Below are 40824 nucleotides of genomic sequence, written 5' to 3'. Positions count from 1 at the left end.
ATAGTGCTGTCATTTGCTTCGGCGCCTCGGGCACAGGGCCCGCCGGCCTTGGGCATTTCCAAAGGTGCGCGGGTCATGCTTTCCACGCCACCGGCCAGGTATACATCGCCCTCCCCGCACATCACCGCACGGGCAGCATCCATAAAAGCCTGCAACCCGCTGGCACACAGGCGGTTTACGGTATAACCGGCCACCGTTACCGGCAATCCTGCCAGCAAAGCAGCCACACGGGCCACATTGCGGTTATCTTCACCGGCCTGGTTAGCATCTCCGGCAATTACATCTTCAATGGCTGCGGGATCTATACCGGGATTGCGGACCAGGAGGGAACGGATCATGAGCGCCAGCATATCATCCGGCCGTACGGTCTTCAGCGCCCCGCCATAACGGCCAATGGGCGTGCGTACCGCATCTATTATATAAGCAGCTTGCATGTTTTTCAAAATTGAGGTGTGAATATATGAAATCTGGCGGACTGCGTCCGCCATCCATGGGCTAAGCCGCCACGCACTAAAACCCTGGTCCGTGGCCCCTCGTCCGTAGACCAACTATTTTCCCTACCTTTGCAGCTTCTTTCCGACTGCCGTAAGGCAGACATTAACTCAAGAATATGAAATCTGATAAGAAAAACATCCGGCACCTCAGCTTACCTGCTATACAGGAATACTTTAACACAATTGGAGAAAAGCCCTTCCGCGCCAAACAGGTGTATGAGTGGCTGTGGTTAAAGCATGCAGGCAGCTTTGAAGCCATGACCAACCTCTCCAAAACGCTGCGCAGCTCCCTGGAAGAGCATTTTACCCTTCCGGCTTTAAAGATAGATACCACCCAGCACAGTGAGGATGGCACCATTAAAAACCGCTTCCGCCTGCACGACGGTCATTTGATAGAGGGCGTACTGATCCCTACCGAAAACCGGCAAACAGCCTGCGTATCCTCGCAGGTGGGCTGCAGCCTGAGCTGCAAGTTCTGCGCCACTGGTTTTATGGACCGCAAACGCAACCTGGATTTTGATGAGATCTATGATGAGGTGGCCCTGCTGAACCAGCAGGCCCTGGAATCATCCGGCAAAAAACTCACGAATATTGTATACATGGGCATGGGCGAACCCCTGCTCAATTATAAGAATGTACTGCAGTCAATAGAGCGTATTACCGCGGCAGATGGCCTGGCCATGTCGCCCAAACGTATTACCGTATCTACTGCCGGTGTGGCAAAAATGATCAAACAGCTGGGCGATGACCAGGTACGTTTTAACCTGGCCCTTTCCCTGCACGCTGCCAATGATAAAAAACGCAGCGAGATCATGCCCATTAACGAAACCAACAACCTGCAGGGATTAATAGAGGCGCTGAACTATTTCTATAAAGCTACCCAGAGCCAGATCTCTTTTGAATACATTCTGTTCCGCGACTTTAACGATTCCCAGAAGGATGCCGATGAGCTGATCAAGATCTACCGGCAGGTACCGGCAGACCTGATCAATATTATCGAATACAACCCGATTGATAAGGCCCGGTTCCAGAAACCGGACGAGGAAGCAGTGGAAAAGTTCATGCAGTACCTGGGCAAAAACCGCGTAAATGCACGCCTGCGCCGCAGCCGGGGTAAAGATATTGATGCCGCCTGCGGACAGCTGGCCAACAAGGGTTAATAATAAAAGCGTTTAACAACAGGAGGATCGTGGAAATCATGAGCTTCCGCCAACAGATAGTATGAGAAAAAACAAACCTGCTGCAACAAAAGGTTTCTCTCCCTTTAAAGAGAACAAAAGCAGTAACCGTACCGGTGATAAGAACCGTACGCAGTCCGGGGATCGTGAAAGGCCCGCCGGTAAAGACTTCAAACGCGGCGGCACCGACCGCCCTACCCGCCCTGCACCTGCACGTGAGGAGGAGAACAAAGCCTTCCGGCCTAAATTCCAGCGCAGTGGCGAGGACAGGAAAGACAGTGGTGAAAATAAACGGTCACCTATACGTGTACGCATCAAGCCTAAAGAGGACGATAACAAGGGCTTTCAGCGCAGTGATGATGACCGCGGGAATAAACGCCCGCCCGGCCGCGTACGCACCACGCCTAAAGATGACGATAAAAAAGGCTTTCAGCCCAGGGCCCGGCGCAGTGATGATGACCGCGGGGATAAACGCCCGGCCGGCCGCGCACACACCGCACCCAAACGGGATGATGACAACAGCAGCTTCCATGGCGATTTTCAGCCGGGCAGCGACCGTAAAGGCAACCGCCCAAGCCGGGAAACACCCAGCGGTTTTAACCGTAAAAAATTCTTTGACCGTACCAACGAACGTTTTGCTGAGAAACAGGCCCGCAAATCCGATCCCACAAAACGTAAACCCGATAACAAAAATATTGGCAGCAAAGGCCGCAAAACTGAGGAAGCTCCCGGTAGCAGCGAAGGCATGCCGCTAAACAAGTACATTGCCCACACCGGCCTGTGCTCCCGCCGTAAAGCCGTGGATGTGATTAAAGAAGGTAAGGTAACAGTGAATGATAAACCGGTATTGGAACCAGCCTTTAAGGTAACGGACAAAGACCGGGTAAAGATTGCCAACAAACCTGTAAGCCTGCAAAAGAACCTGGTGTACATCCTGCTGAATAAACCCAAAGGATTTATTACCACTACCGATGATCCGGAAGGACGCCAGACCGTGATGGAGCTGATACAGGACGCCACTTCAGAACGGGTATTCCCCGTGGGCCGCCTGGACCGCAATACCTCCGGCCTGCTGCTGCTTACCAACGATGGTGAGCTGGCCCAGAAGCTGGCGCATCCCAAGCACAACATTAAAAAAATATACCAGGTAGGTTTAGATAAACCCTTAACCAAAGCTCACTTTGACCAGATCATTGCCGGCGTTACGCTGGAAGATGGTGTGGCCCTGGTAGATGCCCTGGGATATGTGGACAGCAAGGACAGAACACAGGTAGGTATAGAAATTCACAGCGGTAAGAACCGTATTGTGCGCCGTATTTTCGAGCACCTGGAATACCAGGTGGAGAAGCTGGATCGTGTGATGTACGCCGGTTTAACCAAAAAGAACGTAAACCGCGGCAGGTGGCGCCTTTTAACGGAAAAAGAAGTGATACTGCTGAAACATTTTAAATAAAGTTGTTAGTGTTGGCGGTTAGTAATTTTGTGCTAACCGCTAACCACTTTTAGAATATTATGCGCGTTAACGAACTCCTCATACATATTACGGACGATTTTATGGTACTCAACAAACCGGCGGGAATGCTTACCATCCCGGACCGGCATGACCAGGAAATACCTTCCCTGCAAACCCTGCTGAAAAAGACCTACGGCAATATTTTTACCGTACACCGGCTGGATAGGGATACCAGTGGCCTGATCCTGTTTGCCCGTAATGAGGCCGCGCACCGCTATTTTTCCCAGTTATTTGAATCCCGCGAGGTACGCAAGTTTTACCTGGGCCTGGTTACCGGCCAGCTGGAACCGCCGCAGGGCAGCGTAGATGAGCCCATTATGGAGCACCCGGTGCAAAAAGGCAAAATGGTTACCAACCGCCGGGGCAAGGCCTCCCTTACAGATTATGAGATGCAGGAAGCCTTTGGGCTTTACAGCCTGGTGAAGCTGGAGATCCATACCGGCCGTCCCCACCAGATCCGCGTGCATATGAAACACCTGGGCCATCCCATAGCTGTGGATGAGCTTTACGGTGATCCCGCCCCCATTTTATTATCCACTATTAAGAAGAAATACCGTTTAGGTAAGTTCACGGAAGAAGAGCGCCCCCTCATGACCCGCCTGGCGCTGCATGCCTGGCAGCTGCATTTTAAAGATCAGCAGGGCGTGGCCCACCAGCTGGAAGCCCCCTTGCCAAAAGATCTGCAGGCAGTGTTAAGCCAATTGAGAAAGCATAAGAAGCAACAGGCCTAAGGAAGCTTAAAGCAGAAAGCTGAAAGCATAAAGGTGAAGGCCGGATGCTGAAGGCTAATGCTGAACGCTAAACGCTTAAGGCGAAGCTGAACGGTTGGAGGCCTAACGGAATGCTGAAGGCCGGACACTAAAGGCTAACCGCTAAAGGCGGAGCTGAAGGCTAAAAGTTGAAGATTGGGTGCCAAAGGCTAAAACCTAAACGCTAAGGCCAAAGCCTGAACGCTGTACAACCGCCCCGGTTAAATCATCTACCTGGTTGGTAAAACGAAAAAACGGGGAAAAATCCCCGTTTCGTAAAAATCAAAAACCAACCATTAAAAATTCTTATCAATAAAAGCCTTGCGGCCCTATTCGTTGCTTTTTACTGTTACCAGTTAAAACACGCCCGATTGCCTATTTGTTCGGCTGCGGGGTCGTTCTCAGGTAAGGCTTAATCACTTTGTGCCCTTTCGGGAACTTAGCCGGAATGTCTTCTGTTTTTATAGCCGGCACCACAATCACATCTTCCCCTTCCTGCCAGTTGGCCGGTGTGGCCACGCTGTACTGTGCTGTTAGCTGCAGGGAATCTATTACCCGCAACACTTCAAAGAAGTTTCTGCCGGTAGAGGCCGGGTAAGTGATGGTTAATTTCACTTTCTTATCCGGACCTATTACAAACAGGGAACGCACGGTAAATGTTTCAGAAGCATTCGGGTGTATCATACCATACAGGTTAGCCACCGTTTTGTCTTCATCCGCAATGATCGGGAAGGTCACTTCGCAATTCTGCGTTTCGTTAATATCGTTGATCCAGCCCTGGTGTTTGTCCAGCGGGTCTACGCTAAGGGCCAGCACTTTCACATTGCGTTTGGCAAATTCATCCTTCAAAAGGGCCGTTCTGCCCAGTTCTGTGGTACATACCGGGGTATAATCTGCAGGGTGAGAAAATAATACGCCCCAGCTATCGCCCAGGTATTCGTAAAAATCGATGTTGCCTTGTGTGGTCTTCGCCTTGAAATTAGGCGCTATGTCTCCTAGTCTTAAACTCATATTACATCTCTTTTATGACTCCAAATGTAACAATTTCCTACAATTTTTATAGACTTTAGGATGGTTTTTGGAAAAAAATTTTCCCTACCCGTTGCGGGGTAGGGAAAGGTGTTAACAAACAACTGAGGGTCAGGGCATTTGGGGCTAACAGTTTCAATGGTATAGGGTTAACAGGGATGAATATGTAGTGTTCAATTGCCGTGTTGTTTCCAGGCGCAATACGCCATGGTGTATTTGAGGTCATCCAGTAAATTGGCTTCCTGGCGGGCCGCTGTTTCGTCAAATTCCAGCTCCAGGTAACCCAGGTACAGCTCATAACTTTTGCTCAGCAGCAGCATGCACTGGTCTATCTGCTGTTCAGTACGTACGGTTTCTTTCTCCTTTACCGGTGCGGGTTGCGGGGTTACTTTGCTGATGTAGTAACATTCGCCATCCGTATATTCTATCCAGTTACCACGCTGCTGCAGGCGGGGGCGGCTAAGCTGAAAGCTCATATTTTCCAGCACCACGGCTTCCCCATGGGTAGCCTCCAGGTCAATGATCTCCGGGATGTGGCGCATATCTTCCAGGTGCTGCACAATGCTCATTTGTATGCCATCGTTCTGGTGGCCGGAATAGCGCAGTATATCATTCAGCACATCGTAATTAGTTACAAAATCGCAACGGTGCCAGGTACCTTCCTGCTGTATATAACCCCAGAAGGTTAAAAAATTAGACTCATCCAGTATGATCTGGCTGATGGAGATTGCCTGGCATTTGGCGGCGGTGCTTGTATTTTTTACTTTGTTCATAACCCTGATGTTTAATGACAATACAAAGCTATCCGCGCAAAACGCAGGGAATTTGCGTAGCGAAAAAAAACAATAAAAATGTGCGGATGTGCAAATATGCAGATGTGCAGGCGGATTGAAGCGGGTCTTAATTTGCACATCTGCATATCTGCATATCTGCATATCTGCACATTTGCATATTTGCACTATTTTGCGCACCAAAACCCTCTTCATGCCAAAGAATAAGGATGCCCTTTCCCGTTACCGCTGGATAGATGAACGGCTGCGCAACAAGCGCCTGCCCAAGCCTACCCTGGATGTGCTGATTGCCTATGTGTCTGAAAAAATGGATGCATCTATCTCTACACGCACCATACAAAAGGATATACAGGACATGCGCCAGGACCCGGAGCTGAACTATATGGCCCCCATCTTATATGAGCGCAGCAGCGGCACTTACCGTTATGAAGATGAATCTTACTCCATCAGCAATATACCCATTGAAGAGGCCGACCTGCAGGGGCTGGAAATAGCCATCGGCATCCTGGAACAGTTCCGCAGCCTGCCCGTAATACAGCAGTTTGAGGACGCTATCCTGAAAATAGCAGCCAGCCTGAAAATGAACCGGCAAACGCTGGAACATAAAGGCATGATCAAATTTTCGCGCACCGCGCAATACAAAGGCGCAGAGCATATCCCCGATATTGTGGATGCCATCAAGAACCTGGAAGTGATCCGTATTGCCTACCAGAGCTTTGACCGTAATGAGCCCAAAGAGCATTGGGTAGAGCCGTATCATTTGCGGGAATACCAACACCGCTTTTACCTGATCGGCAAAAGCCAGAAAGCCAAAGGCGGCACCCTGCTTACATTTGCGCTGGACCGCATTGTAAAGTTGTGGCCTACCAATACTAATTTTGATGAAAAGAATTTTGATGATGCCAGCTACTACCGCCACGCCATTGGCATTACAGTGCTGGAAGGGGAACCGCAAAATGTAGTGTTGTCCTTTACCCCGCACCAGGGAAAATACATTAAATCACAACCCATTCATACTTCCCAGCAGGTGCTGGAAGATAATGAAAAGGAATGCCGTATATCCCTGAACGTAGTAATTAACCCGGAGCTGCACATGCTGCTGTTAGGTTATGGCGCTAATGTAAAAGTGCTGGAACCAGAGCAGCTGGTACAAAAAATGGCGGCCGAAACAGCCGCCATGAAGGAGTTATATAGTTAATGTATTGATGTGCTAATATGCTAATGTGCTGGTATATGCCGCGGAATACTGCAGAAAACAAAGATCAGCACATCATTTTTTCGGCATAGCAAAAATGGTATCATCTACCGGCTTGTTCACCTCTACCTTGCTTACACTGATCTTGGTGCCAATAGGCTCCTGTGAGGTAGATGCCGGGTACACGAAACCATTATCTGTTTTCTTATAATCGGATAATACAGTGGTAATATCCATTTCCTGTCCCTGTGCTTTAATATGCGTTTGCATCTGGTCAATGTAATACGTATTGGTATCTACATATAAGATGATCACGCTGCCGTCACGGTTGGTTACTTTTAATTTGTAAGTTTCCATTCCGTCTTTGGTTTCCTTGCCTTCCAGCGTTACGGTACGGCCTTTGGCTTTATAATCATACAGCTCGCCGGCCAGGTCCAGGCGGGATTGCATAGCATGCACCATGCTGGAATCCATTACTTTAGGATCCGGTCCCTGCATAGGCATTTGCAGCCAGCCGCCGTTGCGGGTTACCACCTGTATGTTGTTGGAGCCCATTACCTCAAATTCCATACGCATGGCCTTATCATTTACCAGCCACAGTTTCAGGGGTATTTCCATACCGCGTACTTCCATAATACCCTCTGTATACATGCTTTGCAGGCCTTTCAGTTTATCCTTGCCGCCCATGGCGTCAATGTGCTTGCTCACGATCTCATCTACCGTTTGCGCCCGCAGCCCGCTACATACTGCTATAACGGCCAGGAACAGGAGGGTTAACATTTTATTTACTCTCATATTATTCGTTTTAGTGGTACACAAATTACACGAATTATGCCAATTCCCGCCGGGTAATTATATCTTTAACATATGAGTACTTTCCAGCTTTCAGGCAACCTGATAGATATCCTAAACCAGGAAATATACCCTGCTACCGTACACATTTCACATGGGCGTATCCGGCAAATTGTGCGCGATAGCAAGCCTTACGATCAATACCTGCTGCCCGGCTTTATTGATGCGCATGTGCACATAGAAAGCGCTATGCTTACCCCGGCGGAATTTGCCCGCCTGGCAGTGGTGCACGGCACCGTAGGTACCATTTCCGACCCGCATGAAATAGCCAATGTATTAGGCGTGGCTGGCGTAAACTACATGATCGCCAACTGCCAGCATACCCCGTTCAAATGCAATTTCGGCGCTCCCTCCTGTGTGCCGGCCACCCCGTTTGAAACAGCCGGCGCAGTGGTAAGCGTACAGGACGTAAAAACGCTGCTGGCACACCCGGAGATCCGCTACCTTTCTGAAATGATGAACTTTCCCGGTGTGCTGCAGCAGCAGCCGGATGTAATGGAAAAAATAGCCGCTGCCCATAAAGCCGGTAAACCGGTGGATGGCCATGCCCCCGGCCTGCGCGGCGCTGCAGCCAAACAGTATATAGATGCCGGCATTAGCACCGATCATGAATGTTTTACACTGGAAGAAGCGCAGGACAAGCTGCAGTATGGCATGCACATCCTGATAAGGGAAGGCAGCGCAGCCAAGAACTTTGAGGCGCTGATCCCCCTGCTGCATAACTACCCGGAAAAAATGATGTTCTGCAGCGATGATAAACATCCTGACAGCCTGGTGGAAGGGCATATTAACGTGCTGGTAAAACGTGCGCTGGCAAAAGGTATAGACCTGTTTAAAGTGCTGCGCGCCGCCTGCGTAAACCCGGTGCTGCATTATAAAATGGAAGTTGGTCTGCTGCGTGAAGGTGATCCCGCAGATCTTATCATCATTAACAACACCACCGACTTTGCAGTAAAGGCTACCTATGTGAATGGCATACAGGTGGCGGCCAACGGCCAAACGCTGATTGAGCCCGTTAACGCAGGCATTATCAATAACTTTGATTGCCGCCCGCAGCATGTGGATGATTTTCGTATACCCGCTTCCGGTACCAGCGCAACTGTAAATGTAATTGAAGCGCTGGACGGGCAGCTGATCACCAATAACCTTACCGCCACCCTGCCCGTGCAAAACGGCGCCCTGCACAGTGATCCATCACAGGATGTGCTGAAGATGGTGGTGGTGAACCGCTATTTTCCCGCGCCCGCAGCCGCAGGTTTTATCCGCAATTTTGGATTTACCAAAGGCGCCATTGCATCGTCCGTGGCGCACGACAGCCATAACATTATTGCCGTTGGGGCAGATGATGAAAGCATTTGCGCCGCGGTAAATGCCGTGATCCGTGAAAAAGGTGGTATTAGTGTGGTAAATGGTATGGAGATAGATGTATTACCCCTGCCGGTAGCCGGCTTAATGAGCCACCTGGATGGCTACGAAGTAGCGGCCCGGTACAGCCAGCTTGATAAAGCCGCCAAAGCCCTGGGCAGCCCGCTGGCCGCGCCTTTCATGACGCTCTCTTTTATGGCGCTGTTAGTGATCCCACACTTAAAGCTCAGTGATAAAGGCCTGTTTGATGGAGATACCTTTACTTTTACAACGGTGACTAAATAATAATTATTAATTACGACTGCCACAACGCTCCCCCAACACTATCCCGCTGCGCACCCGTTACGGAGGATAACACGTTCGGCTCCTGCCGCCAGCGCAAAGTGCCTATCAGCGCCATTATCAGCGCCTCTTTATAATTTACCGTCTGGGCATCCGGCACTACTACTGTTACATCATAAGGTTGTAATTGTTCCTGGATCTGTTTTACCAGAAATCCATTAAAAGCGCCGCCGCCGGTGATGAGCATCTTCTGCTCTCCTTCCGCTGCCCCTTGCTGCTTTTGCAGCTGCGCCACTGCATGGGCTACCTGCACGGCTATATGCTGCGTGTAGGTGTTAAGCTTACCCTGAATGGAAATGCGTGTGTTCTTTATTAATGGCAGTACTGTATCTGTACCAAAATCATTGGCCAGTGATTTGGGCCAGGGCAATGTATAATAAGGCAGCTCATTTAATGCGGTCAGTAAATGTTTATCCGTAATACCACCGGCTGCCAGCGCACCGTTTTCGTCGTAGGCGCGTCCCAGCTCCCCGGCCAGGGCATTCAGCACCCGGTTAGCAGGGCAAATATCAAAAGCGGTAAACCCGCTTTCCAGGTTAGCGGATACATTGGCAATACCTCCCAGGTTTAACCAATACTGGTAACCCGGCAGCAGCAATTGTTCGCCAACAGGCACTATGGGCGCGCCCTGCCCGCCCAGGGCTACATCCATGGCACGCAGGTCGCTGATCACCGGCAGGCCGGTAACAGCAGCTATAGCAGCGCCTTCGCCCAGCTGCGCCGTCATTTTCTGCGCCGGCATATGAAAGGTGGTATGCCCGTGAGAGGCTATGAAATGTACTTTATGTTCCAGCCCATGCTGTGTTATAAACTGTTTTATTTTTTCTCCTATGTAATGGCCATAACGGCTGTGCAGCAGCAGGTATTCGCCTGCAGGCAGGCCGGTAGCGCCGCTGAGCTGCTCTACCCACTCCGGCTCATACGCCAGGCAGTCTGCCGCCTGAATGGTGTACTCCCACTTGCCGCGTACTTCGGCCAGCTCCACAAAAGCAATATCCAGCCCGTCCAGCGAACTACCCGACATAATGCCAATTACATGATATACCATGCTGAAAAAATTTTCATCAAAGATAATATGGAATTTGACCTCATTGATGCATCCTCTTAGCAGATCAAAACAAATCACTATGCAAAAATATTTTTCCCTGTTGCTGCTGGCCTGTTTTACTGCCCTGACAGTCAATGCACAAACCCGTGAGATCAGGGGCAGCGTACAGGAAGCAGGCTCCCATAAACCGCTTGCCGGGGTTAGCATCCAGGTAAAAGCGGGTAAATCATCCGTACAAAGTGATGCTGCAGGCGGCTTCCGGCTGCAGATCCCAACCGGTTCTGTAGTGCTGCAGCTGCGTTATAGCGGTTATAAAACCCAGGAAGTAGTAATAAAGCCCAACGCAGGTAAGGTGCTGATCCTGCTGCAGCCATTAACCCCGGCTGATTCCACGGCGCGGGTATTTAAGCTGGAGGAAAAGAAGCGGGTACGGGCTGCGCAAAGCGTGCAGGCAAAGGCCGCAAGGAGTTTGGTGGAATATGAGACAAACGCTGATATGGCTATGTCGTATGCTGCCCCTATGCCACAAGGCGTTTACAAAGATTATAATACAGAAGATTACAGCCCTATCAATGAAAATGACTTTCATACCGCCACGGATCAGCCGCTCAGCACCTTTTCCATTGATGTGGACCGCGCTGCCTACAGCAACATCCGCCGCTTCCTGAACAACGGGCAAATGCCGCCTGCCGATGCTGTGCGGGTAGAGGAAATGATCAATTATTTTGATTACCAGTACAAAGCCCCTGCTGGTGCAGACCCTGTAGCTATTTATACGGATATGGCTATATGCCCCTGGAACACCGCACACCAGCTGGTGCGCATTGGACTGAAAGGCAGAACCGTTACGGCCGATAAGGTACCGCCCTCTAACCTGGTGTTCCTGATAGATGTTTCCGGCTCTATGGAAGATGCCAACAAGCTGCCCCTGGTAAAACAGGCATTAAAAACACTGGTACAGCAGCTGCGCCCTGCAGATAAAGTAGCCATTGCCGTATATGCCGGCGCTGCCGGCCTGGTGCTGCCCGCTACACCCGGCAGTGAAAAAACCACTATCCTGGATGCGCTGGATCAATTGCAGGCCGGTGGCTCCACCGCTGGTGGGGAAGGTATTCTGCTGGCTTATAAAACCGCTGCCGCCAACTTTATGAAAGAAGGTAATAACCGCGTGATCATAGCCACAGACGGCGATTTCAACGTAGGCCCTTCCAGCGATGGCGAACTGCAGCGCATTATAGAAAAAGAGCGCGACAAAGGCATTTTCCTGTCAGTGCTGGGTTTTGGTATGGGTAATTATAAAGATAATAAGCTGGAGCTGCTGGCCGATAAAGGCAACGGCAACTACGCTTACATAGATAATTTTGAAGAAGCCCGCCGCACCTTTGTAACGGAATTTGGCGGCACCCTGTTCACCATTGCCAAAGATGTAAAGCTGCAGATAGAGTTTAATCCCAGGTACGTACGATCCTACCGGTTAGTAGGGTACGAAAACCGCCTGCTGCAGAACGAAGATTTTAACAACGATAAAAAAGATGCGGGCGATATGGGCGCCGGCCACACCGTAACCGCCCTGTACGAGATAGTGCCCGCTGGCGCTAAAACAGATGCCGTTAACTGGGTAGACCCGCTGAAGTACCAGCAACGCGCAGTGATTAGCAACCCAGCGAACGAAGTGCTGACCGTGAAGCTGCGCTATAAAAGGCCTGCCGACAGTCAAAGCCAGCTAATGAGCAAAGTGCTGCCCTACCAGGTACAGGCCATTACAGCCGCCCCTATAGATTTTCGTATGTGCGCTGCAGTAGCTGAGTTTGGGCAGCTGCTCCGTAATTCCGCCCATAAAGGGCAGGCCAGCTATGAGCAGGTGCTTTCCCTGGCTAAGGATGCCCGGGGCGATGATCCGGAAGGTTACCGCGCTGAATTTTTACAGCTGGTAAAAAAAGCCGCCCTCCTGCAACCGGGCAGCCAGGCTTCCCGGGAATAACAGCCGGCCTTTCTCATTGTTGTTTTCCCACATGAAAGTCCCAAAAGAATGTAAAAGTGGTATGCAGCGAATAAGGGACTGCGTTCCACTTTTACATTTTACATTTATGATTTTACATTTTACATTCCTTTGGGATCAGCCCATTTTTCCCTATTCCAATTGCTGTGATACTGGTACCCTTCCCTCCTAAAAAGGCCCCGTAATTGCTGCGACATTGCTGCGCAACTCCTCCCCCCTACATAAAACCCTACCCTTTTCCCTACATCTGTACCACATTAGCTTTTTCCTGTTAAAAAAACCTTTTCCCTTCGCCTTTCCTGTGTTTTTTGGTATTTTGCCCCCCAAACGGCTAGTAATGATAATCAATCTGAGTGAGACCAATTCGCTGGTGGGAGAATGGCTTAGCGAGATCAGAAGTATGGACATCCAAACAGACCGCATGCGTTTTCGTCGTAATATGGAACGCCTGGGCGAAGTGGCTGCCTACGAGATCAGCAAAACACTGGAATACGTGGAAAAAGAGATCCAGACCCCACTGGGCATTGCCAACTGCCGGGTATTGAAGGAGCAGCCGGTGCTGGCCACCATTTTACGGGCCGGTTTGGCGCTGCACCAGGGATTATTGCATTATTACGATAAAGCCGATCACGCCTTTATATCTGCCTACCGCAAACATAAAACAGACGGTTCTTTTGATATTAGCCTGGAATATGTGTCCAGCCCCTCCATTGACGGTCAGGTGGTTATCCTCTCCGATCCTATGCTGGCTACCGGCGCTTCCCTGGTAAAAACCATTGAGCACCTGGAGGATATTGGCAAACCCAAACACATCCACCTGGTAGTAGCCATTGCCTGCACCGTGGGTATAGAATACGTACAACGCCATGCCAGCCCCAATCTCAGCATATGGGCAGGGGATATTGACGACGAGCTTACCGCCAAGGGATACATTGTTCCCGGCCTTGGAGATGCCGGTGATCTGGCCTTTGGTAACAAATTGCAGCAGTAAAACGTTCTATATTATATGAATTAAATTTGAAATATTAAGCTCTTTTCGTACCTTAGACTGGTAAAAGTGAACTGTTTTTATCCTATCCTATACCATAATGCATTAACCTTTATGAAAAAGGCTTTACTAATATTAACCATCTTTCTCTATTTGATTCCTGCCAGCAAGGCACAGGACCCGCATTTTTCGCAGTTCTTTGCTTCGCCTATGACCCTGAACCCAGCTTTTACCGGCTTGTTTTCCGGCGATTATCGTATAGCCGGCAACTATCGTTCACAGTGGAGAAGCATTGCCACCCCCTATGTAACGGGAACCCTTTCTGCTGACTTTAGCATTTTAAAGAATGTTATTTCCTATACAGATGTATGGGGCGTAGGCATTATGGCCCTGTATGATAAAACCGGCGGCGGCGCACTGGTATCTAACTATATCGCTATCAGCACTTCTTATCATAAAGGTCTGGATCCGGAAGGAAACCATACCCTGGCTATCGGTTTACAAGGTGCGTTTATGCAAAAACGTATTGACCAGAGTAAGCTGATGTTTGAGAACCAGATAGATAACAACGGGTACAACCCCGGGCTGCCCAGCAACGAGTTTCTCACCAATCCTAAAATATCTTACTTTGATCCCAACGTAGGTATATTATATAATGGCCTGGTGGGTGAAGCTTCCAATATTTACCTGGGCGCTTCCTATTATCACATTACCCAGCCTACTGAAACTTTCATGAGCCAGGATAACAACCGTTTAAGCTACCGTTACACCGTACACGGTGGGGGTTCTTTCCCGGTAAATGGTTATAACCGCATACATGCCAGCGCATTGTACATGAAACAAAGCACGGCTTCTGAAACCTCTTTTGGCGCAGCTTACGGCTTTAACCTGAGCGGTGTGCCGGAAGATAACCCAACTATGTTTTACCTGGGTAGCTGGTACCGCCTGAAAGATGCTATTAACCCCTATGTAGGGTTAGAGATCGGCGGCTTTACCGTAGGTATGACCTATGATCTGAACGTGTCTTCTCTGAAACCAGCCTCCAACTACAGGGGCGGTATGGAAATATCTGTTATTTATATTCACCGTTCCAGCGAAAACAGCAAGTATAAAACCTTGTGTCCGAAGTTCTAATAACGGCTGCTGCTAATACCATTTAGTGGCCGATCATTAGCGCGTGAAATGCAAATATTCTTTGAGTAAAAGCTAATTACCAGCGGCACAAAGCCGGTGGCTGAAATATTTTTATTTTCGTTCCGTTGATTTTTTAGTTATTTACGGCATTATTCATTCTGTCATACTAAAAAAGCGGACCTTGTTTTCATTCAGAGAAGTTATAGCTGCCATACAATGTTACGGAAAAGCCCATCACTTCATTACCGCCAATAAACTTTGGAAATGGATACTGTTACCCGGTATCATTTATTGTTTGTTATTTATAGCCGGTATTTATTTTGTGTGGAGCTATTCAGGTGAATTTGTGGAGTACCTTCTTAGCCTGCTGCCCCTGCGCACCTGGATCCAGGATCTGGAAAGCAGCTGGGTAAGTTTTGTTTTTATTCTCCTGGGGCTCTGCATCCGCCTTATTCTGATGCTCCTTTACTTTGCCTACTTCAAATATTTTTTCCTCATACTGGGCTCGCCCCTGTTTGCCTACCTGTCAGAAAAAACAGAGGCCATTTTACAGCACCGTGAGTTCCCTTTCAGCTGGCAGGAGTTTTTAAAAGATATGGTGCGTGGCATCCGCATATCATTCCGCAACATGGTATTCCAAACCATTACCCTGCTGCTGTTATTCTTACTTTCCTTTATACCCATACTGGGCTGGATAACGCCACTGGCGGGCTTTTTCATTGAAGCCTACTTTTTTGGGTTTTCCATGATGGATTATAGCTGCGAGCGCCACCGTATGAACATGCGCCAAAGCATTACCTTCATAAAAGCGCACCGGGGTATGGCCCTGGGCAATGGCATTGTATTTTACCTGTTCATGTTCATACCGGTTTTAGGCTGGGCCCTGGCGCCTTCCTACGCCGTAATAGCAGCCACTATTCACTTACAAGATAAACGCCTGTTGTAATGAGCACGCCCGGCAAAGTGTACCTGATACCCACTGTATTGAGCCCGGAGGCATTGCATACCATTCCTGCATATATTACTGCCGCCGTGCAGCCGTTACGGTTCTTTTTTGTGGAGAATGAGCGTACGGCCCGCCGCTTCCTGAAAGCGCTGGACCGTAACATTAACATTGATGCGCTGCAGCTGCACCTGATGCATGAAAACCATCCGCCGGATACGGCGCTGGCAAAAAAATTACTGCTGGAAGGTAATGACATTGGTATCATGAGTGAGGCAGGATGCCCGGCCATAGCCGATCCGGGGCATCTGGTAGTGCAGGTGGCGCATAAGATCAATGCCCCGGTAATACCCCTGGTAGGGCCTAATTCTATTTTATTAGCCTTAATGGCATCCGGCATGAACGGGCAAAATTTCCAGTTCACCGGTTACCTGCCGGTAAAACCACCGGAGCGTATTAAAGCCATCCGCGAGCTGGAAGCCCTTTCCCTGAAAAAGGACCAAACACAGATCTTTATTGAAACCCCTTATAGAAATAACCCGCTGCTAAAAGACCTGCTGGCTAACTGTAAGGACCAAACGCTGTTATGTATTGCCGCAGATATTACCGGGCCGGAGGAGTACATTCACACCAAAACGGTGAAGGAGTGGAAAGCCGCGCTGCCGGAGCTGCACAAGCGGCCTGCTATATTTCTATTGCATGCTAAATAGGTGATCCGCTACGGAATAGTTTGTATATTCTGCTGGTTCGTGATGGCAACAATACTATCTACTATAAAGGGGCTGAAGCCACGCCAGGGAATGGCGCCCAGGTATTCTTTATAATGCAGCTCTACCAGCTTACCGCTGCTGCTCATCAGCTTTTGCGCCACCTTTTCATCTACCACAGAAAATTCAAATTCATTGGACTGCAGGGAACCCGGCTGCTTGGACCGGTAGCCGGTTTGAATGAGCCGCCCTTCATAGGTTTTAAAGATATATCCCTTCTGCACAAAAAAGTTCAGCTCCCCGGCCTTTACGCCGCGGCCAAATACAAAGTAATAGCGGTAGGCAATAAACAGCGCTACAATGAGCACTATGGTACCAAAGATCAGGAGTACAAATCTGCGCATAGCTTTTTATTTGAGGTATATGAAGATAAGAAGTAAGAGGCTGGCCTCTTACTTCTTCCATCGTTTATTACAGTCCGTATTTATCGATCATATACACCAGCCCTGCCATGCCAAAAGCACCCAGCTCCATTTCCCGTTTATTCACGGCTTCAAACACGTCGTTGGAAGCGTGGTGCAGGTCAAAGTAACGCTGTGAATCCGGCGCCAGCTCGCCCATTGGCGTGCCTATAGCTTCATTTAACGCGCCTACATCCGTACCGCCGCCCTCATCTTCAAAATCATATAAGCCATAAGGCAGGAACAGGGGTTTCCAGCTTATGATCTTTGCCTTTTTTTCCGCAGGCATGGTAAATGAAAAACCACGGGGCGTAAAGCCACCGGCATCACTTTCCAACGCAAAAATATGATGTTCGGCAGGAGTAGCCTTGGCTACCTCCGCATACTTATTGGCGCCACGCGTACCATTTTCCTCATTCGCAAATAATACAATGCGGATGGTGCGTTTAGGCCGTATGCCCAGCGCTTTGAATGCGCGGATAATTTCTATGGATTGCACACAGCCGGTACCGTCATCATGTGCACCTTCATTCACATCCCATGAATCCAGGTGGCCGCCAATGGTAATGATCTCTTCCGGGTGCTCTGTACCGCGGATCTCTGCAATTACGTTATGGCCAATGGTATCCGGCAAAAATTTAGCGCTGGTGTGCAGGTATATTTTCATGTCCTTATCATCCTTTATGCGGTCGCTTAAGCGGTCGGCATCTTCCAGGCCAATGGCCACGGCAGGGATCTTGGGAAAGGAATCATTATAACGCATAGCACCGGTGTGCGGGAAGTTATTAGCCCCGTGCGACATAGACCTTACTATTACTGCCAGCGCGCCGTATTTGGCAGCCCGGCTGGCGCTGGTAGCGCGGTACATGAACGCATCGCCATAGGCATGAAAGGTTTTAATGAACGTAGGGTTAAAGTGGTAGTTGTAAAAAACCACCTTTCCTTTTACATCATTCTTTTTAGCTTCCAGCTCGTCAAAAGAGCCTACTTCCAGCACCGGGGCCGTTACACCGGTAGCGCCGCTGCCTTCTGAATTACCCAGGGCCAGCACCTGCAGGGCAGGTACAAAATCGCGGCGTTTGGAAATAATGCGTACTTCCTCTTTTTCGCCGCGTACCCAATGCGGTACCATACACTCCTGGAAATACACGGTATCTGCACCGGCAGCTTTCAGCGCTTTAAAGCCCCATTGCTCTGCTTTGGGCATTTGCGGGGAGCCTGCCAGGCGGCCGCCTATCTCTTTGGTAAGTATCCTTAAATTTGCATAGGCTGTGCTGTGTGTCAGCACTTCATCTGCCAGTTTGCGCAAGGTCACAGAATCGTCAGGAGAAGTTTGGGCATGCGCCACAGATATGGAAAAAGCCAGCGTAATTGGCAACAGTAATCGTAGCATAAACAGGCGGATTTTTGCGCTAAAACTAACTAATTCGGACTGTTATTACAAATAAATGGCTAAGCGGTAAATGGCAAATGAATTTTGTAAAGTACCTTAGCGGGGCAGAATGCGACAGAGCAGAAAGCAGAAAGCAGGAAGCAGAAAGCAGAAAGCTCAGAGCGAAAAGCGCAAAGCATTGGCACAAAAGTTACTTAAAGTAAAAGGTAAGAAGCTTTACGCTTTTTGCTTTCCGCTTTAAGCCCTTCAAAAAACTGTAATTCCCATGCGTATAGGAATAGTATGTTATCCTACCTACGGAGGTAGTGGTGTATTGGCAACGGAGCTGGGCAAGGCCCTGGCAGATAAGGGGCATATGGTGCATTTCATCACCTATCAGCAACCGGTACGCCTCAACGCTTTTCACGCAAACATATATTATCACGAAGTACAGGTGCCCACCTACCCCCTGTTTGATTTTCCGCCCTACGAATCGGCGCTCAGCAGCACTATGGTAGATGTGATCATGAACCACCAGCTGGACCTGCTGCATGTGCATTACGCCATACCGCACGCCAGCACGGCCTACCTGGCCAAACAGATCGTGGGCAAGCAGGGCCGCGTGGTGCCTTTTATCACCACCCTGCATGGTACGGATATTACACTGGTGGGTAAAGACAAAACCTATGCACCGGTGGTTACCTTTTCCATTAACGAATCAGATGCTATTACCGCAGTGTCCAACAACCTGCGGGAAGAAACCTATAAGTATTTCCAGATAGAAAAAGATATTGAAGTGATCTACAACTTTGTAGATATTGAACGCTTCAAACGCCGCAGCCTGCCGCATTTCCGCCAGGCTGTTGCCCCTAACGGCGAAAAAGTGCTGCTGCACGTTTCCAACTTCCGTAAAGTAAAACGGGTGCCGGATGTGATCAAGATCTTTCAGCAGGTACGCGCGCAGCTGCCTTCCAAACTACTGCTGGTAGGCGACGGCCCGGACCGTCCTACTATTGAATGTATGTGCCGTGACCTGGGTATTTGTGACGATGTACGTTTTGTGGGCAAGCAGGAGCAGCTGGAAGATATTATGTCTATCAGCGATTTATTTGTACTCCCCTCTGAATATGAAAGTTTTGGTTTAGCCGCCCTGGAAGCGATGGCATCTGAAGTGCCGGTACTTTCTTCTGATGCCGGCGGCCTGCCGGAAGTGAATATACAGGGTGTTACCGGTTTCCTGAGCCCTGTGGGTGATGTAGACAGTATGGCCCGTCATGCCATTGACCTGTTATCTAATGAGACGCTGCTGGCTACCGTTCGCAAAGGAGCACTGGAACAGGCGCAGCGTTTTCACATTAATAATATTGTACCGCAGTATGAAGCTTTGTATGAGCGGGTGCGGGAAAGAGCGCTACTAGCTGTTAGCCTTTAGCTGTTAGCTTTTAGCATTGTAGTACATTAGGCCAACAGCTAATAGCTAAAGGCTAATAGCTATTTTCTCATCTTCTCATGATCCAGATCTCAGGATTTTGTTTCACTATGCCTTTATAGATCTGTAGTTCCACCTCACCCTGGTTTTCTATATCGTTGGTGCTGGCAGTGCCTATCATCTGGCCGGTACGTACCTTATCACCGGTTTTTACGCTTACGGTTTGCAGGCGTACATAGTTGGTAAAGTATTGCCCGTGGCGGATCATCACCACATAACCGCTTCCCGGTATCACCATTACCCTTCTTACCTCTCCTTCAAAAATGGTTTTCACAGCGGCGCCTTTGGAAGTGGCAATGATAATACCATCATTCTCCACATTGATCTTTTCCACTACTGCATGATGCTGGCGGCCAAAGTGGCCAATAACATTACCATTGCTTACCGGCCAGGGGAGCTTGCCACGATTGTTCTCAAAACTTTCTGACAGGGCCAGGGCTTCAGGTGTTGCTTCCAGTACATTCGCACTGCGGGAAGGCGCTGGCGCCGGGCGTTCCGGTTCCGGTGCTTTGGGCGTTTCCTTAACCGGTGGCGGAGTGGCAGCTACATTGTTGTTATTATTGTTGGCGGCCGCCGCTGCAGCTGCAGCGGCTTTGCGGGCAGCTTCATCCCGTTTGCGTCTTTCTTCCACAGCTTTTTTGCGGGCCACTTCTTCTGCTTCCGCTTTGCGGCGCTCCTCTTCAATTTCACGGCGTATTACCGCACGTATGGCGGCCTGCACATTCTGCGCATCCTTTTTCCGCTTATTAATATCTTCTACCAGCTCTTTTTCACGGCCTTTCAGCTTGGAGAATACTTCATCCTGCTCCTTGCGGTCCTTTTCCAGTGTTTGCCGCTCATCCTGCTCGCTCTTCAGGGCATCTGCACGTTTCTCCTTTTGTGATTGCAGGCTTTCTATTTTGCGGGTCAGCAGGTCCTGCGTTTCTACTATGTTGGAGGCTTGCCGGTGCCGGTATTCCCGGTATTGTTTCAGGTAGGCATAACGGCGGATGGCGTCATTAAAATTCTGGGCAGAGAACACGAAGTTGATCATGTCGTATGTACTGCGGTTCTTGTACGCATACACCACCAGCTGCGCGTATTGCGCCTTCAGGGTATCCAGGTCTTTCTGCAAAGTTTTTACATCGCGGTAAGCGCCGTTAATATCCCCGTTTATAAAGTTGATCTCTTCGTTAATATTGTTGATCAGGCGGGAGCGCAGCGTAATCTTGTTACGCAGGGCCCGTAGCTGGCCCATACTTTCGCGGGTAGAGCGTTTGGTTTCTTTCAGCGCTTCATTGGCTTCATCTATTTCTTTCTGTAGCTCCCTTTTCCGGCGCTCCAGCTCCTCCCGTGTGGGTTGCTGATTCTGATTACTCTGCGCGTGTAATACCGCAGGTGCTAACCATATAAAAAGCATGAACGGAATAAGCTTCTTCAGATACAACATGATCGATTTAGGATGTCTGCAAAAATTTCTATGAAGGCTAAAGTTAATTTACAAATCTTAAAAACCAATATATTAGTCAGGCTTATTCCCTGCTATATGATGCAGGTATGTTAAATGGAAAGGACTGTGGCTGGTTAAACTCCATCTTAGAAAAGTCCATTGCCACACGGGTAACGTTCTTTTCTTCAATGAACACGCGTCGCACAAAGGGCACCTTATGGCCTTCTACCTCTTTATACTCGCCATAGGTAAGCTCGCAGGAGCGGTTACGGCTGCTGTCCTTGTCCATTACCTTACTTTGCTGCAGCTGAAAATCATCTGCAAACACATTAAACAGGCTGGTGTACATGGTGGTATCACAGCTGAAAGATATAATGGCAGGGGTTTTTACCACCTGGTAAATAGAATCGGTCAGGAACAGCGGGTTGCCAATGATCAGATCCTGCAGGGTGGTGAAATCAAACGGAAGGTTCAGCAGGTCTTTGGCATCGCTCAGCGCGCGGAGGAACACGCGTTTGTTAAACTTGTCATATGCCTTCAGGCTGTCAGGTGTAATAACGGCCCGGGCTACTTCACCAATTACGGGGGCTGATACGGAGATCCAGATAATGCTGTCCTTCAGCATACGGATGTTGGTGCTGATGTTCTGCTGCTTTTGCTTATCGCTCTCAAAATCTACCTTCAGCTTACCGGAAAATGTATGGAAGTCAATATGATTTTTGTGAATGCCGGCCAGCAGATTGCGGTTAAACTCCAGGCTGGCTGCGGAAGCAGTGCTGTCTGTAGTACTAACATGACCGGTGTCTGATACCGGGAAGCTGGTACGGGCTAACTGCCGCGTATGTCTGCAAGACACGAATATTATACAGGTGATGCCTAGTAAAATGATTTGCTTCATAAGTCCAATTACGCTGAGTGCTTAATGCTAAACGCTGAACGCTTCCTGCGTTATGCCTTTAGCGTTATGCGTTCGGCATTAGGCCGTTAAGCCTTAAGCCTAACTATAAGTCAATATACCGTTTTTCAGCAATTTTCCTGGCCAGCCCTACGGAAGAAGCGCCCTTCTCCTTAGCCCGCTGCCAGTACTCCAGTGCCTTTGCAACATCTTTCAGGTTAAATAAAATATCTCCGTAATGCTCCAGCACACTTGGATCTTTCTGGGCTTCCGGGTCCTGCAGGGCTTTCTCTATCCACTCCTTTGCATCCTCATACTTACCCTGGCGGAACAGGATCCATGCATAGGTATCCATATAGGTAGCGCTGCCAGGCTGCAGCTCCAGGGAGTGGTGCGACATTTGCGCTGCTTTTTCCAGCTGCTCGCCCCGCATAGACAGATAGTAGCTGTAGTTGTTCAGCACCATGGCATCATCCGGCCGCAGTATTAGCGCCCGCTCATAGCTGCTGTCCGACTGCTGGTGCTGCCCCAGGGCGTGGTAAGAATCGCCCAGCAGGGAGTACACATCACCCATAAAACGTTTGTCGCCGCTGCCCAGTGTCAGCGCCTTGTTCAGGGAGCTGATGGCATCCGGGAACTGCTGCAGCATATAAGTGGCTACGCCTTTAAAGTAAAAACCCATGAACTCTTCCGGGAAACGTTGTGTAACCACGTTGCTGGCTTTCAGCAGCTCTTTGGTTTCATCTTTACGGGAGTAGATCCACATCAGCTGGTACCACACAGAAAAGCGGGTAGAGTCCAGGCTAATGGCTTTGTTATAATCGTTGAGCGCACTGTCCAGCATATCGGCCTGGGAGTACATGTCGGCCTCCAGGGCATATGCCTTGGCCTCTGTGGGATGGGCACGTATCACCAGCCGGGTAAGCTGCAGGCCTTCTTTCAGCTTGGTGCTGTCCAGCGTCATCATTTGCAGGTACGGATATACGAACGCTACTTTTTCATCAATGCTGTAATCCGGGTTGGCAAATGCTTTAGTAAGGTATTCCCAGTATACGGTGCTATCCCCGCGCTGTTTGGCGTAATTGGCCAGGGCTATTAGGGAGCGGGCGTTGTTGGGATCTTTGGTAAGAATAGTATCGTAAATACCGGTGGCTTCCTTCACCCGGTCGTTGGCATCATATACATCGGCCAGCAGCTGGTAGTAGCGCACTTCTGCCGGGTTCTGGTCTATCAGCTTGCGGATTTCCGCGGCGGCTTCCTCTACCTTGCTTTGTTTCAGCAGCAGGCGCTGCTTCTGGTACACCAGCTCTTCTACTATGCCCGTCTTTTCTTCCAGCTTATCAAATACGGCCAGGGCCTCGTCTGTTTTACCGGCTTTGCTTAGCAGCATGGCTTTGTTAAACAGGTAATCCTCACTTTCGGGGTACTGCCGGCTCAGGCGGTCGTATACCACGGCGGCGCTGTCAAACATCTGGTTCATACCCAGCGCATCAGCCAGGGCCAGCTGAAACCAGCGGTTGGTAGTATCCATGGCTGCTGCCCGGCGAGCAAAGCCCAGCGCATAGGAAGGGTTGTTCACCTCCATAAAAAGGCGTGACAGCTCGTAAAATACGGTTGGATTTTGCCGGTTCAGGCGCAGGTAATCGGAAAATTGGGTGATAGCGGTTTTATAGTCGCCCAGCATTTTAGAGCGCTGTGCGGCAAAGAACAAGCTGTCTGACCGCTGCTGTATAATGGTAGGATCTTTTATTGCACGCACATTCCCGGTAGCCGTGTGTTTTGTACTACTGCACGCGCCCCAGGTAAGAGCGCATCCTAATCCTATAACGGTAATCAATACACGCATTCCTCAGGATTTTCCGGTGTGTCCGAAACCACCATGCCCGCGGTCTGTTGTTGTTAATATTTCTACTGCTGCGAGGGTAACCCGGGTTACGGGTGCAATGACCATTTGCGCAATACGATCGCCGGGTGCGATGGTTTGTGGTTCGTTTGACAGGTTGATGATAATCACCTTGATCTCGCCCCGGTAGTCGGCATCAATGGTGCCCGGGGTATTGAGCAGGGTAAGCCCCTGTTTAATGGCCAGGCCGCTGCGGGGCCTTAATTGTGCCTCATAACCTTCCGGCAGTTCCATAAATAAACCGGTAGGGATCAGCGACCTTTCCAGCGGTTGCAGCGTCATTGCTGTTTCCAGGTGCGCCCGCAGGTCCATTCCTGCGGCATCGGCAGTGGCATAGGATGGTAGCTCATTGGCCGACCGGTTAATGATCTTTACTATTATTTCAGCCATTCGACAAAGATAGCATTAATGGTCAATAGTCGATGGTCCGGGGTCCATGGACTGCCATTTTTAACAAGTCTTGTTAAGACCTGGCAATATCTTCGGCTGGCGTAGATCTGGTAATAAGTAGTTTCCTGAACAATGTTATGGGCCATTGACTATGGCCCATGGACGGCCTTTAGGCCTTTTCCAGCAGCACGCTGGCCAATGCCACCACCCCTTCTTCCCGGCCTACAAAGCCCAGCTTTTCCGTGGTGGTAGCTTTAATGGATACATCGTCCACTGTAAGGTGCAGAATGCCGGCTATGGCCTCCCGCATCTGTGGCACATAAGGTTTTATTTTGGGCGCCTGAAGGCACAGGGTGCTGTCTATATTCACCACCTGGTAGCCCTTTTCTGCAATCAGCTCAGCGCAGCGGGCCAGCAGTATCTTGCTGTCAATATTTTTATAGGTATTGTCCGTGTCCGGGAAGTGTACGCCAATGTCCCCCAGGCTCAATGCGCCCAGCATGGCATCACAAATGGCGTGCAGCAGCACATCTGCATCGCTGTGGCCCAGCGCGCCTTTATGGTGCGGCACCAATACGCCGCCCAGCCAAAAGTCGCGCCCTTCTGTAAGTTGATGAAAATCTATGCCTTGTCCTATACGTATCTTAGCCATGAATAGTTATTACCAGTTACTGGCGCTGCCACTATCCCCCTCATTCCTGGTAAGGTCAAAGGTCAGGGTAAAGCGCAGGGTGTTGGAAAGCGGGTTCCGTTGAATACCGGTACCGGAGGGTACCAGGTAAGAAAAGTTCAGGCCAAATACATCGTACTTAATGCCTATACCGGCTGTGAAATATTTACGGTTGCCTTTGTATTTATTCTCGTTGTAATAACCGGCGCGTACGGCAAACGTGTTGTTATACCAGTACTCTGCACCTAAGGAGAACATCAGCTCCTTCAGCTCTTCGCTAAAGCCGCCCGGCGCATCGCCAAAAGAGGTGAAAATGGATTCTACCACGCCTTTATCGCGGTAAGCGCCGCTGCTGTCCGGGGTGGGCACCAGCAGCTTATTAATATCCAGGGCAAAGGTTACTTTATTGTATTCATCCAGGCCCAGGGTGTAGGCAGTACCTAAACCCAGGTTGGTAGGAATAAAGTCTTTGTACTGGGCTGATTGGGTGTAGGATATTTTAGTACCTACGTTCGTAATGGCCAGGCCCACATTCCAGGTGTTCACACGGCCATCATCCTTCTCATAATCTTTAGTGTAAAAGAGTGATACATCGCCGGCAAATGCTTTACCGGGGCGTATTACACGGCCATTGATATCGCCATTGGCCAGGTTGGAGTAAATATAACGGAGGGCTACGCCTACGGAAAAGTTATCGGATAATTTACGGGCATAACCTGCATCAAAAGCCAGCTCACGCGGACGGTAATCGTAGGTAGGCGTACCGGTAATATCCGTAAAGTTGATGGTACCTAAGGAAAAGTAACGCAGGGAAGCACCTACAGCCTCCAGGTCATTCAGCTTATAATAACCGCTGAGGTTAGCCAGGAACACATCGTTCACCAGCTCTTTTAACCAGGGGGTATAGGTAACAGATACGGATGAATTAGCGGTGGCAAAAGGCAGCTTGGACAGGTTCCAGTAATTGGAGTTGGCGTCCGGCGAAAGGGCTACACCTACATCGCCCATAGCGCCGCTCCTTGCATCAGGGGAGATCCGCAGGAACGGTACGGCAGTATTAATGGTATTGGTACGGCCGTCTATGTCACCAGTGCCGATCTGGGCTGAGGTTTTTAAACTGATGACTATGCAGTATACGAACACAAGGCTCAATGTTACCTTACGGATCATGTAATTTTTATATTTGAAACGAGGTGTAAAAATAATGCCTATTTTATAATAATAATCAAGAAAATGGGGCAGGCCAGGGATGCTGAAATTAATGTTTTTTTGCATAGGTTTTAGAATAAGATCAGTTTTCCTCCTGAAATTTTAGTTTTTAGTTTAGTGCTGACAGTCAACCTGTAAAAGTAAATTCCAGGTGGTAGTTTAGCTCCGGAGTCGGCAGTACCGTTCCAAAGCATGCCATCATAACGGTTACCAGTTGCATTTATTGTTTGCTGCTTCGTTTTTACCAGCTGCCCTGACACGGTAAAAACCTGCAAGGTAACATCCAATTCCTGTCCCTGCTGGTTATGTGTAAAAAAGAATCTTGTTTCTGTGGTGAACGGGTTAGGATAGTTACCTACTTCCTGCACAGCCAGGGTACCTGCGCCTGCCACCACAAACTGCAAAGTAACCGTGGTAGAGTTATTATACGTATCCCATCCCTTAATGATAAGGGTATGCGGCCCTTCCGCTAAATTATAGAACGGAAAGCGGATGGCGCCCCCCCGGTAATTGTTCAGCGTAGCGGTATAAAAGTCATTCAGCACAAAATACTGGCTGGCCGTATCCAGCACCGCTACCATATCATGACCAATGCCGTAACCGGAGGTATTAATACCGCTGCTGTCATACAGGTTTACCAGCAGCACCGGGTTAGGCCCTGTAATGCCGCCATTGCGGAATAATTCTGTATCTAAAAAAGCCTGTACCTGCGGCCCGGCAGTATCTACCGGGGCATTGGCCGCAGTACCGCCTACCTGGTAACCATCAAAATAGCCCCCTGCATCTGCCTGCTCATTAGCTGCATAATAGCTGATCTTACCGGCGCCGGGTTTATAGTCAATATCCTTGGGCACAATGAAGGTGAAGCTGAAATGCCCGTTCTGAATGCTTTGCTGGCCACGGAACAGCACCTGCTGCTGCAGGGTATAATCTGCCGGCTCGCTGCCTGCATCATTACCGCGGGTGCGCAGGGTTACGGGTTTATCATATACCGCTACATCCAGCTGGCCGTTAAAGCCGGTCAGGGGCTGCCCCTGCTCATCTTCCAGGTGGCCTTTTACTACATATTTTCCCAGGGCTTTAAGGGTATCTGTTACCTGCGTAACATCCTGCCCGTTAATGGAATCTGTAACTACATGGTACCGGGGAAAGGCCAGTGTCAGGGCCGGATCGCCCAGCAGCTGGAACTTGCGGTTATTGGCTACATCACTGTAATTGGTATAGGTAAGGTTCTTACCCAGCATAGCTGCTTCTCCCAGGCTGGGCATATGCCCGTTGGCCAAAGGCGTAAAGGCCATTTGCAGGTAGTTGGTGTTCATGATCCGGTTAGAGTAGGCAAATACTGCCCGCGTAGTGGTCATCAGCGCAATGGCGCCACCAGTAGGCTGCAGCACCAGCTGCTCACCCAGGGAGTTATAGGCAGGGTTATCAAAAGGCGCAAAATCGCAGGTAGCGGTAATGATCAGCGGCAGGTGCTGTGTATTATTCCAGGTTTTAATGGTGCTGCCATCTACCACCACTTCTTCTGCCAGGCGTGAGTAGCTGCCATGGCCGGTGTAGTTCCATACCAGGTTGCCGGTGCTCATCTGGCGCTGTATTTCACTGTTCACAGCCGGGTAGCGGCTGCCGCCTGCAGAGGATACTTTGGGATAGGCATCCAGGTATATCTTATCCGGAATGCCCTGGCGCCAGGTTTGGGCGGCCATACCGCTTACTTCCTCTGCATCCTGCAGATGCAGGTTATCGTCTCCGTCATCTGCCACAAAGGTGAGGTGATTGCGCCAGGGGCCAAAATTTGCCGGGTTATGGTAACCCATTATCTTGTCCACCACCTGCCGGGCCTGGGCCTCTGTTTGCACAGGCAGGCGGCCAATGGCAATATCCAGCAGGTTACGTGTATTAACGTCCGTTATATTATCAGCATCATCCAGGAAACCAAAGAAATCATCGGACGGGTAAGAGTTTATAAAATCCAGCGAGGCATCGCTTTCCCAGGTGGGCACCAGGTTGGTGTTGGCGTTTATACGGTGGCGGTAGTCAAAAGAAGCATCGCCAAACAGCAATAAATAACGCGGCCCTTTGCCATTGCCACCGGCCCGGTCGTAGAACATTTTCACAAAATCACGTATAGCCGTGGGATCAGGTGTGCCGGAAGCAAATTCATTATAAATATCCGGCACCAGGGCTACCTGTACCTGCAGCTGATCATGGGCGGTATGGTAAGCCGCCAGGCGCTCAGCTGCCGCTTTTAAGGCCGGTATGGTAATAATGAGCATATCCGCGGCTGCGCTGCCGTGCAGGTCCTGGTTAGGCACTGTGCCTGCAAAGGCCGGCTGCGGCATTTGGGCGGGGTCAAAGGCTACGTATTCCCGCAGGGTGCCTGCTTCCCGCACAAACTGCAGCTGGCTGCCGCTGCGCTGTACCGGTACAGCCACCGGCGTGTTGGTATTAGTAAGCTCCCATATTGCGGTACCGGCGCCTGCATTGTTCAGGGTAAAGCGTCCGGTAGCACCGGCAGCTACGCTTACGGCATCCCGGAAAAAGAGCGGGCCCTGGGCCGGCAGGGTAAGCGGGCAGCGGGCTTGCAGCTCCACGTAATCCAGCCAGCCCTGGTCGCCATTACCGGCAATGTATTGCAGGCCTACCTGCAGCTGGGCACTGTTCACATTCACATTAAAAGCGCCATAGGCAGCAGTGGCAAAGGCTTCAAATATATTTCCGCTCACCGGGTTTAAATTCAGGCTGCCAGCTGCGGCCTGGTTCACCGTAATATCAAAACGGCTGCCGCTGCTGCGGGCAGCAGCCCGGGCGCGTACCTGCACCTGGGCGGTAGCTGCGGGTAAGGTAAAATCTATACTGCGGGTAGGGGTGCCGCCGGGTGCATTATTAAACACCGGGCCCCACCACTGTTTGCCGCTGCTTACCAGGCTCACACTGTCCTTTTCATAAAAAGCACGGTAGTCAAAAGCCGTAACATCCACTGTAGGTGCAGGTGGCGTAGCATTATCCGTCGTAATACGGCGGCCATTACCGCCAATACCCAGGAAATACCAGGCCGTATCACTATACAAATTATACTGGTGAGTAAAGGTGCGGCCGGCAGGGTTATACACCCAGCCATGCGGGCCGGGGGCATAGAACAGCACATAGTCGTTCCCGTTCAGCAGGCCATCGCCCCCGTCTGACACTTCCAGGGCCAGCTCCGGCAGGTCGTCTGCCCGGGGCAGGCTGTTATTTTCCGGCAGCAGCTGCCCCCCGCTTCCAAAAATGCGTATGTTATTGGAGGACAACGATTGTGTATTGATACCCATGCTATTGAGCTGGGATACCGGGATCTTATAAATACCTGGTTGGGTAACCGCCAGCTTGTACCAGGTACCGGCAGCTAAAACGGAATGGGAAGCATAGGTGCGCTGCGCATGTGCCGGCAACCAGGCACAAAACAACAGCAAAAGCAGCAGGCGATACAGCTTCATAAGGGTTTTATTATGGATACGGAGGCCGTATGCCCCGTAAATTTAATAAACCGGCAACACAAAGTGCAAATAACCCCTTGACAGACAAACCGGTTTGTAGTAAATTTAAGGGCCAAACCATTACAAATTAATTTTTTTCACTATAAAATAAAATATACTAAATTTGCGTTTACCTATAAAACCAATACTAAAAGCTGAATCTCATGCATAGATTAACCTCTCTGTCTTTGCTCTTAGGCACCAGTGTAATGCTGGCCACAACCGCCTGTAATAAGGATGGCGGAGGGCTGTTTGGCAAGAAAAAAGAAAAATCCTCCGCAACCGGCTGGAACTATAATGACCAGAAAATGGGTGGTTTCAGTGTGGCTAAAAGTAAGGACCAACAAACCGGTCCGGGCCTGGTGTTTGTGCAGGGTGGTACTTTTGCCATGGGCGCTACCGAACAGGATGTGATGATGGACTGGAACAACATTCCCCGTCGTATCACGGTTTCCTCCTTCTACATTGACGAATCTGAAGTATCCAACGTACACTACCGCGAATACCTGTTCTGGTTACAGCGTATGTATGGCGAAAGCTTCCCGCAGGTATACCGCCAGGCTTTACCGGATACCCTGGTATGGCGCAGCGAACTGGCTTATAACGAGCCGCTGGTGGAATACTACTTCCGCCACCCTGCTTACAACGATTACCCGGTGGTAGGCGTAACCTGGAAACAGGCTACCGATTATGCCAAATGGCGCTCTAACCGTGTGAACGAAAAGCTGCTGATGGATAAAGGTTTGCTTTCCAAAGGTGATGTAAGCAACCAGGCTGATGACAATACTTTTGATACTAAAGCATATACCGCCGGCCTGTACGAAGGTACTCCGGGTAAAATGTCTAAAAGCGTAAAAGACCAGTTCAAGAATGCCGACGGCTCACCCCGTACTGCGCAGTTTGAAGATGGTATTATGCTGCCGGCTTACCGCCTGCCCACAGAAGCAGAATGGGAATACGCCGCACTGGGTTATATAGGTCAGAACCCCTCTCCTTCCAAGAAAGAAGGTAAACGTGGTGAGGAGTTGATCATGAACAAACAGATCTACTCCTGGGGCACCAATACCAGCGGTTTAAGGGATATCCGCCGCGGTAACTGGCAGGGCCAGTTCCTGGCGAACTTTAAACGCGGTTCCGGTGATAACATGGGTATGGCAGGTGGTCTGAATGACCGTGCTTCCATTCCCGGCCCTATCCGCTCTTTCTTCCCGAACAACTTTGGTATCTATAACATGTCCGGTAACGTAAGCGAATGGGTACTGGACGTTTACCGACCTCTGAACCCGATAGACGGGGATGACTTCAACTACTTCCGTGGTAACAAATTCCAGACAACCTATATGAACGGTGAAAATGAGCCGGAAAAAGATAGCCTGGGTGCGCTGAAAATGCGTGATGTAACCGACGAAGAAAGTGCTAACCGTTTGAACTACCAGAAAGGTGATGTGATCAACTACCTGGATGGTGATACCTTATCGCAGGTACAATACGGTTACGGTGTAACCTCCCTGATAAACGATAAGTCCCGCGTAGTAAAAGGTGGTAGCTGGAACGACCGCGCCTATTGGCTGTCTCCCGGTACCCGCCGCTTCATGCAGGAAGATATGGCTACTAACACCGTTGGTTTCCGTTGCGCAATGGACCGCGTAGGCAGCCCGGAAGGTAACAAGTTTAAAACAGGTCAGCTGTTCAAGAAACAAAGACAGAAGAGATAAGCTCAAAGCGTAAAGCTGAAAGCATAAAGCATAAAGCAAAAGCCCGGTAGTGATACCGGGCTTTTGTATTTTTACCTGTTGTGTTAGTACTTCCTTTTGCTTTGTGCTTTCTGCTTTGCGCTCACTTCCACATTTCCAGTATCTCCTCCGTATGGCTCTTGGAAACCGGCTTGTTAATGATCTTGTCTATCACCCCTTTTTCATTGATCAGGAAAGTAGTGCGGTGCGTGCCGTCAAAGATGCGTCCCATGAATTTCTTTTCGCCAAATACGCCGTAAGCATGTACGATCTTCAGATCCTCATCCGGCAATAAGGGAAAAGGCAGGTCGTATTTCTTTGCAAATTTCTGGTGGCTTTTTTCACTGTCAATGCTGATGCCTACTACGGCATAGCCCTTTGCCAGCAGCGCTGCATAATTGTCGCGCAGGTTGCAGGCCTGCACTGTGCAGGTGGGCGTCATATCGTGCGGGTAAAAGTAAAGGATCACCTTCTTGCCTTTTAAACCGGCCAGGGAAACGGTATTGCCGTTCTGGTCCACGCCTTTAAATGCCGGTGCTTTATCGCCTTCTTTTAAATGATGCGTTGCTATTGCCATTGCTGTTGATTTTGCTACCTTTTAAACGTGAGTACATGGGTGCCTGTGTTACCTGCTATATCCGTTACTGTTAGCTTCAAGGTATGCGCGCCGGAGGAGCAATGCTCATCAAAAGTATAGGTAAGCACGTTGCTCTTGCGGGATAACATCAGCCAGTGCCCGTCCAGCTCTGCGCGGTAGCTTTCAATACCGCTGTTATCGTTCATGCTGAAAGCCAGCTTAGCGGCTTTGGCAAGGTTAGCGCCATTTTTAACAGCGCCCAGCACGGTGATCTTTGGCGCCGTGGTATCCACTTCCAGGTGAAAATCACCAAAATCACGGAAGCGGCCTTTGTACCAGCCATTTTCCAGCGTGGTGCCGGATACGCTTTCACCCATGCCGCTGCGTACCATCACTATTTTATGCTGCAGCTCCAGCGGTACCATTTTATTGGCTTTCAGGCGCAGGTCAAATTCATTATGAATGGGTATCAGCGGTGTATGCAGGTGGTAAATGTTAGACCAGGCCTTAGGGTTCATGCTGGGAATTTCCGCATAGCGGAAGCAGATATGATCGTACAGCGCCGCTTCATCCAAAAAGAACTCTACCCAGTTATTCTCAAAAATATTGCGGCTTTCCGGGTACATGGTATTGGCGCAGCGCGGGTCTGGCGGCGCCTCGCCGGACTGCTGCAGGTTAAACTTCACGGTGCTGCTGTTGCCATAGGCATCTTTTACCAGCAGCTTTATGTGGTGGGGCGCGCCGTCAGAAAGGTCAATGGTGCCATCGCCCTTTATATCGTGATAAATATTCAGCTTATTGCCGGGTAAGGAAAATACCAGCTGCAGAAAGGGGCCGCCGCCTTTTTTCACCTTATAGTCTATATGCGCATTCAAGTAACGGGTTTCTTCATAACCAATATCATCCAGCTGAAATGCCTCATTGGGTATATCGTTATCAAACAGCATTACTTCGTATATGCCATTGGGATTGGTGGAATTACTCTGCCGGTCCAGCGCATTCAGGCCAATGCCTGCCTGCGAGGCTCTTACCTTAATGAGCGGCGTGGTGGTTACATATTCCCCGTTCACTTTTTTCACCCCTACCATTACAGGCTGCTGCTCGTAAATGCTTTTATCCATATTGTACACGGCGATGCGGTATACTTCCGGGGCGCGGGTATCCGGCACATCAAAGCCGAACAATAAGGGGTTCAGCGGTTTTTCCGTTTGCGTATTGCGGATCTCAAAATGCAGGTGCGGGCCCGCAGAGCCGCCGGTATTACCGCTCCAGGCTACAAAGTCGCCCTTCTTAACCGGGAACATGTTGGGTGGTATCCGCAGATCCATGGCCCAGCTTTCCTGCTCATAGGCCTTTTGTTTCACATACTGCTCCAGGGTGGGGAAAAAGCGGTTCAGGTGCCCGTATACCGTCGTGTACCCGTTGGGGTGAGTAATGTATAAACCATTCCCATAACCGGTGTGCGATACACTAATGCGGCTCACATACCCGTCTGCAGCGGCATGTACCGGCAGGTTCTCCCGCTGCTGGGTTTTAATATCCATGCCGGAATGAAAGTGATTGGGCCGCAGCTCCCCAAAATTGCCGGCCAGCACAATAGGAACATTCAGCGGGTTACGGAAATATCCCTGCGGGTAATTTTTCCCGGGTAAGTACTGCGCGCTTAAAAGTTGGGGGAATAAACAGCAAAAGCCTATTAATTTCCTGATCATGAGTGCAAATGTAAGGGACAAGGAAATATGCAGTACAAAAAAATACCCCCGCGGGCATAAGCCGGCGGGGGTATAAGCTATTCAGCAATGCTTTTTACAGCTTTGACTTTACTTCTTTTATCAGTGATACAAACGCCGGGTTGGAGCGTATATCCGGCGTCCAGGCCAGGCCCATCTGGCACAGGTCGTACTCCTTTACAATCGTAGCGCCGGGCTTACCTTCTTCGGTAGACAGGATCCAGATGGTATCAGAGATAGCGGCGGCATTCTCTATATCGTGGCTAACAATGATCAGGGTATTCTGCTCATGCAGGGTAGATACTTTCAGCAGCAGGTTTATCACCTTATCCACCATCAGTATATCCAGGCCGGAGAAAGGCTCATCCAGCAGAATAAATTTGTTGCCGGTTAATACCTGCTGAATAATGCTTACCCGCTGGCGCTGGCCGCCACTCAGCTGCGCCGGGTATTTTTTCAGATGCTCTGTAAGCTCAAAAGTGTCAGCATAATCTTTTATGATCTGCTGCTTTTCCGCATCAGAGAGTTTTACCGCGGCATTGTCCAGCCCTATTTTCAGGTTCTGGTAAATGGTGCGATGGTTAAACAGCACATAGTGCTGCGGTACAATGCCCATTTCACCGGCCTGCACGGGATGCTGATCTTCCTCAATATTCACCACACCAGCCGTAGGCTTAATTAAGCTGGCCAGGATCCGGAACAGCTGTGTTTTACCAATACCGCTGCGGCCTATAAGGGATACCACCTGCCCTTGCGCCACACCTTCCCGGTGAATATCCTGGATGGAAAAATTAATGTCCCTTAGTATCTGTTTATCGCCGTACTGCAGGTTTACGTCCTCAGCTTTCAGCAGTACTTTTTGCTTGGTATAAGTATTCATTAGCGGCGGGTTTGAAGTTGGGTGTAAGGAAATAACCAGTGGCGCATTTGCCCCAGCACATAATCAAACAATACCCCCAGTATGAAAATAATGACCAGGGTACCAAACACATTTTCCAGCTGCACATACTTGTTGGCTTTAATGAGCATTACGCCCAGGCCGCCTTCGCTCATGCTTAAGCCTTCCACGCTGGTGATCATTAACCAGGCAATGGCAAAGTTCTGCCGCATTACTTCAAACACCTGGTCCAAACGTCCGCGTACCACTACTTCCAGCCAGGTTTTCCAGCTGTTCATACGCAGGGTGGTGCACAGCTCAAACTCCTGCACATTAATCCCCTCAAACACGCTTAACAGGGAGGTTACAAAGAACGGTACAATGCCAAAAATAAGCAGGCTTATTTTCAGCTGGTGCCCGTTCTGCGTCCATAAGGTGAACAGGAATATTAAACCGGTCAGGGTGAGGTACCGGCATTTTACTACAAACCGCGCAATAGGATAAAAGACCGGGATCATAGCCAGGTAGCTGATCAGCAATGCTATCACAATAGAGATCACCATACCCTTAATAGTAAGTGATAAGCTGGCAAACAGGTTATCTACAAAATCACGGCTGCCCACAATAGTGCCTAATGCCTGCAACACTTTAGTGGGCGTGGGTATTAACCCGCCCCCGCTCAGCTGCCAGGCAATCAGCGCCAGCACCATTTCCGCCGCCATCAGCAACACCATGTTACGTTTGCTGATAATACGCAGCGGCTCAAAGATCGATCTGATGAATTTCATCTCAAATATTTAGGATGAGGTAAGAAGTATGAAACCTCATACTTCTTACCTCTTTTAATTAATTACCCAGCACAATCTGCACACGCCTGTTGCGGGCACGGCCTTCTGCAGTAGTATTATCTTCGATAGGTTTGGAAGCGCCAAAACCTTTAGATTCCAAACGGTCGGCTGACAGGCCCTTGCTTATCAGGTAACTTTTAACCGCTTCAGCACGGCTGTCAGAAAGCTTCAGGTTAGCGGCATCATTACCTACGTTATCCGTATGGCCATAAACGCCCAGCTTCAGGCCTTCTGCTACCACAGCGCTTTTCAGGATCTCATCCAGCACAGTATAAGAGGCGGGTTTGATCACGGCGCTGCCGGTTTCAAACTGGATCTCGTATGACTTGGAAGATACCTCGCGGGTGATCTCCGGTGCATAGGTTTCCTTGATAGCGGTACCTTCCAGCAGCTCCGGGTGGTTAGACACTACGGAGGTCAGGAAAGATTTATCGATCACTTTATTGTACACAGGGTAAGTGGGGATCAGCTCCGGGTACATTTTGATGATGATATCACCAAAGGTGTTGTACACGATCTTGTAACGGTCCAGCCCATCTTTACCTAAACCGAACAGGTTAGCAGCATCTGCCAGGTTAAAGGCCATAGAGCCACCCAGGCTTACATTAATGCCCTGCGCATCTTTTTCTTCCATACCGTTATAATACTTCAGCCAGTAAGCGCCATTCTGCTCGTTATACACTTTGGCAGAAACGTCTGCGGCAAAGGCTTTGGCTTCAGTAAAGGAACGCACCTGGTCGCCGGCCTGTGACAGCGCCATGATCAGGTTCTCTATATCTGTACGGTGATCGTACGCGAACTTTTTAATAGTAATGGTGATGTTCGGCATTTGTGATGCATACTCGCGGGTAGAAGCAATGTTCACCAGGCCGCCTTTTTTCTGCGCCACGTTCACGTCGCCGGGAGTCCAGGTAGCAACACCATCCACACCTACGGTAGTATCGCGGCTTACTTTTTTACCATCTACGATCATCTTACGGTTTTCAGAATAACCGGCAATGTATTTATTACCGGCATCCAGGAAATCATTGGCGGCTATCAGGTTCACGGCATTACGGTCGTAAGAGGTTTCATCCGGGTTCACGCGCAAACCGTTATCACCGGCCCATTTCAGCAGGATGTTCATATCACCGTCGCGCAGTACGCAGGCAACTGTTTTACCCAGCGCATTTTTAGGATCGCGTTTCCAGTCGGAGGGACCCATCAGCTTATCTTCACCATAACTTTTACCCATGGCATAAAATGCAATAGGCTGGTAGTCGGGCCCCAGGGGCTCCAGCTCTTTGCTTAAAGCAGCAAAGAACATAGGCATACCATCGCCCATGAAAGAAGCAAACACACCAGGTGCATTCGGGTTATTCTTATACTCCTGTGCAAACTTCACCATGTCGGCAATAGACTTGTTACAGTCATCCTGGCGTTCCAGGGCCAGCTGCAGCTTGGCTTTGTCCAGCAGGGAGCCTTTGGTGGTGTTGGCGCCGCCATTGGCATACATTACCGGGAACTGGGAGTTCCAGGCCATAATTTTCCATACGATCTTGGTACCGCCGTTCAGCGCTTCGTCCTGCCCGGGTAAGGGCATCATTACTGCGTTCTTGCTTAAAGAAGCTTCCGGCGCATCCGGCAGGGATACCTTTCCAATATCAGTAGCTGCTTTTGCTTCCTGGGGACGTTTATCCCACCATAATACTTTTGCTGCATAAATACCACCCAGTAATAATAGGATCAGTAATATTTTACCACCAGGTTTTACTTTCATTGACATCTTTAAATAATTTAGTTGGTTAGTTACGCTGAATGCTTAATGCCGAACGCTTAACGCTTCCTGCCTTTTGCTTCAGCTTATAATTTTTTTATTATGTGCAACGCTTAGGGCTAAACGCCTAACGCTGCTTATTTTTGCTTTGTGCTTTATGCTTCCCGCCCACATCCGCCACAATCAGCGTTAAGCGTTCGGCATTAAGCATTCAGCCTTAATAAGCATTTAGCTTAGCAAATCATTATAGTTATCCTTAGCAACGGTACCGGGTACACGCTGATTTTCCGGCGTAGGCGTCCACTTCTGGGTATCCAGGCGGAAAGTAATATCCGGGTCAAAGGATTCCAGCATCTGTAAGCCCTGCAGCTCATAGGTAGCGTTATCCAGGTCAATGGAGCGCATAAAGTCCGTTGAGTAGTTAATGGCTTTTTTCATGCTGGACAGCTTAGTGGCAATATCCTCTTTCAGGAATTCCATAGACTGTTCCACCATCAGCTTTTTCTCCGGATCGCCCTTGAATATTTTCAGGGCAGAGGTCAGCGCCTTGTTACCGGATGTAACGGATTTGTACAGGTCCTTTTTCAGCTCCAGCTCATTCCGCGCATCTTCTATCATGTAACCGCTGTTCTTGTGCACCTTGGTCAGGTAGTCGCCTATCCTGGCCAGGTTATCACGTATAGGCGCCAGCTGCAGAATGTATTCTTTAATACGCGCTATCTGGCGGGTGGCATTGCCCAGCTCCGGCAGCATATTATTATCCTGCGCAGCTTTGGCGCGTGCCATTAGCTGGTTAGCTTCTTTTTCCTTTTCTTTTATCTTCATGTCGATCTTCTCCTTCTGCCCGTCTACTTCAACAGACTGCTCATACAGCTTTTCGCGCTGCTTTTCCATATCCTGCACATAGTCTTCTGCTATGATAAAGGGATCCAGCTCTATAACAATGCCTACCAGTTTTTTCATCAGCCATTCATACAGGTAAAACAGGCTTAAGCGCAGCTTACGGTGTGTAACGGCATACAGGAATAAACCCAGGGATACCAGGGCTATACCAAAGTTGAGCGTGTTCCATATCACTTTAGTGAGAATGGGCACTACATAATAACCGATCAGTACCAGTAAACCCAAACCAATGATAAGACCAAACTTACCACCCGGCCGGTTCCAGTATGACTTTAGCTTTTGCCCTGCAGGTGCAGGGAAATACTGTGTTTCCATATTTCTTTTGGGATGTTAGGTTAAAGGGATGTTTGTATTTTTTGCAAGTCAGTTTCTATTTTATTGATCATGGCATTGCAGGCCAGCTGGTAACCCTGACGGCTACTTGAAATCTTCTGCTCCTGCTCTGAGATCTGTGCTTTCATTTGCCCCATTTGTTGCTGGGCAGCAGTGATCTCTTCGGTTAACCTTTTAATGGTTTCCGCATTCTGCGCTACCTTTTTTTCCAGGTCAGACAGTTGCTGCTGGCGGCCCTGCACTTCTGCCAACGCTTTTTCATTGGCAGCTTTTTCAAAGTCAGCACGGTCTTTTTCCACGATGGTTTTGTATTGTGCCGCTGTTTCCAGCAGTTTCTGTTTGTTCAGTCCCTGCACGCTCAGCGTGGCAAATACGGCAGCCATCCGTGTTTTTTCGTCTGGTACATGTGTTTCCAGCGTTTCCATCATCTTCCAGAACTCAAAATAGTCTGGCCCGGGCAGGTTGCTGCGCTCAAAGAGTGCAGAAAAGTGCTGCTCAAATTTGTCGATGTCCGCCTCGCTCATAGCTACAGCCGGCTGGCCTTTGATGTTACCCAAAGGGAATTTTTGCGAAAGGGTTACCTCCGCTTTAGATGATGAAGATTCATTGGGCTCAAATTCCACAAACAGGCCCAACGCCTTCTTAAGAAAGTTTGCCATTAGTGCATAAGGATTATTGAAGTATTGTCCAGTTAGGCTGGGTTACGTTAACTTACCAGGGGTGAGTGATTTAATAGAATAGACGCAGGTATAGGTACACGATTCGGGTCATTTAAAATTAAATACGCCTCAAGGTATTTGATCGGGATAATTACGGTTGAATTACATCTTGTGTTTCATGTTAATTGTAGATGTAAAATTATAACATTTTTGGATATCCGGGCTAAAAATCGACTAAACAATTGATAATTAATTGTTAATGGAGGCCAAAAATACTCCCTAACATACTGTGAACTTATTTTTTTACTTTAGTACCCGCAATATAAAACCATGTCCATCCAGGTATCTGAACTTAGTAAAACATACGGTGAACAAAAGGCAGTTGATAACATTTCCTTTTCCCTGAACAAAGGAGAGATTGTAGGTTTCCTGGGACCTAACGGGGCCGGCAAAGCCACCACCATGGAAATGATAACCGACTACCGGCCGCCCAGCGGCGGACAGGCCCTGGTAAGCGGGTTTGATGTAAGCAAAGCCCCGCTGGAAGTGCGCAAACGCGTGGGTTACCTGCCGGAAGCCAACCCTCTTTACTTTGATATGTATGTGAAAGAGTTCCTCAGCTTTATTGCAAACGTGCACCAGCTGGGCAATACTGCGGCGGAGCGCATCCGTACCGTAATAGCGCTCACCGGCCTGGAACCGGAAAGCAAAAAGAAGATAGGCGCCCTTTCCAAAGGATATAAACAACGCGTAGGCCTGGCCCAGGCCCTGCTGCACGATCCTGAAGTTCTGATCCTGGACGAGCCTACCTCCGGCCTGGATCCTAACCAGCTGGCGGATATACGGCAGGTGATCAAAAACCTGGGCAGCAACAAAACCGTTATACTCAGCACCCATATTATGCAGGAAGTGGAAGCCATGTGCAGCCGCGTAATTATCATCAACAAAGGCCGGCTGATTGCGGACGATACCCTGCAAAACCTGCAGCAGCGCCAGGCCGGCAACGGTTATATACAGGTAACTTTTGGGGAGCCGGTAGAGGCGGCGGCCCTGGAACAGCTGCCGGAAGTAACGCGGGTAATGGGCAGTGAGGGCAATACCTGGCAGCTTTTTACAGGTAATGTAGAGGCAGTACGTAAAAACCTGCTGCAATTTGCTTTGATAAATAACCGGAACATCCTTTCTTTGCAGAGCAATTCACAAAGCCTGGAAGCTATCTTCCGGCAGCTGACGAATTGATAACGGTTCACAATCCACGGTCCATAGAAAACTACAAGCATCAACTGCCTTGCGTACAGGGCAATGGAACTATGGGCCACGGACAACGGACTTCTTTCAACAATCAATCCTAAAACACTAATAGTAAAACCATGAGTACCATTTCAGAGATCCATGCCAGGCAGATTTTAGACAGCCGCGGTAATCCTACCATAGAAGTAGACATCACTACAGAAGATGGCCATTTTGGCCGTGCTGCCGTACCTTCCGGCGCTTCTACCGGTAAGCACGAAGCCGTAGAACTGCGTGATAATGATAAAAAAACTTACGTAGGCAAAGGCGTATTACAGGCTGTTAAAAATGTGAACGAGACCATTGCAGATGAACTGGCCGGATGGGATGTAAATGACCAGGCAGGCATCGACAAAATGCTGATCGATCTGGATGGCACCCCCAATAAAGCCAAGCTGGGCGCCAACGCTACCCTGGCCGTTTGCATGGCTGTAGTCAAAGCTGCTGCTGAAGAAAGC

The 40824-nt window shown here is 49.5% G+C and carries 34 protein-coding genes and 1 pseudogene; 14 read left to right on the top strand and 21 right to left on the bottom strand.

Annotation, left to right across the window (positions count from 1 at the left end):
* Positions 1–434: beta-ketoacyl synthase N-terminal-like domain-containing protein (locus tag KVT36_RS29455; protein WP_305858845.1), on the bottom strand; the 434-nt coding region annotated here is incomplete at its 3' end.
* 176 nt (positions 435–610) lie between these two features.
* Here KVT36_RS29455 and rlmN point away from each other — a divergent pair.
* The 3 genes from rlmN to KVT36_RS29440 all read left to right on the top strand — a co-directional run bounded on the left by rlmN (position 611) and on the right by KVT36_RS29440 (position 3916).
* The gene (gene rlmN / locus KVT36_RS29450) at positions 611–1654 is read left to right on the top strand and encodes a 23S rRNA (adenine(2503)-C(2))-methyltransferase RlmN (RefSeq protein ID WP_217607015.1); all 1044 of its coding nucleotides are present in this window, start codon (positions 611–613) and stop codon (positions 1652–1654) included.
* A 61-nt stretch (positions 1655–1715) separates the two neighbouring features.
* Positions 1716–3125: a pseudouridine synthase gene (locus tag KVT36_RS32880; protein WP_254640249.1), complete on the top strand. Its 1410-nt coding sequence runs from the start codon at positions 1716–1718 to the stop codon at positions 3123–3125.
* Positions 3126–3184: 59 nt separating this feature from the next.
* On the top strand, positions 3185–3916 hold the full coding sequence (locus tag KVT36_RS29440; protein WP_217607014.1) for an RluA family pseudouridine synthase: 732 nt from the start codon (positions 3185–3187) through the stop codon (positions 3914–3916).
* Between the two features lie 393 nt (positions 3917–4309).
* Here KVT36_RS29440 and KVT36_RS29435 read toward each other — a convergent pair whose 3' ends face one another.
* Both KVT36_RS29435 and KVT36_RS29430 read right to left on the bottom strand, forming a co-directional pair.
* Positions 4310–4945: a peroxiredoxin gene (locus tag KVT36_RS29435; protein WP_217607013.1), complete on the bottom strand. Its 636-nt coding sequence runs from the start codon at positions 4943–4945 to the stop codon at positions 4310–4312.
* A 191-nt stretch (positions 4946–5136) separates the two neighbouring features.
* Positions 5137–5736 carry a hypothetical protein gene (locus KVT36_RS29430; RefSeq protein WP_217607012.1) on the bottom strand — a complete coding sequence of 200 codons (600 nt, stop codon included), beginning with the start codon at positions 5734–5736 and terminating at the stop codon, positions 5137–5139.
* Between the two features lie 211 nt (positions 5737–5947).
* On the opposite strand from KVT36_RS29430, the gene KVT36_RS29425 reads away from it, so the two are divergent.
* Entirely contained in the window at positions 5948–6952 is a 1005-nt protein-coding gene (locus KVT36_RS29425; protein WP_217607011.1) for a YafY family protein, read from the top strand.
* A 72-nt stretch (positions 6953–7024) separates the two neighbouring features.
* Here the strand turns inward: KVT36_RS29425 and KVT36_RS29420 are convergent, their stop codons facing one another.
* Complete coding sequence (locus KVT36_RS29420; RefSeq protein ID WP_217607010.1) at positions 7025–7744, bottom strand: hypothetical protein; 720 nt, start codon at positions 7742–7744, stop codon at positions 7025–7027.
* Between the two features lie 72 nt (positions 7745–7816).
* On the opposite strand from KVT36_RS29420, the gene ade reads away from it, so the two are divergent.
* A complete protein-coding gene (gene ade, locus KVT36_RS29415) occupies positions 7817–9451 on the top strand; it encodes an adenine deaminase (protein ID WP_217607009.1) in 1635 nt (544 codons plus the stop codon).
* Between the two features lie 10 nt (positions 9452–9461).
* On the opposite strand, the gene KVT36_RS29410 is transcribed toward ade, so the two are convergent.
* Positions 9462–10556, bottom strand: coding sequence for an anhydro-N-acetylmuramic acid kinase (locus KVT36_RS29410; RefSeq protein ID WP_217607008.1), 1095 nt, complete (start codon positions 10554–10556; stop codon positions 9462–9464).
* A gap of 79 nt (positions 10557–10635) precedes the next feature.
* Here KVT36_RS29410 and KVT36_RS29405 point away from each other — a divergent pair, with 79 nt between their 5' ends.
* The 5 genes from KVT36_RS29405 (at position 10636) to KVT36_RS29385 (ending at position 16330) form a co-directional block, all read left to right on the top strand.
* Positions 10636–12537, top strand: a complete 1902-nt coding sequence (locus tag KVT36_RS29405) for a von Willebrand factor type A domain-containing protein (protein ID WP_217607007.1) — start codon at positions 10636–10638, stop codon at positions 12535–12537.
* 355 nt (positions 12538–12892) lie between these two features.
* A complete protein-coding gene (gene upp, locus KVT36_RS29400) occupies positions 12893–13546 on the top strand; it encodes a uracil phosphoribosyltransferase (protein WP_217607006.1) in 654 nt (217 codons plus the stop codon).
* A gap of 111 nt (positions 13547–13657) precedes the next feature.
* Positions 13658–14677 (top strand): PorP/SprF family type IX secretion system membrane protein, encoded by a 1020-nt coding sequence (locus KVT36_RS29395; RefSeq protein WP_217607005.1) that lies wholly within the window; start codon positions 13658–13660, stop codon positions 14675–14677.
* Positions 14678–14858: 181 nt separating this feature from the next.
* Positions 14859–15623, top strand: coding sequence for an EI24 domain-containing protein (locus tag KVT36_RS29390; RefSeq protein ID WP_217607004.1), 765 nt, complete (start codon positions 14859–14861; stop codon positions 15621–15623).
* On the top strand, positions 15623–16330 hold the full coding sequence (locus KVT36_RS29385; RefSeq protein ID WP_217607003.1) for an SAM-dependent methyltransferase: 708 nt from the start codon (positions 15623–15625) through the stop codon (positions 16328–16330). The genes KVT36_RS29390 and KVT36_RS29385 overlap by 1 nt, the downstream gene beginning before the upstream one ends.
* A gap of 8 nt (positions 16331–16338) precedes the next feature.
* Here the strand turns inward: KVT36_RS29385 and KVT36_RS29380 are convergent, their stop codons facing one another.
* Complete coding sequence (locus KVT36_RS29380) at positions 16339–16731, bottom strand: hypothetical protein (protein WP_089920439.1); 393 nt, start codon at positions 16729–16731, stop codon at positions 16339–16341.
* A 67-nt stretch (positions 16732–16798) separates the two neighbouring features.
* Complete coding sequence (locus KVT36_RS29375; protein WP_217607002.1) at positions 16799–18181, bottom strand: M20/M25/M40 family metallo-hydrolase; 1383 nt, start codon at positions 18179–18181, stop codon at positions 16799–16801.
* A 265-nt stretch (positions 18182–18446) separates the two neighbouring features.
* Between KVT36_RS29375 and bshA the strand changes: the two genes are divergently transcribed.
* Complete coding sequence (bshA, locus tag KVT36_RS29370) at positions 18447–19592, top strand: N-acetyl-alpha-D-glucosaminyl L-malate synthase BshA (protein WP_217607001.1); 1146 nt, start codon at positions 18447–18449, stop codon at positions 19590–19592.
* Between the two features lie 67 nt (positions 19593–19659).
* On the opposite strand, the gene KVT36_RS29365 is transcribed toward bshA, so the two are convergent.
* From KVT36_RS29365 to porU, 7 genes are all read right to left on the bottom strand, one after another.
* Complete coding sequence (locus KVT36_RS29365) at positions 19660–21078, bottom strand: murein hydrolase activator EnvC (RefSeq protein WP_217607000.1); 1419 nt, start codon at positions 21076–21078, stop codon at positions 19660–19662.
* An 82-nt stretch (positions 21079–21160) separates the two neighbouring features.
* Positions 21161–21976: a DUF4292 domain-containing protein gene (locus KVT36_RS29360; protein ID WP_217606999.1), complete on the bottom strand. Its 816-nt coding sequence runs from the start codon at positions 21974–21976 to the stop codon at positions 21161–21163.
* 103 nt (positions 21977–22079) lie between these two features.
* Complete coding sequence (locus KVT36_RS29355) at positions 22080–23819, bottom strand: tetratricopeptide repeat protein (protein ID WP_217606998.1); 1740 nt, start codon at positions 23817–23819, stop codon at positions 22080–22082.
* A 3-nt stretch (positions 23820–23822) separates the two neighbouring features.
* On the bottom strand, positions 23823–24266 hold the full coding sequence (gene dut / locus KVT36_RS29350; protein ID WP_089920450.1) for a dUTP diphosphatase: 444 nt from the start codon (positions 24264–24266) through the stop codon (positions 23823–23825).
* 169 nt (positions 24267–24435) lie between these two features.
* Positions 24436–24918: a 2-C-methyl-D-erythritol 2,4-cyclodiphosphate synthase gene (gene ispF / locus KVT36_RS29345; protein WP_217606997.1), complete on the bottom strand. Its 483-nt coding sequence runs from the start codon at positions 24916–24918 to the stop codon at positions 24436–24438.
* Positions 24919–24927: 9 nt separating this feature from the next.
* The gene (gene porV, locus KVT36_RS29340; RefSeq protein ID WP_254640248.1) at positions 24928–26211 is read right to left on the bottom strand and encodes a type IX secretion system outer membrane channel protein PorV; all 1284 of its coding nucleotides are present in this window, start codon (positions 26209–26211) and stop codon (positions 24928–24930) included.
* 5 nt (positions 26212–26216) lie between these two features.
* Positions 26217–29621 carry a type IX secretion system sortase PorU gene (gene porU / locus KVT36_RS29335; protein WP_217606996.1) on the bottom strand — a complete coding sequence of 1135 codons (3405 nt, stop codon included), beginning with the start codon at positions 29619–29621 and terminating at the stop codon, positions 26217–26219.
* A gap of 203 nt (positions 29622–29824) precedes the next feature.
* Here porU and KVT36_RS29330 point away from each other — a divergent pair, with 203 nt between their 5' ends.
* Positions 29825–31375 carry an SUMF1/EgtB/PvdO family nonheme iron enzyme gene (locus tag KVT36_RS29330; RefSeq protein ID WP_217606995.1) on the top strand — a complete coding sequence of 517 codons (1551 nt, stop codon included), beginning with the start codon at positions 29825–29827 and terminating at the stop codon, positions 31373–31375.
* A gap of 121 nt (positions 31376–31496) precedes the next feature.
* On the opposite strand, the gene bcp is transcribed toward KVT36_RS29330, so the two are convergent.
* The 7 genes from bcp to KVT36_RS29295 all read right to left on the bottom strand — a co-directional run bounded on the left by bcp (position 31497) and on the right by KVT36_RS29295 (position 39076).
* A complete protein-coding gene (gene bcp, locus KVT36_RS29325; RefSeq protein WP_217606994.1) occupies positions 31497–31970 on the bottom strand; it encodes a thioredoxin-dependent thiol peroxidase in 474 nt (157 codons plus the stop codon).
* Positions 31971–31984: 14 nt separating this feature from the next.
* A complete protein-coding gene (locus tag KVT36_RS29320) occupies positions 31985–33682 on the bottom strand; it encodes a peptidoglycan DD-metalloendopeptidase family protein (RefSeq protein WP_217606993.1) in 1698 nt (565 codons plus the stop codon).
* 94 nt (positions 33683–33776) lie between these two features.
* Positions 33777–34580: an ABC transporter ATP-binding protein gene (locus KVT36_RS29315; RefSeq protein ID WP_217606992.1), complete on the bottom strand. Its 804-nt coding sequence runs from the start codon at positions 34578–34580 to the stop codon at positions 33777–33779.
* Complete coding sequence (locus KVT36_RS29310) at positions 34580–35365, bottom strand: ABC transporter permease (protein ID WP_217606991.1); 786 nt, start codon at positions 35363–35365, stop codon at positions 34580–34582. Before KVT36_RS29310 ends, KVT36_RS29315 begins: the two co-directional genes overlap by 1 nt.
* A 58-nt stretch (positions 35366–35423) precedes the next feature.
* A complete protein-coding gene (locus tag KVT36_RS29305) occupies positions 35424–37190 on the bottom strand; it encodes an OmpA family protein (RefSeq protein WP_217606990.1) in 1767 nt (588 codons plus the stop codon).
* Positions 37191–37409: 219 nt separating this feature from the next.
* Positions 37410–38399 (bottom strand): PspA/IM30 family protein, encoded by a 990-nt coding sequence (locus KVT36_RS29300; protein WP_217606989.1) that lies wholly within the window; start codon positions 38397–38399, stop codon positions 37410–37412.
* Positions 38400–38419: 20 nt separating this feature from the next.
* Positions 38420–39076 (bottom strand): hypothetical protein, encoded by a 657-nt coding sequence (locus tag KVT36_RS29295; RefSeq protein ID WP_217606988.1) that lies wholly within the window; start codon positions 39074–39076, stop codon positions 38420–38422.
* A 330-nt stretch (positions 39077–39406) separates the two neighbouring features.
* Between KVT36_RS29295 and gldA the strand changes: the two genes are divergently transcribed.
* Together gldA and eno are read left to right on the top strand one after the other, a co-directional pair.
* Positions 39407–40315 (top strand): gliding motility-associated ABC transporter ATP-binding subunit GldA, encoded by a 909-nt coding sequence (gene gldA, locus KVT36_RS29290; RefSeq protein WP_217606987.1) that lies wholly within the window; start codon positions 39407–39409, stop codon positions 40313–40315.
* Between the two features lie 131 nt (positions 40316–40446).
* Positions 40447–40824 (top strand): annotated as a pseudogene (gene eno / locus KVT36_RS29285) (phosphopyruvate hydratase); the annotation flags it as partial.

This window comes from Chitinophaga sp. GbtcB8, from assembly GCF_019091455.1.
Lineage (GTDB): Bacteria > Bacteroidota > Bacteroidia > Chitinophagales > Chitinophagaceae > Chitinophaga.
This window is presented reverse-complemented; position numbering and strand designations above follow the sequence as displayed.

Bases quoted from the DNA above. Each gene is read 5' to 3' on its own strand.
- KVT36_RS29365 (WP_217607000.1), bottom strand. From the start codon at position 21,078: ATGTTGTATCTGAAGAAGCTTATTCCGTTCATGCTTTTTATATGGTTA.
- KVT36_RS29320 (WP_217606993.1), bottom strand. From the start codon at position 33,682: ATGATCAGGAAATTAATAGGCTTTTGCTGTTTATTCCCCCAACTTTTA.
- KVT36_RS29360 (WP_217606999.1), bottom strand. From the start codon at position 21,976: ATGAAGCAAATCATTTTACTAGGCATCACCTGTATAATATTCGTGTCT.
- KVT36_RS29425 (WP_217607011.1), top strand. From the start codon at position 5,948: ATGCCAAAGAATAAGGATGCCCTTTCCCGTTACCGCTGGATAGATGAA.
- ade (WP_217607009.1), top strand. From the start codon at position 7,817: ATGAGTACTTTCCAGCTTTCAGGCAACCTGATAGATATCCTAAACCAG.
- KVT36_RS29435 (WP_217607013.1), bottom strand. From the start codon at position 4,945: ATGAGTTTAAGACTAGGAGACATAGCGCCTAATTTCAAGGCGAAGACC.
- KVT36_RS29305 (WP_217606990.1), bottom strand. From the start codon at position 37,190: ATGTCAATGAAAGTAAAACCTGGTGGTAAAATATTACTGATCCTATTA.
- KVT36_RS29440 (WP_217607014.1), top strand. From the start codon at position 3,185: ATGCGCGTTAACGAACTCCTCATACATATTACGGACGATTTTATGGTA.
- porV (WP_254640248.1), bottom strand. From the start codon at position 26,211: ATGCAAAAAAACATTAATTTCAGCATCCCTGGCCTGCCCCATTTTCTT.
- KVT36_RS29430 (WP_217607012.1), bottom strand. From the start codon at position 5,736: ATGAACAAAGTAAAAAATACAAGCACCGCCGCCAAATGCCAGGCAATC.
- KVT36_RS29405 (WP_217607007.1), top strand. From the start codon at position 10,636: ATGCAAAAATATTTTTCCCTGTTGCTGCTGGCCTGTTTTACTGCCCTG.
- KVT36_RS29310 (WP_217606991.1), bottom strand. From the start codon at position 35,365: ATGAAATTCATCAGATCGATCTTTGAGCCGCTGCGTATTATCAGCAAA.
- dut (WP_089920450.1), bottom strand. From the start codon at position 24,266: ATGGCTGAAATAATAGTAAAGATCATTAACCGGTCGGCCAATGAGCTA.
- KVT36_RS29300 (WP_217606989.1), bottom strand. From the start codon at position 38,399: ATGGAAACACAGTATTTCCCTGCACCTGCAGGGCAAAAGCTAAAGTCA.
- KVT36_RS29410 (WP_217607008.1), bottom strand. From the start codon at position 10,556: ATGGTATATCATGTAATTGGCATTATGTCGGGTAGTTCGCTGGACGGG.
- KVT36_RS32880 (WP_254640249.1), top strand. From the start codon at position 1,716: ATGAGAAAAAACAAACCTGCTGCAACAAAAGGTTTCTCTCCCTTTAAA.
- KVT36_RS29395 (WP_217607005.1), top strand. From the start codon at position 13,658: ATGAAAAAGGCTTTACTAATATTAACCATCTTTCTCTATTTGATTCCT.
- bshA (WP_217607001.1), top strand. From the start codon at position 18,447: ATGCGTATAGGAATAGTATGTTATCCTACCTACGGAGGTAGTGGTGTA.
- porU (WP_217606996.1), bottom strand. From the start codon at position 29,621: ATGAAGCTGTATCGCCTGCTGCTTTTGCTGTTGTTTTGTGCCTGGTTG.
- gldA (WP_217606987.1), top strand. From the start codon at position 39,407: ATGTCCATCCAGGTATCTGAACTTAGTAAAACATACGGTGAACAAAAG.
- KVT36_RS29295 (WP_217606988.1), bottom strand. From the start codon at position 39,076: ATGGCAAACTTTCTTAAGAAGGCGTTGGGCCTGTTTGTGGAATTTGAG.
- bcp (WP_217606994.1), bottom strand. From the start codon at position 31,970: ATGGCAATAGCAACGCATCATTTAAAAGAAGGCGATAAAGCACCGGCA.
- KVT36_RS29375 (WP_217607002.1), bottom strand. From the start codon at position 18,181: ATGCTACGATTACTGTTGCCAATTACGCTGGCTTTTTCCATATCTGTG.
- KVT36_RS29315 (WP_217606992.1), bottom strand. From the start codon at position 34,580: ATGAATACTTATACCAAGCAAAAAGTACTGCTGAAAGCTGAGGACGTA.
- KVT36_RS29330 (WP_217606995.1), top strand. From the start codon at position 29,825: ATGCATAGATTAACCTCTCTGTCTTTGCTCTTAGGCACCAGTGTAATG.
- KVT36_RS29380 (WP_089920439.1), bottom strand. From the start codon at position 16,731: ATGCGCAGATTTGTACTCCTGATCTTTGGTACCATAGTGCTCATTGTA.
- KVT36_RS29355 (WP_217606998.1), bottom strand. From the start codon at position 23,819: ATGCGTGTATTGATTACCGTTATAGGATTAGGATGCGCTCTTACCTGG.
- rlmN (WP_217607015.1), top strand. From the start codon at position 611: ATGAAATCTGATAAGAAAAACATCCGGCACCTCAGCTTACCTGCTATA.
- KVT36_RS29420 (WP_217607010.1), bottom strand. From the start codon at position 7,744: ATGAGAGTAAATAAAATGTTAACCCTCCTGTTCCTGGCCGTTATAGCA.
- upp (WP_217607006.1), top strand. From the start codon at position 12,893: ATGATAATCAATCTGAGTGAGACCAATTCGCTGGTGGGAGAATGGCTT.
- ispF (WP_217606997.1), bottom strand. From the start codon at position 24,918: ATGGCTAAGATACGTATAGGACAAGGCATAGATTTTCATCAACTTACA.
- KVT36_RS29385 (WP_217607003.1), top strand. From the start codon at position 15,623: ATGAGCACGCCCGGCAAAGTGTACCTGATACCCACTGTATTGAGCCCG.